Origin of the sequence: Fibrella arboris (genome assembly GCF_041321095.1) — a bacterium.
GTDB lineage: Bacteria > Bacteroidota > Bacteroidia > Cytophagales > Spirosomataceae > Fibrella > Fibrella arboris.
On sequence record NZ_JBGGWE010000020.1, the window covers coordinates 1 to 57,671 of the forward strand.

At 54.9% G+C, this 57,671-nt stretch carries 45 protein-coding genes (1 of these 45 running past the window's edge); 15 read left to right on the forward strand and 30 right to left on the reverse strand.

Annotated elements, in window-relative coordinates; all coding sequences use genetic code 11:
• Positions 1-106 precede the first annotated feature (106 nt).
• A complete protein-coding gene (locus ACAW75_RS24325; protein WP_370731387.1) occupies positions 107-2,800 on the forward strand; it encodes an alpha-amylase domain-containing protein in 2,694 nt (897 codons plus the stop codon).
• Positions 2,801-2,910: 110 nt separating this feature from the next.
• On the opposite strand, the gene ACAW75_RS24330 is transcribed toward ACAW75_RS24325, so the two are convergent.
• From ACAW75_RS24330 to ACAW75_RS24385, 12 genes are all read right to left on the reverse strand, one after another.
• The gene (locus ACAW75_RS24330) at positions 2,911-4,029 is read right to left on the reverse strand and encodes a serine hydrolase domain-containing protein (RefSeq protein ID WP_370731388.1); all 1,119 of its coding nucleotides are present in this window, start codon (positions 4,027-4,029) and stop codon (positions 2,911-2,913) included.
• Positions 4,026-5,558, reverse strand: a complete 1,533-nt coding sequence (locus ACAW75_RS24335) for a S41 family peptidase (protein WP_370731389.1) — start codon at positions 5,556-5,558, stop codon at positions 4,026-4,028. The genes ACAW75_RS24330 and ACAW75_RS24335 overlap by 4 nt, the downstream gene beginning before the upstream one ends.
• Before the next feature lie 50 nt (positions 5,559-5,608).
• Positions 5,609-6,757 (reverse strand): helix-turn-helix domain-containing protein, encoded by a 1,149-nt coding sequence (locus ACAW75_RS24340; protein WP_370731390.1) that lies wholly within the window; start codon positions 6,755-6,757, stop codon positions 5,609-5,611.
• Between the two features lie 55 nt (positions 6,758-6,812).
• A complete protein-coding gene (locus ACAW75_RS24345) occupies positions 6,813-7,952 on the reverse strand; it encodes a 5-(carboxyamino)imidazole ribonucleotide synthase (protein WP_370731391.1) in 1,140 nt (379 codons plus the stop codon).
• Positions 7,953-8,042: 90 nt separating this feature from the next.
• Positions 8,043-9,626 carry an L-aspartate oxidase gene (nadB, locus tag ACAW75_RS24350; protein ID WP_370731392.1) on the reverse strand — a complete coding sequence of 528 codons (1,584 nt, stop codon included), beginning with the start codon at positions 9,624-9,626 and terminating at the stop codon, positions 8,043-8,045.
• A 6-nt stretch (positions 9,627-9,632) separates the two neighbouring features.
• Entirely contained in the window at positions 9,633-9,950 is a 318-nt protein-coding gene (locus ACAW75_RS24355; RefSeq protein WP_370731393.1) for a hypothetical protein, read from the reverse strand.
• Complete coding sequence (locus ACAW75_RS24360; RefSeq protein WP_370731394.1) at positions 9,940-10,164, reverse strand: hypothetical protein; 225 nt, start codon at positions 10,162-10,164, stop codon at positions 9,940-9,942. The genes ACAW75_RS24355 and ACAW75_RS24360 overlap by 11 nt, the downstream gene beginning before the upstream one ends.
• Before the next feature lie 64 nt (positions 10,165-10,228).
• Positions 10,229-11,230 carry a quinolinate synthase NadA gene (nadA, locus tag ACAW75_RS24365; protein WP_370731395.1) on the reverse strand — a complete coding sequence of 334 codons (1,002 nt, stop codon included), beginning with the start codon at positions 11,228-11,230 and terminating at the stop codon, positions 10,229-10,231.
• 69 nt (positions 11,231-11,299) lie between these two features.
• A complete protein-coding gene (locus tag ACAW75_RS24370; RefSeq protein ID WP_370731396.1) occupies positions 11,300-11,959 on the reverse strand; it encodes a Uma2 family endonuclease in 660 nt (219 codons plus the stop codon).
• A gap of 113 nt (positions 11,960-12,072) precedes the next feature.
• The gene (gene nadC / locus ACAW75_RS24375; protein ID WP_370731397.1) at positions 12,073-12,906 is read right to left on the reverse strand and encodes a carboxylating nicotinate-nucleotide diphosphorylase; all 834 of its coding nucleotides are present in this window, start codon (positions 12,904-12,906) and stop codon (positions 12,073-12,075) included.
• A 121-nt stretch (positions 12,907-13,027) separates the two neighbouring features.
• Complete coding sequence (locus ACAW75_RS24380; protein WP_370731398.1) at positions 13,028-14,059, reverse strand: galactitol-1-phosphate 5-dehydrogenase; 1,032 nt, start codon at positions 14,057-14,059, stop codon at positions 13,028-13,030.
• An 83-nt stretch (positions 14,060-14,142) separates the two neighbouring features.
• Entirely contained in the window at positions 14,143-15,735 is a 1,593-nt protein-coding gene (locus ACAW75_RS24385) for an McrB family protein (protein ID WP_370731399.1), read from the reverse strand.
• A gap of 233 nt (positions 15,736-15,968) precedes the next feature.
• Between ACAW75_RS24385 and ACAW75_RS24390 the strand changes: the two genes are divergently transcribed.
• Positions 15,969-17,498 carry a capsule assembly Wzi family protein gene (locus tag ACAW75_RS24390; protein ID WP_370731400.1) on the forward strand — a complete coding sequence of 510 codons (1,530 nt, stop codon included), beginning with the start codon at positions 15,969-15,971 and terminating at the stop codon, positions 17,496-17,498.
• A gap of 185 nt (positions 17,499-17,683) precedes the next feature.
• On the forward strand, positions 17,684-19,240 hold the full coding sequence (locus ACAW75_RS24395) for a DUF4394 domain-containing protein (RefSeq protein ID WP_370731401.1): 1,557 nt from the start codon (positions 17,684-17,686) through the stop codon (positions 19,238-19,240).
• 79 nt (positions 19,241-19,319) lie between these two features.
• Here the strand turns inward: ACAW75_RS24395 and ACAW75_RS24400 are convergent, their stop codons facing one another.
• From ACAW75_RS24400 to ACAW75_RS24420, 5 genes are read right to left on the reverse strand one after another with little or no spacing between them, the layout of a single operon-like run.
• Complete coding sequence (locus tag ACAW75_RS24400; RefSeq protein ID WP_370731402.1) at positions 19,320-19,652, reverse strand: hypothetical protein; 333 nt, start codon at positions 19,650-19,652, stop codon at positions 19,320-19,322.
• Positions 19,653-19,678: 26 nt separating this feature from the next.
• Positions 19,679-23,263, reverse strand: a complete 3,585-nt coding sequence (locus ACAW75_RS24405; RefSeq protein ID WP_370731403.1) for a GMC family oxidoreductase N-terminal domain-containing protein — start codon at positions 23,261-23,263, stop codon at positions 19,679-19,681.
• A 29-nt stretch (positions 23,264-23,292) separates the two neighbouring features.
• Entirely contained in the window at positions 23,293-24,576 is a 1,284-nt protein-coding gene (locus tag ACAW75_RS24410) for a metallophosphoesterase family protein (RefSeq protein ID WP_370731404.1), read from the reverse strand.
• Between the two features lie 28 nt (positions 24,577-24,604).
• Positions 24,605-25,492 carry a DUF445 domain-containing protein gene (locus ACAW75_RS24415; protein WP_370731405.1) on the reverse strand — a complete coding sequence of 296 codons (888 nt, stop codon included), beginning with the start codon at positions 25,490-25,492 and terminating at the stop codon, positions 24,605-24,607.
• 45 nt (positions 25,493-25,537) lie between these two features.
• Positions 25,538-28,864 carry a patatin-like phospholipase domain-containing protein gene (locus ACAW75_RS24420; protein ID WP_370731406.1) on the reverse strand — a complete coding sequence of 1,109 codons (3,327 nt, stop codon included), beginning with the start codon at positions 28,862-28,864 and terminating at the stop codon, positions 25,538-25,540.
• 682 nt (positions 28,865-29,546) lie between these two features.
• Here ACAW75_RS24420 and ACAW75_RS24425 point away from each other — a divergent pair.
• Positions 29,547-30,308 carry a DUF4145 domain-containing protein gene (locus tag ACAW75_RS24425; protein ID WP_370731407.1) on the forward strand — a complete coding sequence of 254 codons (762 nt, stop codon included), beginning with the start codon at positions 29,547-29,549 and terminating at the stop codon, positions 30,306-30,308.
• A 193-nt stretch (positions 30,309-30,501) separates the two neighbouring features.
• Here ACAW75_RS24425 and ACAW75_RS24430 read toward each other — a convergent pair whose 3' ends face one another.
• The 5 genes from ACAW75_RS24430 to ACAW75_RS24450 all read right to left on the reverse strand — a co-directional run bounded on the left by ACAW75_RS24430 (position 30,502) and on the right by ACAW75_RS24450 (position 35,337).
• Complete coding sequence (locus ACAW75_RS24430) at positions 30,502-30,909, reverse strand: pyridoxamine 5'-phosphate oxidase family protein (RefSeq protein ID WP_370731408.1); 408 nt, start codon at positions 30,907-30,909, stop codon at positions 30,502-30,504.
• Positions 30,910-31,172: 263 nt separating this feature from the next.
• The gene (locus ACAW75_RS24435; protein WP_370731409.1) at positions 31,173-31,679 is read right to left on the reverse strand and encodes a DUF6169 family protein; all 507 of its coding nucleotides are present in this window, start codon (positions 31,677-31,679) and stop codon (positions 31,173-31,175) included.
• The gene (locus tag ACAW75_RS24440; RefSeq protein WP_370731410.1) at positions 31,679-31,846 is read right to left on the reverse strand and encodes a hypothetical protein; all 168 of its coding nucleotides are present in this window, start codon (positions 31,844-31,846) and stop codon (positions 31,679-31,681) included. Before ACAW75_RS24440 ends, ACAW75_RS24435 begins: the two co-directional genes overlap by 1 nt.
• Before the next feature lie 125 nt (positions 31,847-31,971).
• A complete protein-coding gene (gene carB, locus ACAW75_RS24445) occupies positions 31,972-34,845 on the reverse strand; it encodes a carbamoyl-phosphate synthase large subunit (RefSeq protein ID WP_370731411.1) in 2,874 nt (957 codons plus the stop codon).
• 228 nt (positions 34,846-35,073) lie between these two features.
• Complete coding sequence (locus ACAW75_RS24450; protein ID WP_370731412.1) at positions 35,074-35,337, reverse strand: hypothetical protein; 264 nt, start codon at positions 35,335-35,337, stop codon at positions 35,074-35,076.
• Between the two features lie 217 nt (positions 35,338-35,554).
• Between ACAW75_RS24450 and ACAW75_RS24455 the strand changes: the two genes are divergently transcribed.
• Positions 35,555-36,400: an alpha-1,2-fucosyltransferase gene (locus ACAW75_RS24455; RefSeq protein WP_370731413.1), complete on the forward strand. Its 846-nt coding sequence runs from the start codon at positions 35,555-35,557 to the stop codon at positions 36,398-36,400.
• An 8-nt stretch (positions 36,401-36,408) separates the two neighbouring features.
• Here ACAW75_RS24455 and ACAW75_RS24460 read toward each other — a convergent pair whose 3' ends face one another.
• Complete coding sequence (locus tag ACAW75_RS24460) at positions 36,409-37,209, reverse strand: hypothetical protein (protein ID WP_370731414.1); 801 nt, start codon at positions 37,207-37,209, stop codon at positions 36,409-36,411.
• A gap of 248 nt (positions 37,210-37,457) precedes the next feature.
• On the opposite strand from ACAW75_RS24460, the gene ACAW75_RS24465 reads away from it, so the two are divergent.
• The 4 genes from ACAW75_RS24465 to ACAW75_RS24480 all read left to right on the forward strand — a co-directional run bounded on the left by ACAW75_RS24465 (position 37,458) and on the right by ACAW75_RS24480 (position 43,979).
• Positions 37,458-38,636, forward strand: coding sequence for a CaiB/BaiF CoA transferase family protein (locus ACAW75_RS24465; RefSeq protein ID WP_370731415.1), 1,179 nt, complete (start codon positions 37,458-37,460; stop codon positions 38,634-38,636).
• Positions 38,637-39,056: 420 nt separating this feature from the next.
• Complete coding sequence (locus ACAW75_RS24470) at positions 39,057-40,643, forward strand: T9SS type B sorting domain-containing protein (protein WP_370731416.1); 1,587 nt, start codon at positions 39,057-39,059, stop codon at positions 40,641-40,643.
• A gap of 100 nt (positions 40,644-40,743) precedes the next feature.
• On the forward strand, positions 40,744-43,227 hold the full coding sequence (locus ACAW75_RS24475; RefSeq protein WP_370731417.1) for an OmpA family protein: 2,484 nt from the start codon (positions 40,744-40,746) through the stop codon (positions 43,225-43,227).
• Positions 43,228-43,529: 302 nt separating this feature from the next.
• Positions 43,530-43,979: a hypothetical protein gene (locus ACAW75_RS24480; RefSeq protein ID WP_370731418.1), complete on the forward strand. Its 450-nt coding sequence runs from the start codon at positions 43,530-43,532 to the stop codon at positions 43,977-43,979.
• A 157-nt stretch (positions 43,980-44,136) separates the two neighbouring features.
• On the opposite strand, the gene ACAW75_RS24485 is transcribed toward ACAW75_RS24480, so the two are convergent.
• On the reverse strand, positions 44,137-45,405 hold the full coding sequence (locus ACAW75_RS24485; RefSeq protein WP_370731419.1) for a DNA polymerase Y family protein: 1,269 nt from the start codon (positions 45,403-45,405) through the stop codon (positions 44,137-44,139).
• Positions 45,406-45,527: 122 nt separating this feature from the next.
• Here ACAW75_RS24485 and ACAW75_RS24490 point away from each other — a divergent pair, with 122 nt between their 5' ends.
• Complete coding sequence (locus ACAW75_RS24490; protein WP_370731420.1) at positions 45,528-46,244, forward strand: LexA family transcriptional regulator; 717 nt, start codon at positions 45,528-45,530, stop codon at positions 46,242-46,244.
• Between the two features lie 105 nt (positions 46,245-46,349).
• Here ACAW75_RS24490 and ACAW75_RS24495 read toward each other — a convergent pair whose 3' ends face one another.
• Positions 46,350-47,000 carry a hypothetical protein gene (locus ACAW75_RS24495; protein WP_370731421.1) on the reverse strand — a complete coding sequence of 217 codons (651 nt, stop codon included), beginning with the start codon at positions 46,998-47,000 and terminating at the stop codon, positions 46,350-46,352.
• Positions 47,001-47,096: 96 nt separating this feature from the next.
• Here ACAW75_RS24495 and ACAW75_RS24500 point away from each other — a divergent pair, with 96 nt between their 5' ends.
• Positions 47,097-48,224: a lactonase family protein gene (locus ACAW75_RS24500; RefSeq protein WP_370731422.1), complete on the forward strand. Its 1,128-nt coding sequence runs from the start codon at positions 47,097-47,099 to the stop codon at positions 48,222-48,224.
• A 100-nt stretch (positions 48,225-48,324) separates the two neighbouring features.
• Here the strand turns inward: ACAW75_RS24500 and ACAW75_RS24505 are convergent, their stop codons facing one another.
• The 3 genes from ACAW75_RS24505 to ACAW75_RS24515 form a co-directional block, all read right to left on the reverse strand.
• Positions 48,325-48,732: a hypothetical protein gene (locus tag ACAW75_RS24505; protein WP_370731423.1), complete on the reverse strand. Its 408-nt coding sequence runs from the start codon at positions 48,730-48,732 to the stop codon at positions 48,325-48,327.
• A 36-nt stretch (positions 48,733-48,768) separates the two neighbouring features.
• Positions 48,769-49,578 (reverse strand): PD-(D/E)XK nuclease-like domain-containing protein, encoded by an 810-nt coding sequence (locus tag ACAW75_RS24510; RefSeq protein ID WP_370731424.1) that lies wholly within the window; start codon positions 49,576-49,578, stop codon positions 48,769-48,771.
• Positions 49,579-49,734: 156 nt separating this feature from the next.
• A complete protein-coding gene (locus ACAW75_RS24515; protein ID WP_370731425.1) occupies positions 49,735-50,382 on the reverse strand; it encodes a hypothetical protein in 648 nt (215 codons plus the stop codon).
• A 384-nt stretch (positions 50,383-50,766) separates the two neighbouring features.
• Between ACAW75_RS24515 and ACAW75_RS24520 the strand changes: the two genes are divergently transcribed.
• The 4 genes from ACAW75_RS24520 (at position 50,767) to ACAW75_RS24535 (ending at position 53,516) form a co-directional block, all read left to right on the forward strand.
• Positions 50,767-51,237 carry a hypothetical protein gene (locus ACAW75_RS24520; protein WP_370731426.1) on the forward strand — a complete coding sequence of 157 codons (471 nt, stop codon included), beginning with the start codon at positions 50,767-50,769 and terminating at the stop codon, positions 51,235-51,237.
• A gap of 257 nt (positions 51,238-51,494) precedes the next feature.
• Positions 51,495-52,157 carry a 3-keto-disaccharide hydrolase gene (locus ACAW75_RS24525; protein WP_370731461.1) on the forward strand — a complete coding sequence of 221 codons (663 nt, stop codon included), beginning with the start codon at positions 51,495-51,497 and terminating at the stop codon, positions 52,155-52,157.
• Positions 52,158-52,258: 101 nt separating this feature from the next.
• Positions 52,259-53,146, forward strand: coding sequence for a hydroxypyruvate isomerase family protein (locus tag ACAW75_RS24530; RefSeq protein WP_370731427.1), 888 nt, complete (start codon positions 52,259-52,261; stop codon positions 53,144-53,146).
• A gap of 151 nt (positions 53,147-53,297) precedes the next feature.
• Positions 53,298-53,516 carry a VF530 family protein gene (locus ACAW75_RS24535; RefSeq protein ID WP_370731428.1) on the forward strand — a complete coding sequence of 73 codons (219 nt, stop codon included), beginning with the start codon at positions 53,298-53,300 and terminating at the stop codon, positions 53,514-53,516.
• Here ACAW75_RS24535 and ACAW75_RS24540 read toward each other — a convergent pair.
• Positions 53,508-55,019: an amidase gene (locus ACAW75_RS24540; protein WP_370731429.1), complete on the reverse strand. Its 1,512-nt coding sequence runs from the start codon at positions 55,017-55,019 to the stop codon at positions 53,508-53,510. The genes ACAW75_RS24535 and ACAW75_RS24540 overlap by 9 nt on opposite strands.
• 88 nt (positions 55,020-55,107) lie before the next feature.
• On the reverse strand, positions 55,108-57,671 hold the 3' portion of the coding sequence (lacZ, locus tag ACAW75_RS24545) for a beta-galactosidase, LacZ type (protein WP_370731430.1). 706 nt of this gene lie beyond the right edge of the window; 2,564 of the gene's 3,270 nt are visible here — the last part of the coding sequence; its start codon lies beyond the right edge, outside the window; the stop codon is at positions 55,108-55,110.

The window sequence follows — 57,671 nt, forward strand, 5'->3', positions numbered from 1 at the left end:
TTCGGGGTAGCGTGTACAGAGAAAAATAGCTCTGTGCACGCTACCCCGAAACGGCGGACCGCTCTGGGTTTTATCCTTATTTTTGTGAACGAAATACAATGACACTATGAAACAGGCACTACTCACGTTTATGTTGGGCTGCTTATTATCGGCCGTTGCCGCCAATGCAGTAGCGCAGCAGGTCATGTTACAGGGATTTTACTGGGATTTTCCCAAGCCACCCCAGGGACGTACCTGGGCCGACACGCTTCGGCTGAAATCGGCCGCCCTGTCGCAGGCGGGCTTTACGCATGTCTGGTATCCGCCTTTCGCCGGCAACGGAGCCTACAGCGGCGGCTACGACCCCCGCGATCTGTATATCGGCACCGATAACACCGTGACCAATGCCGGCACGAAATGGCAGCTCAAAGCAATGGTTGATGAAATAACCGCGCAGGGCATGACACCCGTAGCCGATATGGTGTATAATCACCGCGATGGCGGTGCGCCAGAAAGTAACCCGGCTGTGAAAGACTACATGACCACCTACGTCAGCGGTAACAGCGCCTCCTGCGGATTTAAACGCCCGTTCCCGTCAGACCGGGTGCAGATGGTACTGCCCATTGGCGGCGCTACCGGACTGGGCGCAGGTACGTACACAATCCAGATGCGGTCGAAGGGGAATATCTTCAACGGGTCGCAATATATGTTTTACGCCACGACGAACGTCGTTGGCGGATCGCGCTGGTCGCCGGCGAACAGCAATGTAGTTGACCTGACCACCGATCCGGCTGATCCGTATAGCCTTGAGCTGGGCCGAAATTACCTGACCAAAATCAACAGCAATGGCGACGTAGATACCTACACAGTTGTGCTGGCGGCCAACCAGTTTACAGCTGGCGGCGACCGGATTTTTTTGCAGGCTATCAACTACAATTCCGAATACTCCGATCACCTGCCTATCAGTATCACGTACGATTCAGATGGGGCTGGCCCTATTGCGCCAATTGAACTGGCCAATTACCTCGACCCGTTTGGGGCGGGCTATAAGCTCGATTTCCAGACCTATACTGACTTCACGGCCATGCCCAGCGGACAGGGCGCACTGAACTGGGATGGCTTTCGGCCGAATTTCGATGGGAGCAGCGCGGCGGGCTGGTCGCAGACAACGTGCTTAGGGCCAGAGTATTCGATGCAGAGCCTCGATTATTTCTACGATTACGACCACAACCGGCCAAGTACCCGCACCGCCCTCGTCGACTGGACGGCGTGGGCCTATGATTACTTACAGTCGAAGGGATTGCGGTTAGACGCCGTGAAGCATTTCGAGCCCGAGTTCGTGGCCCATATGATTCAACAGATGATGGCGCGGGGAAAAACGCCGAACCTGTTGGTGGGGGAATGGTATGCCGAGAACCTCGACGAAATGAAAGGCTGGGTAGATGCCGTGCAGGCCAGTTTAGCCACAAAAGGCGTGACGAACTTCAACGTGAAGGTATTTGATTTCTCATTGCGGGCGGCGCTGAAAGGCGCGTTGGATCGTGACGAAAGTCCCCGACAGGTGATTTTTACGGGGCTGAAAAACGGGAAAGGGATGAGCGGCTTCAACATCGTTACGTTTCTGAATAACCATGATTTTCGCGAAGAAGGCAACGTGAGCTACAACAGTGCCCTGGTCAATAAAAACCGGAACCTGGCCTATGCCTATCTGCTGACAAACAACCAGTTGGGTGTGCCACTGGTGTTCTATCCCGACTACTACGGGTACCCGGCGCCTAATACGGTATATAACGGCAATACGGTCGGCTACGGCTGGCACCCCGCGCTGGCGGCCGATCGGGCCGGGCATAAAACCGAGATCGACCGGTTGCTTCAGGTGCTGAAAACATACATCAACGGCTCGCAGAGTGTAGCCTACCTGAACCACTACGGCGGGTTGGGCAACGGCCCAGGTTCACCAACGAACTTCCTCAACGGATCAGACTACACGAAACTGCTGCTCTACCAACTTAGCGGCACAGGCGCGGCGGGCGGCAAAGACATAATCGTTGCTATTAATTTTGGTAACAGCCGCATGCAGGTCGATCATGCCATTGCCATTCAGAACGGGATTGCGCAGGGCACTACATTCACGGATATCCTGGGTAACTCGGCATTCCCGACGGCGGTTGTCGACGGCAACAACCGGATCTACATCGATCTGCCCGCCAAAAGCTATTCGGTCTGGGTACGTGGCAGTAACCCGGTCATTGCCCTGCCGGTGACGCTGGTGACCTTCCGGGCCAAAGCGGGCCTCGATAAGGTGCAGTTAAGCTGGCGGGCCTCCGACGAAACAAAGTTTAAAGCCTATACCGTGCAACGCAGCCCTGACGCCCGCACATTTACGGATCGGCAAACGGTGTTGCCAAAAGGTACTGCCAACGGCCCCGCCGACTATACGGCCGACGATGCATGGGCTGGCGACGCCAGTCGCCAGCGTTCAGGTACGTTCTATTATCGATTGAAGATGACCGATCTGGATGGCTCAACTACCTATTCAAAGACCGAGGCCGTCACTATTGATCCGCAGGCACTCTACCTGACCGTAATGCCCAATCCAGTTCGTGATACCGTTCACGGCGACATAAGCACCCCCGACGACGCAACCATTGACCTAACCCTGACTGACGCGGCTGGTCGGGCCGTTCGTCGCCAGAACCTGTCGGCCAGAAAAGGGGCAAACACGTTCGACATACCTGTAAATGCTTTGCCCGCCGGAACGTACCTACTCCGCGCGTCTGATGGTGTTCATCAGGTAACCGAGCGGGTATTGGTACAATAGTTAGTTGCCTTGTAAGGCAGGTTGCTGTCTGGTCGCGTTGCTGACGTTTAGGCGAAGGGACAAGCGTCAGCAGCACCACGAGACAGCAACCCAATGCGAGAGCAATAGCACTACAATTTCCCGACGAACTGGTCCAGAAAGGCTTTGCCGAAGGCGGAAGCGCGCAGGTCTTTCTGAAGCCTCGGGTTCGTTCTGAAGAAATCGAACTTGGCGTAGAACGGGCGGCTGAGGTCCTGCGAATTAGCCAGGATAATGAACGTCAGCTCCTTTTCCGGGACCTTCACCAGCAGCGACGAATTACCGGTCCACCAGCCCGTGTGCCAGAGTAGCTTAACGCCTTTTTGGTGTTGCACGAACCAGCCGAGGCCATAAGGCAGCGTTTTACCTTTGGGCGAGACCGTAGCCGTGAATAGGCGGTCCCAGGTGTCGGGCCTGAGAAATAGCCGGTCATCGATGGCGTTTGAGTATAGGACCAGGTCGGCCACGCACGACATTAAGCCCGCCGATGGGCCAAAATAGGTGGGGTACGTTACCGAAACGAGTTGGTCGTTTTGCCAGTCATACGGTTTGGCAACCCGCTTGGCGAAAGCTTCCCGGTTGTAGCCCATCAGGGCAAAATCAACGGTATCGGCCAAATTAGGGGCGGTGTGTTGCAACTGAAGCGGTAGAAGGATATTCCTGACCAGCAGTTGCCCGAAGGTTTGCCCCGATGCCTGCTCAATGACCTGTTTCAGCTGGCCGTACATAGCGCCATTGTACATAAAGCTGTAGCCCGGCTTGTAGCCGTTTAGCGCATTGCCCTGGGCCGTATGGGTGAGCAGATGCCGCACGGTGATGCGTGGATCGTTGCCCCAGCGAGCCCCCAGGTTAATGCCGTATTTCGTTACCGGATCGTCCAGGCTCACTGTACCCGCGTCAACCAGTTGCATCAGAATAAGGGCCCCGAAGGTCTTGGTGACCGACGCCAGGTGATACACCGTGTGTTCATCCGGCACCACTTTGTTGGCCATATCGGCGTAGCCCAGCCCCTTGTGCCAGACCAGTTTCCGGCCATGCACAACGCCTACAGACAGCGATGGAATGTGATACCGCTGACGGAGCAAATCCAGTTTGGCCGCAAAGGCTGCTGTATCTGACAGGTCCAGCGTTTGGTTGGCGACCTGTGCCCTGGCCATCAGGGTAATGGCCAGCATAAGCGAGGTGGTGAGCACCCGGATCCGCAGTTTCATCGTGTCTGTTGAATAAGTTCGTTTACACGGCTACGTTGCGAGTCGGTGTGATTCAGGATGTCAGTGATTGGGATGGGCACGGTGTAGTCGGGCATAGTGCCGCGCCCTTTCCGCGTTGGCTCTGGTACGGCGTTGCGGTAATATACCAGCGGTGTAGTGACCTGTATGCCAGACTTGGGCAGTTCGAGGGTGATAAAACTGCTGCCATTCCCCCCTTCGTAAGCGCCCCCCGATTCTTCGCCAACAAATATGCCTACATTGTTTGCGTGAGCAACAGCCAGAAACTCGGAGGCAGTTGATGCGCTACTGCCATTCATCAATATGTACACGCGGCCTTTGAAGCGATTTGGCTTGGCCGCATACCGCATCGGTTCACGCGTATCGCTACCCTGTTTCAAGGTAAACGTGCCATCACTTTCACGAATCAATTCCTGCTTCACATGCCTGCGGTCAGCGTCTGACAGATCCGAAAACTGCAGAAACTCGGTGCTGTCTGTCACGCTGTGCTGGCGGGCGTAATAGGGAACGGCCGTATCTGTTTTCATCAGGTACGTAAATAGCTCGATACCCTGACTGTCCCACCCACCCGCGTTACCACGCAAATCAATGATCAGGTTCTTAGCCCCTTTTTTCGCGATTTTCGCCATGCTTTTGTCCATAAATTGTCTGAAAACCGTGATTGCCTGATCACCATTACTGACTCCTTCTCCGCCAAAACCATCGAGTCGCAGGAAGGCCGTCTGCTCAATGTCGTTCGGGAAGGAGAGCCGCCACGGATGTTTGGCCTTTTTGCGAACGTGCCATGCCACCATCTGTTTGTTGACGGGGTTCTGCCTCATCGTTTTCAACGTGGTGGCAAACGGCTGCGCAGGAGCGCTGACGTGTACCGTATCGCCGGCCAGGCTGCTGAACGTAAAGGCAAACGTACCGGGCTGATCGATGAACCAGTAGTAAAACAGGGCAAATAATTCCCCTTTAAGCGTCGCCATTCTCGCCGATTCTATGTAGCCATCGGCCCAGTAATACCGGTAAAGCCGTTGCCGAATCGACTCCAGCGACTGCCCGTTGATCGCAATCAGTTCAAATCCGGGGTGAATTGTCTGGTCGCTGGTACCATTCAGCAATACGTAGCTTCGCTGGCTGGCCGGAAACAGATAAAAGGGTATTGTTTTCAGCGTACCATTGAACTGCTCACGCCAGTTTTTGCTGGGTAGCGCATGGGTGTGGGCGCAACGAATCTCGCCAATGAGTTCGGCTACTATGCCAAAGAAGGTGTAAAACGGCAGTGGCTGTGTCAGGGTACGGTCGATGCTATCCAGTTTGGCCTGCATAACGGTTCTGGGTACGTAGCGGTACAGGCCGGGGTGTGTCTCTTCGAGCAGGCGGCGAAAGTAGCGGAAATCAGCTTGCATATCGGCCGGTTGCAGCACGCGTGTCAGCAGCGTATCGGTCGAGAGCGTTTGCTGAGCGGCCGACCTGAGTGGACTCAGCGCCAGCAGAACGGGGAAGACCCAGAGCAGTGATTTCATAGCGCGGTGATTTTTGCACGAAACAGCGCATAATCACCGTCTGCGTCTGCTCAAATCCTGATTTGAGCGGAATTTTTACGTTGCTGGCTCATGTATTCTGTCGGCGAAAGGGCGGTCATCTGTTTGAATACACGCTGAAAGGTAGCCTGCGAATTGAACCCGCAGTTGAACGCAATACCGGTTAGTGTCAGGTGGTTGCTGGCGGACGTAGTTAGCTGGTACTTCACGGCCTCGACTCTGTAGCGATTCACGAAGCTGTTGAAATTGGTCTGTAACTGCTGATTCAGCACCGCCGAAATCAGCTTTGGTGATACCTGAAGGTGCCTGCTCACTTTATCGACCGTGAGTTCGGGGTTCAGGAAAAGCTGGTCTGTTTCCATTGCCCTGTTTAAAGCACGAACTACCTCCGCAACCAATTCAGCAGGCAGGTCGGCGTTTGCTGGTTTGGTCGTGACCAATTCGCTCTCGGACCGGTTTCGCAGATAGCCACGCAGGCCCAGCCAGTAAATAAGGATGGCTACAGGAATGTAAATCGGATACCAGCCCAGTTGGTCGAGCAGTGGCCCCCGCCATCCCGGAACGATGTAGGGCACCATAAACAGGAACCAGAGCGTTTGGAAGGCGCCAAAAATAGTGATGAACTGACCCAGCCAGCGCCGGCTCTGACCTGCATCGGAACCGGCTACGGGTGCTGGTAGTCTGGCCAGCAATCGCTTCGTTAGTACCAGATAAGCCGTGACAGCCAGCCAGCGGGGGATGTCGACATAGGTGTTGTATGCCTGCATGAGGTGCCCCCAGGCGGGTCCGTCTTGCTGCTCGAAAAAGCCCAGCAGCCGACCGGTCAGAAAAACCCAGCCCATGAGTGGCGCCACCCAATCCAGCACCACCGGATAAAAATGCCGCCATTCAGTATTGCCCAGCCGAAACGCCGGATCGAGCACTGATTTGGTGTAGAAGTAGAGGAGTGGCCCGATGGGCATAGCCATAAACATCGGTAGCAGGTCGATGGCCAGACTCACCCAACGATTCATCACTGGAATGCCCACCGCCAGACTCATAAGTGCCAGCAAGCCAATCAGTGCGCCCAGCAACCGGTTTGATAGGCGATTGCCCCTCCGGCTGGTCCAGAGCAACGTACCCAGAATGAAGCCTTGCAAAGAACCAAGCAGCAGAATGATGTCCAGCGGGGCGATGGTCATAACGGATGGTCGACTCGGCGGCCGTGTTCGTCAAACGTTGGCCATTTTACAAATTTTAGGCATTGGTCACAACCCGGATGCTGTTTTTTGCGGTGTCGGCTTTTTCGCGAAGGGCTTCCAGCGATGAATCCAGGATGGTGATGTGACCCATTTTGCGGCCGGGACGCGTCTGCGCTTTACCGTAGAAGAACGGTGATACGCCCGGCATCGCCAGCAACGTACCCAGCCCTTCGTAATGCGCCGGACCCGTATGGCCGGGTTCACCCAGCAGGTTGACCATGGCGGCGGGGCCGTGGGCGGTGGTGTCGCCCAGCGGCAGGTTCAGGATGGCCCGCCAGTGCTGCTCGAACTGCGACGTGCGGTTGGCCCGGATGGTATGGTGGCCGCTGTTGTGGGGCCGCGGGGCTACTTCATTGATCAGCACGTTGCCCTGCTTATCCAGAAATAGCTCAACGGCCAGCAGGCCCACGATGCTATAAGCGTTGGCTACTTGCCGGGCAATGGTCTGTGCCTGCGCTTCTACTTCGGCAGTAATATCGGCGGGCGCAAACAGGTACTCGACCAGGTTCAGTTCAGGATGAAAGACCATCTCCACTGTCGGGAAGGTACGCACCTCGCCGCTGGCGTTGCGGGCCACGATCACAGCCAGCTCTTTCTCGAAATCAACGGCTTTTTCCAGCACGCCCGGCGCATCGAAGGCTTTGTTGGCATCGGCGGGGGCAGCGATTCGCTGTACGCCCCGTCCGTCATACCCGTCGCGGCCCAGTTTATGGAAAGCGGGCAGCAGATCGGGCTGTTCGGCCACGAGTCGGGCCACGTCGGCGCGGGTCTCGGTCAGTACAAAGTCGGCGGTGGGGAGGTTGTGGTCGCGGTAAAACTGTTTCTGGGTACGTTTATCCTGAATCTGCCGAATCACGGATGGCTGCGGATACACGCGTTTCCCCTCCCGTTCCAGGGCTTCCAGCGCGTCGACGTTCACCTTTTCGATCTCGATCGTCAGCACATCGACGTTCTGCCCGAACTGGTAAACGGTGTCGTAATCCGTTAGCGAGCCGACCGTAAATTGCGTGCAAAGGTCCTTGCAGGATGCCTGCGGATCAGGGTCGAGGCAGTGAATGACGAGGTTCCAGTCGATGCCCGCCTGAATAAGCATCAAGCCCAACTGCCCCCCGCCGAGGATACCGATTTTTGTCATAATAAACAGAGTTTCAAGTCTCAGGTTTCAGGTGTCAAGCGGAGCACCGCAGCGGCGGACCGCTTGACACCTGAAACCTGAGACTTGAAACTATTTCAAATTATCAATATTAAAGTGCAGCCCCCGGTTGTCGCGGCGGGCCATAGCGGCTTTGATGACCAGATAAGCCACCTCGATCATGTTGCGAAGTTCGGTGATCGGCACCGATACTTTCGACTGTCGGTATAACTCTTCGTGCTCGATGTGGAGGAGTTCCAGCCGGTCCATCGCCCGCTTCAGGCGGCGGTTGGAACGCACAATACCTACGTAGTTCGACATGATGGCCTCCAGCTCGCGTTTGATCTCCGTCACCAGTACCAGTTCCTCAGGATGTGTGGTGCCGCTATCGTTCCAGGCCGGAATGCCTTCCTGAATAGTCGTCTGCTCAAATTCCTCGATCGATTTCAGGAACGCCCGGTGGCCAAACACGATGGCTTCGAGCAGGGAGTTAGACGCCAGCCGGTTGGCCCCGTGCAGGCCCGTGCAGGCGCACTCGCCCACGGCGTAGAGGTGGTGGATATTCGTGCGCCCAAACTCGTCGACCCGCACGCCGCCGCACATGTAATGCTGGGCAGGCACAACGGGAATGAAGTCTTTTCGGATATCGATGCCGAGCTTGTCTTTGCAGTAGGCCGTGATGTTCGGGAAATGCTCGATAAACTTCTCGTAATCGCAGTGGGTCACGTCGATGTACACGTGCTGCGAGCCGGATTTTTTCATCTCCGAGTCAATGGCGCGGGCTACAATATCGCGCGGAGCCAGCGACAGGCGGGGGTCGTAATGCTCCATGAAGGTCTCACCCTTCACGTTTTTCAGAATGCCGCCAAAGCCGCGCACCGCTTCAGAAATCAGGAAATTGGGTTTCTTGCCCGGTTCATACAGCGCCGTGGGGTGGAACTGGATAAACTCCATATCCTTACAAATTCCTTTCGACCGGTAGGTCATTGCAATGCCGTCGCCAGTGGCAATGATCGGGTTGGTCGTGTTGGCATACACCTGCCCGATGCCCCCCGTAGCCACCATGGTCGTGCGGGCCAGAAACCGGTCGACCTGCCCCGTGTTGGTGTCGAGCACATAGGCGCCGAAGCATTCGTTGTTGCTGTCGTAGCGGTGAACGGTTTCGCCGAGGTGGTGGCGGGTGATGAGGTCAACGGCGAAGTAGTGCGTGAAGATCTCGATGCTCGGGTACTGCTTCACGGCGTCGAGCAGGGCGCGTTCGATTTCGGCACCGGTCACATCTTTGAAGTGCAGGATCCGGAAGTCGGAGTGGCCGCCTTCCTTGGCCAGATCATAATCGCCATCGTCTTCCTTGTCGAAGCGGGTGCCGTAGTCGATCAATTCCTGAATCCGTTCGGGGGCTTCGCGCACCACGATCTCCACAATATGGCGATCGCTCAGAAAATCGCCGGCCACCATCGTATCGTCGATGTGCTTCTCGAATGTATCGTCTTTCGACCACACGCCCGCAATGCCACCCTGCGCGTATTTGGTGTTGGTTTCGTCGGCCTGCACTTTCGTGATCACACCGATACGGATAGGTTGGCTCAACTCATCATAATGACGGGCCAGTTTGGTGGCGTAACTAAGCCCCGCAATGCCGGAGCCGATAATAAGGTAGTCGAATTGATGGGGCATAAGGCACTAGAGTCCAGCGTTTCTTAATCGTTGTTCAATTGTTTTGTCCGTGAGCGTATCGAACTCACTTTTATCGTAAACAGCAACTAAAAAGACCTCCTCATCAATTATTTTGACACAAGTGATTATTCTGGCTCCTCCGCTTTTACCTTTTTTCTTCGCACTGATAGCAAGCCGAACTTTAAAACAATCTTTTCCAAGTGGTTCTCCCTGCTGGGGATTTTCTTCTAGCGAAGTGATAAGCGCCTCTAGATCCAGCTTGAACGAGGGATACTTTTTAACTAATTGCTTTGCATCCGGGATGATGCTTACGTTAAAGCTCATTGAGAAAGTCTCTTGCGGATTGAAGTTTCTTTTCGCCCCTTAAGTGTGCCTTTACATCCTCTGCACGACGGTCGAAGCTATCCAGAAATTCACGCTCTTTCTTTTGCTTGGGTGTTTCTTTTTCAACGGTTGCCTTGATATTCAATGTCTTGGCCAATTGTTTGATCAAGCGCATCTCCTGATCATTGTGCGGCTGTAACGTGATCTGTTGCATGACTTTTGGGAGAAAGGTCTATAAGGTTTTAAACGGGGGGACCTAGCTCTTGTAGGTCTGGTAATCATTTAGACATTTCCAGCATCCTGAGCACTGATGCTTCGGCTTTTACGCGGACGGCCTCAGGTACGTGAATTTCGGGGAGTTCATAGTACAGCGTGTTGTACAGCTTTTCGAGCGTGTTCATCTTCATGTACGGGCACTCCGAGCAGGCGCAGGTGTTATTCTCATTGGCCGGGGCCGGAATGATCTTTTTGCCCGGAACCGCCTGCCGCATCTTGTGCAGAATACCCGCTTCCGTACCTACGATAAATTCCGTTTCAGGCTGCTCGACCACATAGTTCAACAGCGCAGTAGTTGACCCTACGTAGTCGGCGTGGATCAGGATATGCTCCTGACATTCGGGGTGGGCAATGAACTTGGCGTTGGGGTATTTGGCGCGCAGGTCGTTCAGTTTTTCCAGCGAAATGTCGATGTGCACGATACAGGCCCCGTCCCACAAGACCATGTCGCGGCCCGTCTTCTTCGAGACGAAACGGCCCAGATTGGCGTCGGGGGCGAAGATGATCTTCTGATCGGCGGGTAGGCTCTGCACGATCTTCAGCGCGTTCGACGACGTGACGATGATATCAGACAGCGCCTTGATCTCGGCCGAACAGTTGATGTACGACAGCACGATATGGTCGGGGTACTGCGCCTTGAATTCGGCAAACTTGTCGGCCGGGGCAGAGTCGGCCAGGGAGCAGCCCGCGTTCATGTCGGGGATAACGACTTTCTTGTGGGGCGACAGGATCTTGGCGGTTTCGCCCATGAAATGCACGCCGCAAAAGACGATCATATCGGCTTCCGTAGCGGCGGCCTGCTGACTTAGGCCCAGGCTATCGCCTACAAAATCGGCCAGGTCCTGAATGTCTTCGTCGACGTAATAGTGGGCCAGGATAACGGCATTCTTCTCTTCCTTCATCCGCCGGATGCCGTCGATCAGTTCCTGCTTATCTTTTGGTGCCGACCGGCTAACGTACCCGATCTGGCGAACTTCCTCTTCAATAGTGAGTGGCATTGTCATAGTCTCTGACGAATGTATAATGTACAATGTATAATGACGCCTCCAGGCGGACCGTAATGGCTCTTCTGCCTAGCTTAATAACGCCCGAAGCGCCGCAACGTTTGCGGTAGTATCAAACAGGGCTTTAACGGGAATCGTGAAGCCGGGCAGCATCGTACTGCTCACCGACTGCCCGATTCGGAACCTACCCAGGGCAGCGTATTCCTCCGTGTCAGCATCGATACTAAACGGTTCAATGGTCTGGCGGGTGGGGTCAATGATCCAGTATTCAGCGATACCGTGGGCGGCGTAGTCCTCAAACTTTACCGTACGATCGTTCTTCTTCGTACTTTCTGAAAGTACTTCAACCACCAAATCGGGAGCTGGATAGTATAGCAGATCAGGTTTAATGGTTGCTGCTTTCGTAGGTCCGAAGTAACACAAATCTGGCTCATAGCTGTTGCGCGTTAATTCAACCAATGCCTTTTCGACACGAACGGCACCAAGTTCACGTTCGCTGACAAACACGTTCAGCAACGTACCCAGATGCATGACAACCTGATTGTGCTTGTCCAACGCTGGCGAATGCACAACGATTTCTCCGTTGATGAATTCCGTTTTCGTGTCTTCGTCCATCCATTCGTAGAATGCGCGACGGCGGTTCTGTTCTTCGTTCAGAATCGCCTGCACCTGTTGACTAATCCGGGGGGCCTGCGATGACTCCAGTAATTGAGCGGCTAGTTCAGTCATGGTGGTCGATTCGTTTTACTGTATAATGAACAATGTACAATGAATAATGGCTCCGCGAGGTAATGTACAGTGTACCGCATCGGCAGACCGATCCTTCATTATACAGTGTTCATTCAATACGCCTTCAAACTCAAATCCAGACTCTTCACGTGGTGCGTCAGCGCGCCCGATGAGATATAGTCGACACCGGTTTCGGCGTAGGCGCGGAGGTTGTCCATGTTGATACCACCCGACGCTTCGGTGATGACCCGCCCGTTGATGAGCCGCACCATATCGCGGAGGTCGGCGGGGGCGAAATTGTCGAGCAGCATCCGGGTGAGGTGACCAACGGCCAGCGCTTCTTCTACCTCGGCGCGGTTCCGAACTTCCACTTCGATGGGCAAACTCCGACCGGTATCGGCCAGGTATTGTACGGCCTGCTCAACGGCTTTGGTGAGGCTACCGGCATAATCGACGTGGTTGTCTTTGATCAGGATCATGTCGTATAGCCCGAACCGATGATTGACACCGCCGCCAATTTTTACGGCCATTTTCTCGCAGATGCGGAAGTTTGGCGTGGTTTTGCGGGTATCGAGCAGTTGGCAGCGCGTGCCTTCCAGCACCTGCACCATCTGCCGCGTTTGGGTAGCAATGCCGCTCATCCGTTGCATGCAGTTCAGCACGAGCCGTTCGGCCGTGAGGATGTGGCGGGCGTTGCCGGCCACCGTCAGTACAACATCACCGGGTGTGATGGGGTCACCATCGCGCATCAGCACATCGACCTGAAACGTGGGGTCTACTTCCTGAAAAATGGCCAGCGCCACCTCGACACCGGCCAGAATACCGGCTTCTTTCACCAGCAATCGGGCGCGTTTCTGTGCATCGGCAGGAATGGTACTGAGCGAGGTATGGTCGCCGTCGCCAACATCTTCGGCCAGCGCCAGGCGTATAAATTCGGGTAGTGTCATTTTATGAAGTTTCAAGTTTCAGGTTTCAAGTTTCAAGTGCTTTGCTCATCAACCAATCTGGTAATTGAGCAAAGCACTTGAAACTTGAAACCTGAAACTTGAAACTATTTTTTCCGCCAAATTACGGTTTCAGTACGACTTTAATCAATCCTTTCTCCTTTGCCTGGAGGCGGTTGAACCAGTCGGCTCCTTCGGTTAAGGGTGCTTCGGCGCTTAAAATGGCCTCGACGTTTATTTTTCCGCTCGAGATCAGGCTCAGGGCCGCTTCGTATTCGCCGTTGATCGCGCACGAACCCTGCAACCGTAGCTGCTGCGTGACGATAGCCTGCAATGGGATTTCGATTGTCGGGCTTAGGTTACCCACCAGTGTAATGGTGGCTCCTTTGCGAACGCAGGCGATGGCGGTTTGTACGGTTGGTGCAATGCCCACGACTTCAAACGCCACATCGGCACCGCGCCCGTGAGTGAGTGCCTGCACTTGCCCAGGTACGTTGTCGGAGTCGGCGCGGAAGGCATGAGTGGCCCCAAGTTGCTGCGCCAGGGCCAGCCGGTCATCGTCGAGGTCGATGGCGATGATCTGTCCGCAACCGGCCAGTTTCAGGGCCTGAATCACAAACAGCCCGATCATACCCGCCCCCACTACCACCGCTGAATCATTGACCTGAATAGGGGTCAGACTCAACGCGTGCAGGGCTACAGCCACGGGCTCCACCAGCGCGGCCTGAGTGAAACCAACGCCGTCGGGAATGGCATAGAGAATATGCTGCGGCACCGTGACGAACTCGGCAAACGCCCCATTCCGGTGAAATTGGGGGGTCGACACGCCCACGACTTCGCGGCCGTCAGACAGGTTGTACAGGCCCCGGCGGCTATACCAGTCATCGAGTTTATACACCGTCGAGTCGAAGGTGACGCGGTCGCCTACGGCCCAGTCGCGCACGTCGTCACCGATCTCAGCAATGATACCGGAGGCTTCGTGCCCCATCACGATGGGCGGAATGCGGCGGCCGGTGCTGCCATCCATGCCGTGCACGTCAGAGCCGCAGATGCCTACCGCCTGCACCCGAATCAGCACGTCGGTGGGGCCGGGTTTGGGGCTAGCTACGTCCTGTAATTCAAAATGGTTGTATTCGGTTAAAACGAGCGCTTTCATGGAACAAAGAGTGAAAGATAAAGCGAAAGCAACGCATGCGCGAAGCCGCGATTATATAACCATAAACCGGATTGGTTTGGCTTTTACCCTCGCTGATAAATTCGGGAGAAGGCCTCCGTAGGTACCTGATCGAACGTACCTGATAGCAGATGCGGGTTTAATTCGTAAGTGGTCACGTTGGGCTGCTCATCGGGCGATTCGCCAAAGAGGTCGCGCTCCATCGGGGCCGTATACTGCTTTTTCGTCCAGACAAGGCGTTGATCGGGTGTTTTACCCCAGGCGCGGTTATCGCCCAGCACGAGCTGAATCTTCCGCCAGTCGTCGTAGAAATATTCCTGCAACAGGGGGATAATTTTGTCGCGGAAGGTGGTGCAAAGGTCAGCGTGCGTCTCGATGCCCATCAGGTACGCATGGCCGATGAAGTGGTCGCGGTCGAAAAGGTATTCGATGCGCTCGTTCATCACTTTCAGCAACGTACCTAGCTCAATGCCGTCAACGTGGCCGAATAGGTCGTACTGCGGACCCATTTCCTGAAACGAAAAGCGGCGACGCAGGGCCACATCGAGCAGGGCAATACTGCGGTCGGCCGTGTTCATGGTGCCCAGCACATACAGGTTAGCCGGAACACCGAAGCGGTCCTGCGAGTAGGGGAGGGTCAGCCAGAGTTCGTCGGGTGCACCGAGGCGTTTGCTGGGTTCGAGCAGCGAGATCAGGTCGCCGAGTACCTTCGCCACGTTAGCCCGGTTTATCTCGTCGATCAGCAGCACGTGGGCGGGGGCGTTGGCTAGTTGGCGCTGCCGCCGGTCGGGCTGGTCGTTCAGGCAGTCGGCCATGGTGGCGTAACCGGCTTTCTGAATGGCTGCCATACAGGCCCGGTAAAAAATACCCTTTCTGATTTTGTAGCTCACCTGATTGCCCAGCACTTCAGGCCGAATACCTTCCACAAACTCTTCATAGCCATACGACGGGTGAAACGTCACCACATCATGATCGAAGGCGTGCATGAGCTGGCGGGCGCGGTAGGTTTTTCCTGTACCGGGTGGGCCGTACAGGATCAGGTTCGTCGGGAAATCGGGCCGGGCCGGTACATACGCTACTGCCGCTTCGGCAACATGGCTCGCGTTGTCGTCGTGAAGACGCCCATAGGCGAGGTCCGGGTTTTCGGCTACCCGGAGCAGATCAGTCAGAAACCCTTCATTTTCGGCGGCGGCATACATATCAGCATTATGCCGGGCCACATGCGGCCCGCGTTTGGCGGTTTCCACCAGTTCGAGCAGGCAGTCTTCCCAACAGCGGCGTAGGGTCTGGTTGTACAGCAAATGCGCGTTGCTGTGCCCAACAATCACGGAGATGTAATCCGCTTTTTCGGTGATCGGGGCAAAATCGACTTCGGTCAGTGATTTTAGCGTCTCCTGTGCATCGCGTTTGACGGTGAGCCAGTATTCGGCCTCGCCAGTGCGTGGCTTATACAGGCGCAGGGCGAGAAAGAAGTTAACATCGGCCGAAATGGCTTTGCGGTCTTTTCGCACCGAAAACGACAGACGGGGATCACCGTTGGGTAGGTTAACAATGTCGATCAGCTCTTTCAGCAGCCCGAAAAAGCGCCGTACGGCTTCGGGCTGGCCAATATCGCGAATACGATCAATCAGAATTTGGGACGGTTGTTCAGCAATCATGCCATACTAAGATACGCAGTTTCAGGCGAATCCTGCGTGTTTGCTGGTAACAAAACGGATCAGCCGGTAGATTCTCCTGCTCTTTCTGGCGGCAAGGAAGCAGGTGACAGAAACGGCAGCCTGCCGTGTCGGGTTGTTGGCTTCATGATCTCATAACGAACATCGTTAGTTCGCTAATCCGGCTACCTGTATTTTGCGTAGTATTCAATGTCTCTACGCAGCACTACCACACTATGCCGTTTCGTCTACCTATTCTTTTGGTGCTGGTCATGTTGCCAGGCGCAGTGCTGGGGCAATCGGTCGACAGTGTGTTCCGCGCTGGCCAAATTCGAGGTGTTGCCGAGGTGGGGTATCTGACCAGCAGCAGGGCACAGACGCCGTTCTGGCTTCGAACCAACCAATACGGCATAGTGCCGCTGGGCGGTTCGGCAGGTACGTTGCGGGCCACCATTTTTCGCGATTATCGGGCCAACTCAGCACTAGCTTCCACGTCGGGCGGAAAATCATCGCGGTTCGACTGGGGCTTCGGACTGGCCGTTGTGGGCAATACCGGGCCGGACGATCTGGTAAATGCCAATCTCAACGATGCCCGGCAGGTGCTATGGCCCGAGGTGTTCGCCAAGGTGCGGCTCGGGCAGTTCGAGCTGTTTGCCGGTCGGCGGCGGGAAGTGTACGGGCTGGGCGACACCACGCTGACGTCGGGTTTTGTGGCCTGGTCGGGCAATGCGCTACCCTTTCCGAAGGTTCAGTTGCACACGCCCGGTTTCGTGCCGGTGAAGTGGCTGCGCAACTCGGTGGCGTTCCGGGCGGGCTATGCGCATGGCTGGTTTACACAACCCAACATTCAGGGAGCCATGCTGCACCAGAAATACCTGTATCTCCGGTTCGGAAAGCCAACCGCCAAACTGACGTTCACAACCGGTCTGAACCATCAGGCGCAGTGGGGCGGCCAGGCCGATTACCTGCGCAATACAATCTATTCGGTTGATGGCCAGTTGCCAAATACGCTTCAGGACTATGTAGCGGTGGTGCTGGCCCGTTACCCCGATGCGTTCGCCAATAATCGCTTTACGGAGTTCGATGGCACCAATCGGGTGGGGAATCACGTGGGTAGCATCGATTTTGCGTTCGGCTGGAACGGGGCGCAGCATAGCTGGCAACTGTACCATCAGCACATCTACGAAGATGCGTCGGGCATTGCCTTACAGAACATACCCGACGGATTGACCGGCCTGCGCTGGCTCAGCCGGAAGCCCGGCTCAGGTACGTTCCGCCTCAGGCGGGTGGTGGTTGAGTGGCTGACCACGACCGATCAGTCGGGCGATACCTTCGATTTTAGCCGGCAGTTTCAGGGGCGTGACAACTATTTCAATCACGGGCAGTATGTGCAGGGGTGGAGTTATCAGGGCCGCACCATCGGTACCCCGTTCATTGCGCCCCGAACCACCTTTACCCAGGTCGTAAACGCGAATCAGGGTGGGGGTTTTTTCCCAAATAACCGGCTCGTGATGTGGTACGCCGGGGCTGAGGCACTGGTTGGGAAAACGATCTTGCTGACAACCCGGCTGGCCTGGAGCCGCAATTTTGGCGGGTATGATCAGCCGTTTACGCCCGCCTACCAACAGGTGTCGGCCATGCTGGCGGGGCAGGGAAAGGTGCCCCGATTACCAAACGTATGGCTTACCGCCTCGCTGGCGCTGGATAGGGGCGAGCTGTACCCTGATGGGGTAGGCGGTTTTGTCAGCCTGCAAAAGCGGTGGTAGCCGGATAGCCAGCCTACACGGCCGATAGGCTCACAATTTGCCGGTATGCATAGCCTTACCTGACCGTTAGCTCGGTTGTTTAATTTTATTTTAATCTGATACATCCAGTTGGCTGAGTATGTCGTATGCATGACAGTCGGTACTCTACCGAGCGGCATTTTCATATAGACTCAAACTCAACCGCTATGTTTTTCAATCGCTTACCCATCAAATCGTTTGTGGCGGGCCTGGCCCTGCTCGTCACCGTGACCAGTTGCGACCACCGCACGGAGCCCAATCCGGCTACGCTGCCCGACCAGATCGTTTATGCCTTGAACAGCTCGAATCAGCTGCTTCAACTGAACATCAGAAGCTCGAACACCCCCATTGCCACAACAACCATTACCGGCGTAGACACACCGAACGGCGAACGGATCGTCTCGATCGATTTCCGGCCTGCTACGGGTCAGCTATATGGCGTAAGCAACATGAGCCGCGTGTTCGTGATCAACACCATGACCGCCGTAGCTCGACCGCTGACGACCACCGCATTCTCGCCCGCCATTTCGGGGGCAATCGTGTCCATTGATTTCAACCCAACCGTCGACCGTATCCGGCTGGTGACCAACACCGGCCAGGATCTTCGGCTGCACCCCGAAACAGGGGCCGTGGTGGCTACCGACGGAGCCATTAACGGTGTGGCGGGCGCTGCGGTAGCGGGTGTTGCCTACACCAATAACGTGGCTGGGGCAACTGCTACCACGCTCTATGACATCGACCCGGCAACTGATCGGCTGTACATTCAGAACCCACCCAACAACGGCACACTGACCGACGTGGGTCCACTTGGCCTGAACATCACCGATGCCGTTGGCTTCGATATTTCATCGACCGACAACACGCAGGGGCTGGCCGCCGTGACCTTCAACGGCGCCTCAGAATTACAGCAGATCAACCTCACAACGGGCCGGTTGCAGAAACTGGGTAACCTGCCCGGCGCAATCATTGGGCTGGCCATTCCCACCTCGCCCGTTGCCTACGCTATCGACGGTGGTACGAACAACCTGCTCATCTTCAACCCCCTGAATCCGGCCACTGTCACGACCAAGACGCTGACAGGCTTACAGGCGGGCGAAACAATTCTGGGTATGGATTCGCGGCCGGTGAATGGCCAACTGTTCATGCTGGGTAGCACCAGCCGCCTGTATGTAGTGGGCGTCAACAACACAAACGCCTGGACTGCCACACAGGTGGGAACGGCCGGGGCCTTCACGCTGTCGGGTACTGATTTCGGCTTCGATTTTAACCCAACGGTCGACCGCATCCGGGTTATCAGCAATACGGGCCAGAATCTGCGTCTAAATCCAAACGACGGCACCTTGACGGCTACAGACGGCGCGATCACCTTCGCACCGGCTTCGGGAACGCCGAACGTATCGGCAGGTGCCTACACGAACAACTTCGCGGGGGCAGCGACGACCACATTATACGATATTGATGTCCGGGCTGGCGGGGCTGTGCTGTTTGCGCAAAACCCGCCGAACAACGGCGTTCTGGTGAATGTTGGCCCGCTGGGTGTCGATGTGGAAAGCACCAATGGGTTCGATATTGGCGGAACAACGAATGCGGCCTATGCACTATTACGCTCGGCTGGCGTTACAAAGGTCTATTTAATCAACCTGACAACGGGCGCCGCAACAGCGGGCGCGGCTATACCAGGCAACCCGGCTCCACGCGGCTTCACGCTGGGCCTGGGTTTTTAGGAGTCAGTCAGCGTACCTGAAAGCTAACCGGCCATCGCCGACCTTGATCAAGGTCGGCGATGGCCGGTTTTGTACGTGCTCAGGAAAGACGTGGTGTGTTCACCAGGGTAGACTCGTTGCGGTAAATGATATAGAACAGCAGCGGAGCCACGCCCACAAGAAGACAGCCCAGTAGTAAGGCAATCATTGTCGCCACGGAGATACGCCTCTGTCGCATGTCTTTCACCGCCCAGATCATACACAGCAGAAAAAATACGGACAGGTCAACAAAGGTGATCAGTAAAAACCAGTCCGATGCGATCGTGCTTACCACCTCGTTTATAGTATGGCCTGAAGTCAGCCAACGGAACAGGCCAAACAGGTAAAAGGCCAGTAGAAGAAGGGCCACCAGGCTGGCAACAGTCTTTTTCATAAAGGTTTAGCAGAAGAAATAACGGATCAGGTGGTTTTGAGTACCTGTTCAACAGCCAGCGAACTCATGGCGAAGATGGTATACTGCGGGTTGACCGTCAGGCTGGTTGGGAAGCAGGAAGCATCAGCGACGAACACGTTATCATACCCATCAACCTGAAAATGCTCGTTCAGCACCCGCTTCGACTTTAGGTCTGATTTTGGTCCGGCCATCAGGTTACCGCCCTGGGGGTGCGCGGTTCCCATATACAGTTCAGCCATCTGAAGCGGAAAGCTGTTAAGCAGCGTCGTGAATTTGTCGATCGCTTGTCTGTTCAGCGGAATTTCCAGGCCCGGTTTTGTCGGCAGCATCACCCGCTTCGCATGGGCATGGTACCCAAGCTCAACCAACGTACCCAGCGCGTAACGAATGCGCTCACAATCTGTACGGCCCAGTTGCCAGTCGAACGCCTGCCCGTTCAGGATGTCTGCTTTTCGGTGTACCACGCCCCCGGCCTCAGACCCGATCAGTGCGCCGAAATTGAGCAAATGCCTGTATCGGTCCATGATAGATGCCCGGCGGTCGAAGAAGAAAGGGACAGACGATAAAGCGAACGTGGCGGGCGGATTGAAGTAGGTTTCAAACGCGGCCCTGCCCTGCGGGTCAATAGCGGCGAGGGTTATCTGATCACCATCATAGGCATGCAGCTCATCATCGAAATCGAAGGTGAGCGGAAACGCAAAATTGCAGCTTAATTGCCTGCCAATGTTGGGATTGGGTACGTCGCTACGCATCAGAAAATGACTAGAGGCCACCACGCCCCCGGCCACAATGACCCCCTTCCGAACGTTGATGGTCGACAACGCTCCGTTGTTCGACCGCAGCACCACCCCGGTTGCTTTTCGGGCTTGCGACGAGGTGAACCGTACGGCCGTATAGGTCGACAGAAACTTTACCCCCTTCGCTTCGGCCCACGGAATGTATGTTTCGAGCATCGACCGTTTCCGCATCGACTTGTTGCCCAGGTTCCAGTTTCCGTCGCCCAGCGTGTTGAGTTGGTTGACGCTCACCGGCAGGTGTTCGAGCAACCGGTCTCCGGGCGGTACCCCCTGATTATAGGCCGCAACAGCCTGCCTGAATTTGGTACCCACCCGCTGATTAACGCCCTTGGCGTCGAGTGGTTTTATGCTCAGTTCGTCAGCTATCCGTTGGTATTCAGCATCCAGCTTTGTCAGGTCGATATCGTAGGTCTGTGCCCACTCACGTCTTACGGAAGCAGGCATCTGAAAGCAAACACCATTGTTGACTACCGTTGACCCCCCAAGGCATTCTCCCTGAAGGATCGACATGGACGCTTTTCTGGTTTGTTGCAACCCCCCTTCTTTGTAGACCTTTGCCATCATGTCCATTTCGTTGTCAGTGAAATCCTGAAGGGGCTGTAGCCGTCGGCCGCGCTCAATGACTACAATCTGCGACGGGTCGGCTACCTGACAGGCCAGCCGGTAAGCAGCCGTAGCCCCCCCGGCCCCGGAGCCAACAATCAGGTAATCCACTTCGTCCGGCAAGTCGGGTTCCGCTACGGGGGTCGTTATCCGGGGCGCAACCAGTGTTTTGGCCGCCTCATGATCGGTAGCAACTGGCTTGAAGTTCAGGGCATCAGTGTGGTTTGCGGGTAAGTCAGCAATGGCCTTGAACGGGGGCTCATACGCTGCCAGATCGCCTTGCAACCGGTCGCGTGCCCCCGTTGGAACGAAGCCCACCGTTGCCCGTTGGTTCAGTTCCGAGTAGTTGCCGAAGGTGATAATGGAGTTCAGCGTTGTGCCGATGCCGTAAGCCATCTCTGCCAGACCGGGCATCATCGACCGCTGACGGGCTACCTGATTGCGCAGGAAATACGTGCTTAAATAGTACCGCCTCTCTTCGCGGCTCATGGTCGAAAACGACGGATGGAATCCATAAACGACACTCAACCCATTTTCGAACAGGCCAAAAGGAAGATTCAGCAGCCCTCTTTTGCGACCCTGAAGGGTGCCCGCATAGCGATCTATGGCGTGCAGTATGGCCGATCGTTGCTTTTCGTTCGTCGCAAACAAGGTATCGCTCAGGGCCAGGATGTTCAGCGCCGCCGACGGACTCACCGTATTCACCGAATAGTCTATCCTGACGTACATCCGGCGGAACTGAATCAGCAGCGTAGCCAGCCCGATATGGATACCGCCGGCGAGCATGAAATACCAGTCGACCAGCACGTTGCCACCTTGTTTGGTCTGGATCGTGACATCGCCAAACAGGTCGCCGAGCGTAATCCAAAGCAGCGCTACCAGACCACCAAACAGGAGCGGTACAACCAGGCTGTTGAAAAAATAGGGCCTCAGGTCGGTTCGCTTGCTTAATAAGAACGAGATGAAACTTAACGTACCTGCCAGCGTGAGCGTGTTGCCCAGCATCGGGTCGGGACTGCCAAATACCGCAGCTATCCCGCTGGTGCCATCACCGAGCAAGCGGATACAGAGCACCCCTGCACTGTAGAGTAGAAAAACAGCCGTCAGCGTCCTGAACAGGTAAACCGTGAGCGTAAGGGGTACCGAAAAATGGATGGGGAACGCCTGATCTTCATCGGAGACGTACCTGTCTTTTTTCGACTGGCTGATGATCAGGCCAAAAAGGATCATCATGGCCCCATCGGCCAGGGCGGAGGTCAGCAGAAAATCCCGGTTTGTGGCCTCCAGCGAATCAACGTAGTAGAAGACAAGCGAATAGATCGTGGATACCGCGTGGCCAATCAACAGGGCCAGGCAGGCATGGTAGCGCAGTTTCGGGTTGTAGGCTCCCAGGAAGCCCAGCATCGTCATCAGGGCAATCTTAAAGAAGGTATTGATCGCCAGAGCGGGGTTTTGGTACGTCATCGCAACCAGATCCTGCGCTGCCTGTGGCCACGAAGAATAGCCGAGCAAGCCCAGCAACAGTAGGCCGAGGTAGGCCAGATAGGCGAACCCCAGCAGGCGTAATACCCAAAAAGCAAAGCCACGCGATGCCGGTTTGGCAACGGCCTCCGCCGACCATTCTTTGTTGAACAGGGCTTCATACTCCTGTTGTGATGGTTTCATGGGGTAGGCCATCTTCCGAAAAAGAACGGCAGCCAGCAGCCGGGCCAGATAAAGCCCTATGGTGCCGAACAGAAGCCCATCGGCTGCCATCGCCAGCGTTCCTTTAATGAGCGGCGATGTTACCCACGATATAGGCGACGGGTCGGGATAAATCCATAATGCCTTGTCAACGGGGCAGCCGGCACATCGGTAGTGCGACTGTGTGTAATAATCAAGGGCGATCCAGGGAATAAACACGACGAGAAACGGAATCAGAGAGCTGGATTTACGGGAACCGGTGATGAGCGGCGAGAAGATGAAGAGATTGATCAGCACCTCGAAAAACATCGTGTAGAACGGAGGGAGCGTGCGCCCAAACAGCCTGATGCCGTGAAATTCACACATACGTGTCTCGGTAATCAGGTAGAGCCAGCCAATGGTAAGGAACAGGTTGACTACCATCAACGGTACCTGTTTCAGAAAACCACTGGCTTTGTCGATCGGGTCTGGCGCGGTATAGCCGTGAAGGTTAATAAAGGGGATCATGCAGTTGCTGGAGAAGGGTGTGGTGTGTATCAGGCTACGGCATCCTGCCAGTTTTTGCCGTCGACTGGTGCAAGTGGCGCGTGTGGCTCTACGGTAATTTCGCCCGTACTGATGCCGGTCAACGGGTCAACGGTCCAGCGCTCGGTGAGCAGGCAGCGAGTTTCGTCGTAGGCGGCTATTTCTAAAACCCGATTGTCGAGCGTCAGCAACACATAGCCATTGTGGCCCAGTTTCGTATGGCCAACCGTTAGCCGTTTCCGGTCGTCAACCGCCACCAGCGCCGGAAAGCCGCGTTGGCTGGGGTCTGTCTGGAAGCCCTTCGACGTGAGCTCTACCGGGGTGCCACCATGGCCGATGCACCGGCCGTAGATTGTGAGGTTACCCTCCTGAATGGCCTGGTAGAGCGCCAGTTTATGTTCGTGCCCCCACAACCAGATCACTTGTTTCTTCTCGCCAAACAAAGCGGCCAATTGGGCAGCCGGTTTCTGGTATTCTGTCTCTTTACGAAAGGCAGAAACAAACTGGTGATGGGTTAAGACCACAATACCACGCTTGTCGGTTGGGTCGCCAAGTTTCACCACATCGCGTAGCCAGTCGATCAGTACAGGGTCGAAGCCGCATTTCGGAGCGCCAAACGGAAGAAATTCGATAATGGGTATACCCACTGAGTGGTAGCCCGTATCCAGGCCGAGAATTCGCCAGTGATCATTTTGAAGGCAAAAAAAGCCGGTCTCCTGCCCCAGGTACGTTCCGTTTTCGTTGGTAACGCCCAGGCTGGGAAGCAGACACTCGAAAAAAGCCTCGCCGCGGGCATACATCTCATGGTTACCCAGCACCGCAAAACTGCCCGATTTGCCACGTACCCAGGGCGAACCGGCAGCCAGAAAATTAGTCTGTATCTCGGGCGGTGCACCCACGAAATACGTGTCGCCAACATGAATCGTATAGTCAGGGTCATGGTGGTTCATGGCCCGGGCAATGGCGTGCGATTCTTTGGTATCAGTAGCCCAGTCGCTGGTGATCGCCAGCCGGGAGGGGGCCGTCGTGGGAAGCGTATACAGGCCCGTGTTGGTGCCCGTATAAACCGGGTAGTGGGCTTTTTTGCCAAACCGGCTCTTCACGTAATGATACAGCCACGGCCAGAGTGTGGTGGTCAGGAAATCACCGATCGAATGGCTCGGCTTTTTGGTCGACTCTGTTTTGTAATGACTGACCAATTCCCAGCGTGCTGGTAGCACTGTTTTGTCGGATAGGTAATCGGTTGCGTCCCGTTTAGGGGGCGTAGGCGGCGCCTGATCAGGTGTGTAGGCCATGGATAAATTGGATGTAGGATGAAGGGGATTAGTTGTCCTGATTGATTCCCTGTTGGGAAAGCGTTTCCCGCAGCAAGGGCTCTAAACGCTCCTGCTGCGCCTGGCGCTGAATGTGTTGTACCAGTTGATCATAGCTGCCTGCATCAGGAATACGGTGAATCTGGTTGGTGAGCAACTGCACGAGTTTGGCGTATCGCCGCCGTTGATACCATACCCAGCCAATGATGGCGCTCAGAATACCGCCTAGACCCAGCAGAAACTGGGTCGCGTATTTTTGCACAACTGGCAAGTCGTCGTGTACTATCGACCGGATGCGGGCCGTGAGCGTATCGAGGGTAGGCTCCAGGGCGGTGCTGATGGTCTGCTGCAGCTTGCGTTGCGTGGCTTCGTTGAGTGTGCTGTCCCGGAACGCCGCCAGTTTAGCCCGACCGCTGCTGGAGGTGAGGCTGTCGAGCGCAGCGCCAAGCATATTGGCCAGCAGCGGCCGCGTTTTTTTGTCGACTTTATCCCCCGCCTTGTCAATAGCATCAAGAAAAAAGCGTTTTAATTCTTCATCCTGCACTTCCCGTTTCAACTCGTTCACCCGCGTCAGCACCGTTAGCCCGATACTGTCGATCTGACCATTCGTCAGGTGACCCAGACTATCGATCTGCCGTTTTACTTTGCGCGTCAGCGGATCGAGCGGATCGAGTGTGTCAGCCGATGCTTTGAGGCTCTTGATTAAATTGACGACCAGGTGGCTGACTTCACTGTTGCCACCGGCAACCAGGTTTTTGCCAAGGCTATACGTAGTAGAATCGAGGCGTCGCTTGTTCAGAGAGCTTGGTCCTACCTGATTATTGACCCATTTTTCCGTTGAGCAACTGGCTACCAGCACCCCAAACAGGAGTGCAAGCACTAGATGAGCTGATTTCATAAGCATGATGGCGGGATTAAGGGGGAGGCACGTGTGTTTACGTCGTTACGGTTGCCCGTTGCGCCAAAGCTTCTGTGGGCCGTCTGCGTTGAAGAGGTCGGCTAAATCAATGCCCGCCTGTTTAGGGAACGTCTGAACAATTGTTTCGGCAACGTACCTGCCAAGAATACGGTAGCTCTCGAACTGGCTTTCCGAAAAGAACTGATCGGCCGTTGACTCGTGCGGAAACGCAGCCTGCGTTGCCGCATAATTGAAGACATCACGGGGCTCGGCGCCGTAAATACCTGGCTTTATGTAAAGAAGAACGCCATCTACATTGGCGGCCTCCCTGTCGGGCACCGAATCGACCGCCGAGTACCGAATACGGCCGAGCGCCCAGTACTGTCCATCGCCGACTGGTAATTTGTGCGAACGGGAATGCACGTTGAACGGAGGATCAAACTCTATCGGGATGCCTAAATCGATCCGGATTTTTCGAATAGCGTTTCCTAGATCTTCCAGGGTGCAGTGTTCATCACAACTCGCGTCGCTAACCACGATAAACCGGTTTCGGCGCAACACCATTTCGTAAAGGCCCAGGTTCTCGAAATGCCCGCCGTCTGACAGATACACGTACTCATTCATGTCATCTGTTTTGCCAAGCAACTCGTCCCAGATTGGTTTCACGGCCAGCGCCGGCTTTGATTGGTAAAATGTCCTGTCGCCAGTTGGACCAGGGTTACCCAGCCAGCACCCCAGGCGCACATTGAACATGGTCATCAGAAAGGCAATCAGCGGCGAGGAGTGATACCCCATATTGGGGCTGGCCGCTGCTCCGGAGATGGTCATGGCCGTTCCCAGCGTAATGCCTCTGTCGCCTCCATAGCAGTAGGGGCCATCATCCTGCCCGGGCGCGTCGGTATCCGAAAGCAGCCCGTTCGGCTTTTGTTTGTGGGGATAGGTACGTCGATAGCCCAGGCCCATAGCTCCGGCATGCAGCAATGAGACCGAGAATGCCTCTGCCTTTCGTTCCTGCCAGGCCAAATTCTGGCCGCTAACCAGGTTAAGGGCTAAGTTGATAAGGTGGAATGGCGGCTTCTGTTCGGGTTTGGCCGTGAGGCCGTCGGCTGCTGACCCGGTTTCTCGGTGAAGATCGCCCATGGGCAGGTTATCGCCTTCATCGAATCCCGTGAATGGGTCGGGTTGACGGACAGACTGCGGGCGTGATGCGCCCAGGTAGGCTCTTATCAGCCGCGCTCTGTACATAGCGTGGAGCGAGAACCGGTTGGTATCGATGGCAGAGGCCAGCGCGTATCCGATAACAAACAGGATGACCAGCACTACCAGCGGCGCTATCGCTTCCAATGTCCGCGTCAGCGTGGTGGCGCCGAACCAGGCCGTTAGCTGATCTGCCAGCAGGCTGACCAGCAGCCGGTCGAACAGGGAGAGCAAGACCAGCAGGATCAAGAGGGTGAGGGTGGCCGCTATAGGCAGGCTATAGGCCGACAACCGGCCCACAAGGCTGGTATCAGCGCCTTTGCCGTGGCGTGATCCCGCCCCCTGTCCTGGCCCTGCTGTTTTGGTGCTACTGCCAAGCAAGGCTGTTAAAACGCCGGAGCTTAAGCCCAGCCCCGCTATTTGTAGCTTCAAATTGGCGATCAGTGCCGGCCCTAATAAGACGATACTGGTCATGAACAGCCAGCCGAGCCCAACAACGAGTAGCCAGGCGTTGTAGCGAGCCGTCCATTCCCTCCTCGAATCGGCCACAAACCGACTGATCATACCCTCGAAAACGTAGCCAGTAAGAATGATAGCCAGTAAAAAGCACGGAAAACCAAGGCAGGTATATACGTTGATGGATGAATGATGCAGGAGCTTGGCCGTCAGAAGCAACAGAAAACCCGCAAACCCACCTATGAAGGTGATGACCAGGAACATCAGCAGTTGCAACAGGGTTTTTTTGGGGCTGGGCCGGGCTAACAGCCAGCCGGCAATATGGGTAAACGCGGTGCCGGCCATAATGTATAGCCCCCCTTTAGACCAGATTGTCAGGCCGGCAACCTGATCATGAAACAGCGATTGATGAATCTCGGTGGCCCAGTGCGGAACGTTCGGGTTCAGCGTACCAAACCATTTCCAGACCAGAATCAGCAACAAGACGGCAGCGGAGAAAGGCAAAAGACAGTAATTAATAAAGGCAGCCTGATCTTTGGCCGACTGAAGTGGCCTGTCGGTAATAGTTTTCTGCACGTCCGAAAAGTGCTCGGGGGCTGGTATGTACGCATGCACAAATCGAATCGCCGAGATGGTTAGGCCGCTTATCAGGACCAGCAGAAAGCCGATCAGCCAGAAACTAAGCGGCTGCGAGAAGTCGACGGTATACGAAGCCAGGCTGATAGCGACAAGCGGCGTGGCCGCCAGAGCCGCCAGAAAAGGTAAGATGACCAGCCAGATCAGCAGAAGATTCCTGAAATAGGTGGCAACGAGCGTCCAGGTATCGGTGGAGAGCAGCCCAAGTTGTGGGCTTAAATAGTTACTGAACTGTCGCAGGTGGTGAATCGGGTCAGCCTCCGTATTAATTGGAATGTTGCTGTTTGTTTTGAGCTTATCAGTCACCTGGTCAATGCCGGCCTGATGAATCCAGGCACTGAGCCAGCCCCCTGTGTACCCACCGCCCGACACGGTAGACAGGTACGAAAAACGGCCCAGCAAGTTGTGCTGAGCCAGCCCCTGAATGAGGCCCAGTGCAAACGTGGCGCTCCTGATACCGCCGCCAGAGAGGCACAAGGCCGTTTGATGACTGGTGAGCATTTTACGGAAAATACGCTTTAAAACAGTGTTGTCTTTAGGCTGTATGTAGTCGGGGAAGGCATCTTCCAACAGCAGCTGGTTCAGCTCACTGATTTCGGCTACTGGTTGGTTTGCCGGCTTAACGGCTTTCCGCTCCAGATAACGTTTCAGCAAACCACGTGTATAGGGGCGCGTTGCCACATCCATCAACCAGGGTTCTTTGACCAGCAGGTCGGGATCCGTCGCTTTGCCTTTAAGCACCTGTTTCACCAATTCCTCTGTGGCCAATGGCCTGTCTGGCACCTCATGTAGCCAGACCGCAAAGCGAGAATAGGGTGTTTCGCACCGGATAGGCTGCTCGTTGGTCGGCCTGCTGCGCCAGTTGTCCTGTACAGGGTTCTTTTCTGTGCTGTTAGTCGATCGGATGTACGATTGTTCGTCAGCTAGTTTGGCCAGTAGCTTGTCGAAGTTGATTAACTCAAACGAAACGCCCGTTTCTTTTTCGGTAAGGCCATGAATGTAATTGTACTCTTCGTCCAGTATGTCACTCAGGCGAAGCGATGGTTCCGGAACTTGATTGGGTACGGTGGTAGAGGTCGACATTGGCGCGTGGTTTACTGGAATCGCCAGCTAATTGGGAGCTGAAAGCGTAGGTCATTTGCCCAAAAGCGCGCAGCTGAATAAGCTGTAGCGGCAGACAGGGTGGGTCATCAGGATATTCGCAAGCGGAATCGATACGTAGTAGAGGCTGCTAAACGTAGGGCTACGGCAGACCACGGCTAGGGGTGATCACCGCCTCAGTTACCAGGCTGTACAGATAGCCCTGGGCTGCCGAATCAGTGTTAACGGGCTGCTACTTACTAAGTTAATTGTCTAAAACCAGCAGGCTTCTATCCAAGAGGCACTGGAACACAGGTTGATTTATTATGCGGTTACTTATTGGTTTACAATGTATTATGTTAGTATTTGATACGCGGATAAGCAGATACTTAGGGTGCTTGTCTGGCACGCTATGGTTTCATGATAGATACAGGTATGATGTCAATGGTACTAATTTACGGTCGTGAATACAGGCAGTAGCAGGTTACTGATGGCAGGCAACGTACCTGACATACCCCTACCAGCCAACCAGTATACCGATGCTGGTATTTTTCTAATGAATAGGCTGTTAACGCGTGCTCACGCTATGAAATTGGTACGATTTTGGAGAGTTAAGCTATATAGTAAATAGATTTAAGTATGTTAATTTGCCATACGTAATCTTGTACGCACAGCTTTTCCGCGAATGTTAAGACATATACCTGCTCAGTGTTATGTTGTCCAGACCATTAAAGACAACTATAATCTTCCGGTCTCCATTGACACCAATTGCCCTCACTGCCGCAGGCGGGTCAACCTGTCGCTTCCGTGGGATAATCCCAAAACATACGTCGTAGAGCATTGCAGCGCACACTGCCCTGCCTGTCAAAAAAAAGTTACGCTTCTTCTGCTGACAGACACAACCACGAATCAGGGGGTCAGGTCGGGTAACCTGTTCATTACGCCCAATGACGACGTGCGGCAACCATTGCCGGGTGTAGCCGAAACGAATAAGATTGAGGATGGCCTGAAGCGGGCCTATTTTTCCACCATCAACGTGCTGAATGCACAGGAGTGGACGGCCACCACTATTTTGTCGCGGCGCGTGCTGGAGGGCATCACTAAATCCAGCATTGCCGAAGAGCACAAAAACAAGAACCTGCCGACCCAGATTCGGGCCTTGTTGACCCAAATTGATCTGTCGAAACCCATTTCCACGCTGGCCGATGCCATCCGGAAAGGCGGTACCATTGGCGCGCATTTCGACCTGGAGAAAGAACCCAATCAGGAGATTGCCTCCCTGATGGTGGACCTGCTCGACGATCTGATCGAGTACATCTTCATTCTCCCCGGCCGGATTCAGCAACTGCACGACAAAATGGAGAAGCTATCGGAGCCTAAACCGGCAGTGCCGCCACACGCTGGTGTCAGTCTGAACGGCGCCGCCAAACCCGTCAAGGCGGGATAACGTCGTTACGTCAGGAAGCACCAGATAGCCGCGGGTACGTTACCCGAATAAATGGGAGTAGTCTGCACACGATTTATAGCTGGCTGATTTCACCGTTTTCAACATAGGGTGGGCCTTAGCTGGGTACGTTGACGGGGCTTTGCTATGTAGCGCGTGAACCACTAAGAAAACAGCCAGTAGGTGCCACCTTCCCTTACTCCCAGCATTCTCCGCTGGTGGTGGTCACTTTAAGCAAAACGATGTTAGGATCGTCTTTGCCTTCGGGAAACCAGGCCAGCAGTGAATCGGTCCACAACTGGTTGACTTTATCCTGATCAGTAATGATTTCTGCCTGTCCCGATGTCGCTACCGACACGTGGGTTTCGGGATTGGAGAAACCAAGGGCTACGGCGGGCTGCTGGCGGATGTGTCTCACCTTGTTGGAGTCGTTATGGGTAAAGAACCACATGGTGCCATCGGCATCCAACTGGTGGGTAGCCATGGGCCGGGTACGTAGCTGGCCGCCTTTATCCTGGGTGGTGAGCATCGCTACGCGTATCTGGTCAATGTTGCGCTTGATGGCATCAAATTCCTCAGGGCTAAGATTAGAGGGAGCAGACATAAAGTGTGAGCTATCAGTGAATACAGATAAGCTTGGGGAAGGGCAAAAGGTTTTGCCGCAAACAGGATGTTGGTAAGCTATCGTGCTTGTCAACCCGGCTAAAAACAGAATCGGCCAACGTACCTGACTTGGCTGGGTACGTTGGCCGATTCTGTTTTATCAAGTATAAAGCCCTACCGGCTCAGGTACAGGTTGCGCTCGGCGGGGATCTCTGAAAGAAACCACATGGCTGTGCCATTAACAGCTTCCTTCGCCGGTCAATTTTACTTCGCCACGTTGTAGCCGTCCATCAACTGATTGAAAGCGGTAATGACGGCCATCTTATTGGGGTTATTCGCTTTAATAATAAAAGCACAGTGATACAGCACACCGTCCTTTTCATCGAGCACAGCCTGATCGGCGCGGAAATAATTATTGGCGTTGAAATGGTCGTACCACCGGTTGAATTTGTACCAGCGCGCCTTCTCACGCCGGTCCGACGTATCACAGATATAGATGGTGATCGTTAGGGCACTACGGTCGTAAAAATCCCTGATAATGGCTGCTACGGTTGGGGCCGTCTGCGCATCGAACGGTGGATTTATGCCAGTTGGCGAATCGACCACTTTCAGCACCAGCTCGTAAATATGTTCGCCAAAAGCAAAGTCGTCGCCCAATGCATAGGGACTGGGCTTGAAAGCGACCTCATATTCTATCTGATTGAGTGTTTTAAACTCGTAGATATTGTTTGATCCACCAATAAATGTGTAGTCGTAAGGCGCAGGATCCACTAGTGTTGCGTTGCGTCTCCGGCTTGTTGGCGGGCTTTCTTACGAGCCTTGGCGTCCTCCACCATTTCCTGCTCGAAGCGACGCTTCTCTTCCATGTGCCGCTTCAAAAAAGCGACAAGTCGCTCATGCCTTTCTTCGGCCGTTAATTCCTGTTGAACCGTTTCCATATGTTTTGCCGGTTTACTGTTATTGGATCAAATATAGCTGTTTGCCTTAAAACAAGTTAGCCGCTCGAATCGGTTCGTGACCAATTGCAAGCGGCTAACAGTAAAGGGATTAAGGCCTACAAGCGCTACCGACTCAGGTACAGGTTGCGCTCGGCGTAGACCTTCTGGAAGAAATCGTCGGTGAGGTCGTCGATGAAATAGATGCCTTCGCCGGTCGATTTCATTTCGGGGCCTAACTCCTTGTTGACGTTCGGGAATTTGCTGAACGAGAACACCGGAATCTTGATGGCGTAGCCCTTCTTCACCGGGTTGAACGTAAAGTCGGTCACCTTGGCGCCCAGCATCACTTTCGTGGCGTAGTTCACATACGGCTCCTGATAGGCTTTGCAGATGAACGGCACCGTGCGGCTGGCGCGGGGGTTGGCCTCGATCACGTATACCTTCTCGTCTTTGATGGCAAACTGAATGTTGATCAGCCCTTTCGTTTGCAGCGCCACGGCGATCTTCTTCGTGTACTCCTCGATCTGCCGAATCACGTTCTCGCTCAGGTCGAAGGTGGGTAGCAGCGCATACGAGTCGCCCGAGTGGATACCGGCCGGCTCAATATGCTCCATCACGCCGATGATGTACACGTTCTCGCCGTCGCAGATGGCGTCTGACTCGGCTTCGATGGCGTTCTCGAGGAAGTGATCGAGCAGGATGTTGTTGTCGGGGATGTCGCTCAGGATCTTCATCACGTGCTGCTCCAGCTCCGTTTCGTTGATCACGATCTTCATGCTCTGACCACCCAGCACGTAGCTGGGACGAACCAGCAGCGGGAAGCCCAACTCGTGCGACAAGTCAATCGCCGCCTCTGACTCGCGTACCGTGCCGAACTTCGGATACGGAATGTCCAGGTCGTGCAGCAGGCTCGAGAAACGGCCCCGGTCTTCGGCCAGGTCAAGCGCATCCCAGCTGGTACCGATGATCTTGATGCCGTAGCGGGTCAGCTTCTCGGCCATTTTCAGCGCCGTCTGACCGCCCAACTGCACAATCACACCCTCGGGCTGTTCGTGCATGATGATGGCGTGGACGTGCTCCCAGAACACCGGCTCGAAATATAGCTTGTCGGCAATATCGGGGTCGGTCGAAACGGTTTCGGGGTTGCAGTTGATCATGATCGTCTCGTAACCCGCCTCTTTCGCGGCCAGCACGCCGTGTACGCACGAATAATCGAACTCGATACCCTGACCGATCCGGTTGGGTCCTGAACCCAGAATCACCACTTTTTTCCGGTCCGACCGGATCGATTCGTTGCCGGGCAGATCCGAAACAGGTTCGGGCCGGTCGAGGGTGATGGGCAACTGGTTGTTGAAAGTCGAGTAGTAGTAAGGCGTTTTGGCCTCGAACTCCGCCGCGCACGTATCTACGCATTTGTAGACCCGACGAATGTTATGGTCCTGACGGTACTGGTAAATCTTACTCTCACGTACCTGGAGAATATGCGCCAGCTGGCGGTCGGCGTAGCCTTTCTGCTTGGCCGTGCGTAGCAGTTCGGGTGGCAGCTCGTCGAGGTCATACTTCTCAATCTCGCGTTCCAGCTCGATCAGTTCTTCGATCTGTTGCAGGAACCAGGGGTCAATTTTGGTCAGCTTCCGGATGGTGCTGAACGACATACCCGCCTTGAAGGCATCGTAGATGTGGAACATCCGGTTCCAGCTTGGGTATTGCAGGCTGTGTTTCAGTGCGTTGATGTCAGACAGTTCACGCCCGTCGGCACCCAGGCCATTACGGCGAATTTCGAGCGACTGACAGGCTTTTTGCAGGGCTTCCTGAAAATTCCGGCCAATGCCCATAGCTTCACCCACTGATTTCATCTGCAAGCCCAGCGACCGGTCGGCTCCCGGAAACTTGTCGAAATTCCAGCGGGGTACTTTCACGATCACGTAGTCGATGGCGGGCTCGAAGAAGGCCGATGTGGTGCCCGTGATCGGGTTGATCAGCTCGTCGAGGGTATAGCCAACGGCCATCTTCGCCGAAATCTTGGCGATGGGGTAACCCGTTGCTTTCGACGCCAGCGCCGACGACCGGCTCACGCGTGGGTTCACTTCGATCACGATGATATCGTCGGTTTCGGGGTTGACCGAGAACTGGATGTTACAGCCACCCGCAAACTGGCCGATGCCATTCATTACCCGGATCGACAGGTCGCGCATTTTCTGGTAGAGCGTGTCGGGCAGGGTCATGGCCGGGGCTACGGTAATGGAGTCGCCGGTGTGGATACCCATCGGATCGAAGTTCTCGATCGAGCAGATGATGATGAAGTTACCGTTCCCGTCGCGGAGCAGTTCGAGCTCGTATTCTTTCCAGCCCATCACGCTTTGCTCCACCAGCACTTCGTGTACGGGTGAGGCGTGGAGACCCGCCGTCAGGGCTTTGTCGAAGTCTTCAGGTACGTTCACGAACCCGCCGCCGGTGCCACCCAGCGTGAACGAAGGACGAATAACGAGTGGGAAGCCTATCTCCTGCGCAATTTCTTTGCCTTCCAGAAACGAGCGGGCGGTGCGGCCTTTGCAGACACCCGCGCCCAGTTCGAGCATCAACAGCCGGAATTTCTCGCGGTCTTCGGTCGTTTCGATGGCCTTGATGTCCACGCCAATGATCTGCACATCGTACTTGGCCCAGATGCCTGCCTTGTCACAATCGATAGCGAGGTTCAGGGCTGTCTGGCCACCCATCGTGGGGAGCACCGCATCGATTGGCCGACCCATGGCCTGGTGTTTTTCCAGAATCTCGACAATCGACTTTTTCTCCAGCGGCTTCAGGTACACGAAGTCGGCGTTGATCGGGTCGGTCATGATCGTGGCCGGATTAGAGTTGATCAGCGCCACTGCGATACCTTCTTCGCGAATGGAGCGGGCTGCCTGTGAGCCGGCATAATCGAATTCGCAGGCCTGACCAATAACGATAGGGCCGGAGCCAATGATAAGAACCGAATGGATGGAGGAGTTTTTGGGCATGATAAAGCCTAAAAGACAGATGGGACGACAGACAACAACGAACCGATTCGTGCTTGCTTACCCGGGAGGGGTATGGGCAAAAATCCCGCAAAAGTACGGGGTAATAGCAGGCAAACCAATGATTACTTCATTTAATCTCAGTTCCGTAGATCGTGTCTGATTCCAGCCCACAAAAAAACGGTGTTCTGGTCGCATGCGCCAGAACACCGTTTCGGGGCCATGTATGAGCTACTTTCGGCTCCCGTTCCGGCTGCTGCTATGGCCAGAATGGCCATGACCGCCCCGCTCGTCGGCCAGTTCGCTTTTTGATTTGCTGTGGGCCGGGTCATGATCATCTTCAGGCCCCTGCTTGCTTTTGTTCGAAGGCTGCATCGTCTGCTCACCGTTGGGGCGCATGAAACTTGTGTCATGCGCCTCCTGATTGCGGGTACGTTCACTGTGCGGTTGTTTGTCGTTCGAACCGGGCTGGTCCGTTGTTTTGTGGTTAGCCATGGTTATTATCAGTCTAGTTATTTGGTAGATAAAACGATAGCAAAAACCAATTGTTCAGGCTTAAAAGCGAACGTACCCGGTAGAGCAGGAGGCGCATGACTGGCTATATACTCAAAAAGCTCAGAGCGACCGCTTAACTTTGAGCGCCCGAAGATCAGGATGTCGCAATCGCTGCATAGTGGAGCGAGCAAACACGAATAGCTGAAAGAGGGTTTATATGATTGTTACCAGTATCACGTCTGGTTTGGGCAACCAGTTGTTTCAATATGCCTTCGGTCGCGTCCTGTCGCTTTACCACAACGTTCCACTCAAGACAGACCTATACTGGTTTCAACACGAACAGAACACCTCGCATCGGAAATACGGGCTGACTCATTTTGATGTACAGGCACCTAAGGCAACCTGGCAGGAGCTGGATACGTATATTTTTGCCGACACCAAGTGGCATCGCTTTACCAGGCCTTATTACAAGCGTATTCGTATTGAGGAACGGGGAAACAAGTATGATCCCAACGTGTGGAAATTTCCGAAACACACCTACGTACTGGGCTTCTGGCAAGCGTGGCGTTATTTTGCCGATTACCATGAACCCATTCGGAAGGAATTTCAGATCATTACGCCACCGTCTGATCGGGCAGCCCGGTACCTGGACCAGATCAACCGGGGGGCGTCTGTGGCTGTTCACATCCGGCGGGGAGATTACCTCACCAATCCGACCTTCAATACCCTGTCGCCCGAGTATTACCAGCAGGCAATCGACTACCTACAGGCGCGTTACGAGGCACTGAACTGGTTTGTTTTCTCGGATGATATGCCCTGGGTTCAGAAAAACCTTAGTATGCCCACGACGACCACGCTGGTAGAAGGCCTGTCAGACATTGACGATTTCAGGCTGATGAACGCCGCTCAGCATTCAATCATCGCCAACAGCACCTTCAGTTGGTGGGCCGCCTGGTTGAAAGAAAAAGGAAACCGCGTAACCATTGCGCCACAAACACCGTTCACACACGACTGGTTATGGCGTGGCGACGATCTGTTCCCGCCTCATTTTGTTCGCCTGTAAACCAACGGCTACAAGGGAACATTCAGGCCAAAGCGATACATATAGGCATATGACAGGAAGTGATGCGTGGCCCGGCCAACCCGGTCGGCGCCAATCTCGGCCCCTGTATAGTTAGCAAACGCAACCTGCCCGTCGCCCTGGACAAAGAAGCGTTTGTAGATAGTGAGCTTCAGGCCGGCGTTGGTGCCCGCCACCCAGCCCTGCGGGTGAAAATGGCCTTTGCTGTCAGAGCTTCCCAATATGGTTGAGATCGTGACGGAGATTAACGGGCCCGCGCCCACTTTACCGACGGCCTCAACCGAGAGATGCTTGCCTGTCCAGACGGGCCACTTCTTCACGGCGCTGATCATTAAGTAATTATTACCATTGGTGTGTTGCAGGTGCAGAAAGGAAGGCGTCAGCAGGGTATCTTTATCAATGGCTTGCCCGCGTATCGTGCCCTGGATATGCACCGTCTGGTAATCGTCGACCGTATATTTCAGGTGATCCCACGAGAGTTCAAGGCCCCAGCCTTTCCGGTTTTTAAAGTAATAACCACCACTCATCTGGTACTGCGGGATGGTCAGGTACGTGATGCGCCAGAAATCATGCATATCCGGCGACTCATGGGCATGAGCATTCACGATCGTGAAGTCGTAATTGTCGGTGGTGTTGTTTCGAAAGCGAATGGTACTGCGCGAGTACGTTTCGTGATTGTAGCCCCATGAAAAGTAGAACATCCCTTTGGCGGATGTCGATCGCGATACCTGGGCAATACTGACCTGCACACCCAGCAGGGTGCATAACGTAACGAATAAAACTGATTTCATATAACGGTTGACCGACTCGGTGGGCTGAGTACTTCGTAACAGTAGCCTAGTAATAGCCAACCGATACTAGTCAGTTCCTGTACCGGTTAATTAAGTATAGAATCCTGTCGTAGCGAGAAATAACCATATTCGTTGGCTTTATTTGGCTGCTAAATGGCTAGTTTGGTAACTTGATGAGCCCATACAAGATGTTGGCCCCAAAGGGAAATTGTAGGCCTAAATAAAGTCTATTGGCGTAATTTGCCTGTATGTCACGAACCCCTGATACCGGTCCTTTACGCGGCTTACGAATTCTTGATCTGACACGGCTGCTGCCTGGCCCCCTTGGCACTATGCTGATGGCCGACATGGGCGCCGAGGTGATTAAGATAGAGCACCCTGGGAGCCCCGACTATGTACGTATGTTCCCGCCCCACATCAACGGAGAGTCGGTCAATTACCTGGCGTTTAATCGCTCAAAAAAGAGTGTACTGCTGGAATACACGACCGAGGCAGGCCGCGAACGATTGCTGGAGCTGATCGAAACCGCCGATGTGCTGGTTGAACAGTTCCGTCCCGGCCAACTCGACCGGCTTGGGTTAGGCTACGCAGTGGCTCGGGCTCGTAATCCCAGAATCATCTACGTGTCGGTGACCGGTTACGGCCAAACGGGGCCGTATGCCCACCTGGCCGGTCATGATCTCAATTACCTGAGCGTATCGGGTGTGCTGAGCCTGACGGGGGCGCCCGGCCAGCCACCCGTGATCCCCGGCGTACAGCTGGCCGACATTGCCGGAGGCTCCTACGGATGCGTTATGGCTACATTGGCAGCCGTATATGCCCGGCAGCAAACTGGCGAGGGCCAACACGTCGATGTCTCGATGACCGACTGCGTGATGCCGTTGCTGTCGGTGGCGTACGCCCTATTTGCCGGTACGGGCAACGTACCTGAGCCTGGCCGAATGCCCCTGTCGGGCGGCCAGCCCAATTACGGCGTGTACCGGTGTCGTGATGAGGCAGAGGAAGTGACGGGCAAACCGGTGGTCAGGTACGTAGCGCTGGGTACACTGGAACCGAAGTTCTGGCAGAAATTCTGCGCCGTCGTGAACCGGCCCGGCTGGCTGGGCTTCCTGCTGCCGCAGTCTCCCGAACAGGCCGATCAGTGGCGTACCCAACTGCAGGCGTTGATGCAGCAACGTACCCAGGCCGATTGGGTGCAACTGGGTACCGAGCATGATCTGCTGATTACACCGGTGCTAACGCTGGACCAACTCGCTGATGACCCACACATGCAGGTCCGGCAGATGATTGTGCCGCATTCGGAAGCAGGTGGGGTGCCTGGGATAGGCGTACCGATCAAGTTTTCGGCAACGCCAGCTACACCGGCCTGGGCAGCACCGGGGCTGGGTGCCGATACCGACGCGGTGTTGACTGGGCGCGTCAGCTAATTTTCCCGTTTTTTGGTCTGTAACCAGTGTGACTTATGGTCTTTATGCTGTCTTAAAAGGTAATAGTCTATTGATTTACAAGGCTTAAACAGGGTCTATCTGGCATGATTTGTGATGTTCAGGCCCGCCTAAAATAGATTGGTTTCTACAGGTATATTTAGGTAAGAAAAGAAAGGCAAAAAGGCTCCTGGCCTTGTAAAAAACGGATACACGGATTGTGAAGAAGCTTGGCATGAAATTTCGTCACATAAGCAAACGTGAGTATAAATCATGAGTTGCTTAGTGAAAAGGTATACATTAAACGTTATTGGATGTACGATAATTGGCTGGTTGTTCCTGACACTATCAGCGTGGGCTGCCATACCGCCAACAGACACGGCACCTACCGCGCTGACGTGCCAGCCGCCGGGGCCTCCCATCGTGAAGGGGGAGCATAGCCGAATATGCCGGGGACAAACCGTTCAGCTAACAGCGTCGGGTTGTCTGGGTACCGTTATCTGGTCAACCGGTGAGCAAGGAGCTGGCATTCGGGTAACGCCCTACCAGACCACGCGCTATACGGCCGTGTGTCGGCTGCCGGAGGGCTGCCTTAGTTGCTTTGCCGAGGCCTACACCGTCACCGTCGGTACGCCCGAAGCACCTCGATTAACGACTGATACCCCTGTTGTTTGTGCTGGTGATGCTGTTCAACTGGTCGCCGCCAACTGCGCAGGTACCATTCGCTGGTCGGATTCAACGCTGACGGGCGCTACGCCCACCGTTCGGGTCAGGCAAACAACGACCTATCAGGCCACTTGCCTTCAGGAAGGTTGTGCCAGTTCGCCATCCGGCCCACTGGTAGTACAGGTTGCCACGCCCAATGTACCTGCAGTAGTGCGGTTATCGGGCGATGGCGCCTTATGCCTGGGCCAGTCGGTTCAACTGAGCGCTGGTTATTGCGCTGGCCAGGTACGTTGGTCAGACGGAGGCGTTGGGGCCGAGCGTACGCTTACCCCCAGCCAGACCCTGCGGCTGCGGGCTGTATGTCAGGTAGGTACGTGCCAAAGCGATAGTTCGGCGGTAGTAACCCTGCTGGTACAGCCTGCCCGCCAAACGATCCTGGCCGGGTATACGGTGCAGAATAGCTGCCCATTTTTAACGGCTGATCTTGCCGGAGCCATTGGTGCGTCGTTTCAGCCATCGTTGGCCTACAGCTTCCGAACCGGTCCAGCGGCCGATTCGCCCGAGGTGACGTCGCCCGGTGCCGTGCTGGCAGGTGTTTACTACGTGTCGGCGCGTAACCGGGAAGGATGTCTGAGCACACCAGTAGCGGTTTCGGCCCTGATTACAGCCTGTGCCAACGGAATAGCTCCCTGTTTGAGCAACCCACCCGCCCTCAGCCTGTTGCTCGACTCGCTGGATCAGAAGCGGGGTGTCGTTTGCCTGAAAGCACGGCTTCGGGGCCTTGTCAGTGCTGACGGAATCAAGCTCGATTCGGCCTGGACCTGCTCGGGGACGGGTTTGTTCACTGGCCAGCAAACGCTGCAGCCCCGTTATGTGGCTTCTGAGTCAGATCGGCAGGCGGGCACTGTAACGTTTGCCATCACCACGCCCGACCCGGATGGCGCTGGCCCCTGTGTGCCCGCTGCCGCCAGATTAGCGGTTACCTTATCGCAGACCAGTACGCAGCCTAGTGCCGATAGTACAAATCTGATCGGTAAGCTACCCGATATACCTGATGCTGTAAGTATATTTATACCCGAGGGTTTTTCGCCTAACGGTGATGGGATAAATGACTACTTCGTCATTCAGGGGGTAGCTGGTTCGGCTACCGTTGATCTCGAAATTTTTAACCGGTGGGGCCATCGGGTATACGCTGATACAAACTACAGGAATGATTGGGGAGGACAGGCAAATCAGGGAACATACGCCACCACGAATCAGGGTCTGCCCGACGGAACCTACTTCTACGTGGTGCGCATCAGTGATGGCCGCGAATACGTCCGATTTTTAACCATAGCCAGATAGACAGCCTCATATCCGACTAAACCTTTAGACAAACTCGTTATGTCAAATGGTGGTCCAGTAAAGGCCTCTTTGAGGCGAGAATAACCCTGAATTAGTACTTATGAGACGGCTTTATTACGTATTTTTTTGCTTGCTCTTGCTCGGCAGTAGCCGGGTTGTTGCCCATTCGGCGCAACAGCCCGACTCCCTGCTGATTCAGGCTGATCGAATGCTGAGTTATAAGGCGTACGGGCGTGCTATTGATCTATATACGCAGTTGCTGAACGACCCTAAAATACCTTCTGCGCAACGCAGCACTGTGCAGGCATCGTTGGCGCAGGCCTACCGGGCAGTAGGGGATAATGTCAAAGCTGAGCGAATGTTTCGGGAGTGGCAGGCGGCCATGGCACCCGGTATGGAGCCGCCTGCTGCCGTACTGGCATTTGCCCAGACGCTGGCGAGTAACGGCAAATTTGCAGAGGCACAGGAGCAGTACGAAAAATACCAGGCGCTATACGAACAGCAGCGTACCCGCCGGTTGGCCGCTACGGCATCGTCGGGCAGCGGACGGCCCGCCGGCGCCAGGGGCGAACCCGTGCGGTATCAGATTGAAGACCTTAGTTTGAATACGGCCAATGAAGAGTTCAGCCCCATGTTTTACCGCGATGGGTTGGTTTATGTGTCGGGTAGCAAAGGTGGGTCAACGATCGAAACAAGCGGAAGTGGAGGCGGAGCCGGTTACCTCGACCTGATCTACGTACCTAACCGGACGCTGCTGACGGCCAAACGGCGTATTAACGCTGATGGGGAGGTGGCAGACCCTAAAAAGGAGCCGGTGGCGGCGCGTGTTTCGGCCGGTCCACGGCCCGTTGGCAGCGATCAATACACCGCCCCGACCGCCAACGACTCGCGAACATCGGCTACGTTTCAGGGAGGAATCAATGTGGCGCAGGGGCTTGGTTACGACAAGCGGCCGGTGAACCCGGGCAAACAGTTTGCCCAGTCGCTCAATACCAAATACCACGAAGGCCCGGCTACCTTCTCGGCCGATGGCTCTCAGATTATTTTCACCCGGAACAACTACAACAACGGCAAAGCGAAAACCAGCGAAGAGAACGTCAACAAGCTGAAGCTGTATACCGCCCGACAGGTGAACGGAACCTGGTCAGACATTACGGAGCTGCCGTTCAATAGCGACGATTATTCAGTAGGGCATCCGGCGCTGTGCAAAGGCCGCGATGGAACCCCCGACCAACTGCTCTATTTTGCCTCTGACATGCCTGGGGGCCTCGGCGGCACGGATCTGTATGTATCGCGCTGGCTGAACAACCGCTGGAGCGAACCCGTGAATCTGGGCCCAACGGTGAATACAAAAAGCAACGAGCTGTTCCCGTTCGCCGACGAGAACGGAAACCTTTACTTCTCTACCGACGGGCGGCGGGGTATGGGTGGACTGGATATTTTCTATGCGACAATGGATGGGCCCCTGGCTCGGGCTGTGGAAACGATCGATGCACCCGTCAACTCATCGGGCGACGATTTTGGCCTCATTACGGATGGAACCCGCCACACGGGCTATTTCAGCAGCAATCGAAATGGCTCCGACGATCTGTTCCGGTTCACCCGCGAGAGTTCGCTGTTCGGCTGCCGTGACCTGACCGTGCGGGTATTCGACGTAACTACCGATATGCCGATAGACAGCGCCGTGGTTACGGCCCGTGGCAAGCGCGTTGGGCAAACAGATCAGGTATTGGTGGCCGATAAATATGGCATCGTGAAGTTATGTGTTGAAGCAGAAAGCGACTACATCTTCACGGCATCGCGCGATGGCTACATCAACAGCACCATCGGATTGTCGACCCGCGACCTGACCGACGATCAACCCTCGCGGCTTGAAATGTCGATGATGAAGCCCACGGTCATTGTGGATACCATCTTTACGGAAGCCGTGAAGCCCTCGCGCCCCCTGACCAACTCCAGGGTGCGGGGGACTGTACTGGGCGAACGCGACGGGTCGCCGATCGAGGGAGTCGTGATGCAGCTGCGCAACGACTGCAATGGCCGTATAGAGACTGCCGTTACCGATGCGAACGGGATGTATGAGTTCGACATCATAGAGGGATGCGATTACACGCTGACGGCCAGTAAGCCGACCTATGGCACCAGCACCAGCAAGGTGAAGAAAGTAGCGAAGAAGTCGAAGCCCAAAGAATTGGTGGCTATGGTCAGGATGCTGCATGTGGGCGACGTTGTGACAACCGATAAGATCTATTATGATCTGGGTAACTCCAACATTCGCCCGGACGCCGCCCGTGAATTGAACAAAATGCTGGCGACCATGCGCCGCTACCCTTCGCTGGTGATCGAGATTCGGTCGCACACCGATAGCCGGGGCGACGCTGCCGTGAACAAGGAACTATCGACGCGCCGGGCCAAAGCCGTAGCGGATTATCTGGCGTCGAAAGGCATCAGCCGCAACCGGATGCTGGCCATAGGCTATGGCGAATCCATGCTGGTCAATAACTGCACCGACGGTGTGATCTGCACCGAAAACGAGCACCAGCGCAACCGCCGCACCGAATTTAAGGTCCTGGCCATCAAATAACCGTCAACTGAGCCTGTTCGCTGCCAAATTCAGGTACGTTCGTAGCACGACACACCTAGTTGGTGGATATGCTTACCTAATCGGACCTTACTGAGTATCAACATGTTGTTGAGGGGCCTACATACGATGGCAGGTTTTTTACATACCTGTTGATAAGTCAATTCCCGTTCGACAGCGCGTTTTTCTGGCTTATCACGTCTGGTTGGACATAGAAATCATCCGTGGATAGAACGGCAAAATGGTTGAGTACTACTACGGAGATCTTTTCGTTACGTAGTTACATCTTTAATCGCCTTGATCTTATGCTCTTACGTTCACTTCTCATCTTAGGGCTTGGAGTCGTCGCCTGTAAAACCGCCAAAGTCACTCCGACCGAAAAGCCCAAAATTTCTATTGGTACTAACTTCACACTCAATGGAGTAGCTACTGACAAACAGTATGGGTTCTTCCCAGACAAGCCCATCAAAATAGGCTGCACAGAAGCCAATGAAGGTGTTCGTAACGAACAACGGTTTTTAGCCGCTTTGGCTGGTCCTAACGGAGAGATTGTGAAGTGGCGTCGCAAGCAGAACTGTTGTGCATTTAAAACCGATAATCCTCTTGCCTTGGCGGGTAGTGGTATGCTGGACGTTTATGAAGTGAAAGTAGCCGATAGTAATGAGATCAGGCTGATATACATCAATATGTATGATTGCGGTCCATTGCTGGCTCCCGTAGGTTTTACTGTTAAGGAGTTACCGCGGCTGTATTAACAGAGCTGTCCCTCGTTTTAGTGGGACAAAAGACGGTAATTAAGTGGGAGCGCATATTCGCCTTGTCTGACAGCTTCGGTTTCTCGGCTTGTTCGGGTTTGAGTGTAGTTGGTTAACTCTGCTGTGGCAGGTAGCCAAGGTTTTGCTGCTTGGCGCACTACCACTCGTGCAGATCTTTTATTGAGCCAAAACCGATGAGATCGACCGGGATGTCATCGCGGAGTTCAGTGGCACGGATAAGGCTGTTTTTGCCAAACCGTTCGTTGATGGCATGCATCGTTTGCCTGAATTTATCTTTGCGTGTATTGTCTTCAAATAGGGTGTACTGCACACTGTCGGCCGGAATGAGATCGGTGACCCCTACGCCAATCTGCCTTACATCACCGTTAAGCAGCGGGCGCCCCTGATGCGCGTCCTGGTAACGTTTCATGCGATTGCCCAATACCTGAAATAACTCAATCCCATCCTGCACAGGAATGCTGAAGGTCAGCTCATCTTCGTATCGTTTGCCAGTGTAGTAACGTACCCAGCCCTGTAGCCGCCGGCAGAAGACCTTCTGATGTACCATCCGCCGTTCCAGCGTCAGGCAAAGCGTGCGAAGGATCGTTTCCAGCCGATCGACCGATTGCCGTTGTTCCGCCGACACCGACCGGATCGCCTGCATTTGTTTGTAGGCATGGGTGGCCAGATCAACTTCGCCCCCAAAATTGAGGCGGAGGTGCCAATGCCAGCCAATAATGCTTTTGCAGACAAGCTTCAGGCGGTCGGGCGAGGCATAGCGTAGTTCGAGCGGCGAGTTGATACCACCCGCAGACAGGCGGGCGGCCATGTTAATGCCAATGCCGGGCAAATCGGTGAGGGTGAGCTTACTCAGCACCTCGTCAATGTTGGCGGGTGAGATCGTGACCAGCCCGTCGGGCTTCTGAAGGTTCGATGCCAGTTTTGCCAGAAAGGCATTGGGCGCAATACCGATCGAACAGCGGAGGTGATCGCCCACTTCGGCGCGGATCGCCTGCTTGATGCGCTGCGCCACGTCGGGCATGCTTTTATAGGCCAACTGGTAGCGAGTCAGGTCGATTACGGCCTCATCGATGCTTTTGGGCAGCACATCGTCGGAGAAGCGTTTGAAAACATTGATGAGCTTAACGTGATACGACCGATACCGGTCAGGGCTTGTGGCAACCGGAATTAAGTTGGGACAGACCAGCATGGCTTCGTTGAGTCGCATGCCTGTTTTTATGCCCAGTATCTTTGCCTCAACAGAAGGCGCAATAATGCACCCGTGAGCGCCGGTATGCACGCAAACAGCTACAGGTCGCCCGCGCAACCAGTAATTATCCTGCTGTTCGCAACTGGCGAAAAAGCTGTTCATATCGACAAAAAGCACCGTTGGCTCAAGATGGGTACGCAGGCGGTTGTCATTCATGAAATATCAGCTAAAACTCATAGGGTATGCTTTCCTTTTGATAGTAATTTGTTGTAAACTTGCATAGTACAGGCGCAATATATTTTACTTATAACACACTATCCAAATTTTATAACATAAAAATGGAAGACTGTGCCATAAACATCGAGGCAGTGGAAACGATTCAGGATCGGCTCAAGCAGGTATTTGATGCGCTGGGAATGACCATCTATCAGATTTCCAAGGATTTGGGCGAGAACCCTTCGAAATTTTACAATATCCTGAGTGGTCGGGCAAAACCCTCATATGATACGATCATGAGTTTGCTGGCCTGCTATCCGCAAATCCGGGCTGACTTCCTCCTGCGGGGCATCCAGCCTGTGTTGGCCGATGGGGCAGAAGCGGGCAATAGCAAGTTCATTGTTGCCGACGAAAACCTGGTAGAAGTACCCTTCGTGCCCATTAAGTTCTACGCCAGTTTCGTAGAAACATACACCGAGGGTTTCCGGAAAATGGACATGGATACCTACCGGGTACGTAGCTCATCCATTCGGTCGAACAGGCCGGCGGTGGTTATTGAAATATCGGGGAACAGTATGACCCCCCAACTTGGCAACGGCGCAAAGGTGCTGGCCGAGCAAGTGGATCAAAGCAACTGGGAATACCAGTCGGGCGGCATTTATGCGGTGATGTACCGCGACTTTTTTGTGGTGAAGCGTATCCGCGACAACGAGTTGATGACCAAACGGTACCTCACGCTTCATTCCGACAATCCGCTGGGTGGAAGCGTTACCGTGGGCCATAAGGACCTGCGCGGCATCTGGAAAATCATCAGCATCGTTGATTCGCCAGTGGAATAGATCAGTTTCAGGTTTAGGGTTTCAGGTTTCAAGTGCTCCGCTAATCAGCATCTAGTTGATTAGCGGAGCACTTGAAACCTGAAACCCTAAACCTGAAACTGATTTCTATAAAATCCCCTTCGCGAAGTTCAGCACGCCACCGAGTTGTTGTTTTACGGCTGGTTCGGCAGCAGCGCCACCCATACCACCCAGCTTACTGACGCCAGATAGCGCGTTGCTGATCAGCGAACCGCCTGTGCTGGCCGCTTGTCCACCCAGCGAGGGTAAACCTCCCTTCAACAGATTCAGGCCGCCAGTGAGCGCTCCGGCAGAGCCCAGCAAGCTACCGCCGCCGCCCAGCAGGCTGCTGATCTGGTTAGCGCCTAATGCCATTTTTACGAGCGAAACGGCTTTCGTCAATACATTACCCGATACAGCGCCGCTCGCCACACCCGGAATCAGTTGCTTCAGATTACCGACCTGGCTCATTAACTTCTCTTTGAAATCGCCTTTGCTGGTAGCTGCCTGTGCTTCGGCAGCAGCAATGCCATCGTTGATCCCAGCCACTGCCGCAGTTTTATCGCCGTTGGTGCTGGCCATCACGGCCTGATCAAGCTTGTGGGCAACGGAATCGGCGGCCGAAGGCACGACCGAAGCCGGTGTAGTTGTTGCCGGGGTCGCTTTGGGCAGTGTGCCAAATTGAGCAAAGGCGCTTGCCGTGCTCAAAAACAGGCAGGCAAGTAGTAGTTTAGGCCGCGTAAATAGGTTGTGTGTCATACTGTATTTGGTAGAGATGGCAAGGTTGCCGATCTGTTTCGACAAAACCAACCGGAGTAAAGACTTTTAACGTACTTTTTAGTAACGACTTATCACATGAAATGCGTCGCTTTTTTTGCCGGCCTCTTAGCCATTGGTATGGTATCGGGTTTGCAGGCACAATCTCCATCAACGACCGACCGGCTCTACGTAGGTACGTACTCAACGCGGGGTAGTGAAGGAATTTACATTGTTCAGCTCGACCGGCGAACCGGCGCTTTATCGGCTACCGGAACGGCCAGAAACAAAGAGAACCCGTCGTTTCTGGCGCTACATCCCTCAAAGAAATACCTCTACGCGGTGAATGAAGCGAGTAGTGGTGGAGCGGCCGCCAATGCCTATACGATTGACAAGGCTACAGGTACGTTGCAGTTGTTGAACCAGCAGGGAACGGAGGGGGCAGGCCCCTGCCATATCAGCGTTGACAAAGCCGGCAAAATGGCCTTTGTGTCGGCCTATGGCGGCGGCGTTTTTTCGGCCCTGCCGGTTGCTGCTGATGGGAAACTAGGGGCGTTGGTGGAGCGGGTGCAGTACCAGGGCAACAACCCGGCCAATCCCCGGCAAGACGCTCCCCATGCTCATTCGGCTACGGTATCGCCCGATGGGAAAGAGGTATATGTAGCCGATCTGGGAAATGACCGAGTGTATATCTATAACATTGGCGGAGCCAAGCCAACGGCAAACGCAACGCCGTTTGTAACGGTGAAAAAAGGGTCGGGCCCGCGGCACATGGCGATTCATCCGAATGGCCGGTTTGCCTATGTGGTCGAAGAACTGACCTCTTCGGTGGCGGTGTTTGCCCGCGACCCCAAAACGGGCGTGCTGACACTGATCAAAGACGGGATAGCCACGCTACCCGCCGCTTTCACGGGCAACAACACCTCGGCCGATATTCACATCGATGCCACTGGAAAATTTCTCTACCAGTCGAATCGGGGGCATAACGCGTTGGCCGTGCTGAAAATCGGAGCCAATGGTGTGCCTACGCTGGTTGGCCACGTACCCACGGGCGGTAAAACGCCCCGTAATTTCTGGCTCGACCCGCGGGGCCAGTTCGTGATCGTGGCGAATCAGGAGACAGATAACCTGGTGGTTTTCCGGCGCAATGCCAGTACCGGTATGTTAACGGCCACCGGTCAGGAACTGAAAATCCCCGCTCCCGTCTGCGTCATCTCGGGGCAGTAGAAGAAGTTTGAACACAGAGAAACAGAGGGCACACAGAGCAAACAGAGTTATATTTTCTGTTTGCTCTGTGTGCCCTCTGTTTCTCTGTGTTCAGCAGGATTCAATCAATCCACATCACCTTATCATAAGCGATTTCGTAGTCGATCTCTTCGAGCGGAAGCGTATCAAGGAAAGCGCCGGTGGTATCGACCCGAACGCCATGCCAGCGACCAACGGCGTCGCGTAGTAAAATACGGTAGCCGTAAAGGGGATGATACATCGCTTCGTCGGTGCGGTGGTCCCAGCCGGTTTCTAGCTCAATAGCAAACCCCACACGATTGATCACCTCCGGCATTTGATCAAGCAACGTACCTGTGACGCTCAGATCCTCGATCCAGAGCACCAGATTATCCGTTCCCCAATCGAATTGGAGGGGCGACGGCCGAACCGACAACAGCAACGCGGTGAGCGCGGCCGTATCGGTCAACTGGGCCGTCGACGGGTTGGTTGGCGGTGTTAGTTCGTTCATAGTCTGTTGTTTCTATAGAACAAAAAACCATGCCGATTAGTCCGTTAATCCGCTGGTTTCCTGCCACTTTTTAAGCCAGAAACGGTACTTTTTCCGGCCGTACTCAACGAATCCTGGCAGCGACGTAGCCTCAACGGCGAAGAGGCGGTGAGGCTTCTCTTTCATCACGCCAACGAACACAAACCGGAACTGTTTGGTGGTAGCCCACTCGTGGCCATCGGCATAACGAAGGCTGTCGAGGTAGAACGCGGCTTGCCGGTCGTAGTCGTAATCGTAGCAGCTTTGAAGGAACTGCGCCTGGGTACGTGCCGACGTGGTCTTGAAGTCGAAAATCAGGGCATTCTGCCGTTTCGGGCTGGTATACACCAGATCGAGCCGCGATTTGCAGGCCAGTTGCGTTACCGGGTCGGTAAAAAGCACAATTCGTTCCTGGGCGGCACTGGCTCTTTCCTGGCCCGTTGAGCGTCCTGAATCGCCTTGTTCGGCCATACGCAGGTAACGGCGGCAGAACGGATCGTGCCGTATGGCATTCATCAGCCCGGACGTAGGGCCGCCATCGAGTTTATCGAATTGACCGCTTGTCAGGCGATCGTTGGTCAGGTCGGGCAGGAGTTGTTCCAGCACGGTGCCTATCGTTTCAGGCTCCAGCAGGTGCTGATGAAACGACTTACCGAACGAGCTGGTCCGGCGCGTGTCTGAAAACTGGTAGCCTGACTGCTCTTCTTTAATCCGGGTCAGGTCTGAATTGGAAATACGCGGCAGAACGCGATAATCAAGGCCAAGGTCGTGGGCTGCCAATACCCGTCCGGTCGGCAGAGCCACTGGAGCCAGCATGGATGGAGTCATAGGTGAGTGAGGGGTTTCACCTCACCCCCGGCCCCTCTCCTGAAAACCAGGAGAGGGGAGTAGCTTTAGCGTAGCTCTGCTAAGTGGCGAAGCTGCTGTAGAGCGGCCCCCTCTCCTGGTTTTCAGGAGAGGGGCTGGGGGTGAGGTGTAGTTTATTTACACGCCAGCGGCCAGTAAACCCGGTGTTGGCTCGTCGATGGCGTGCGCAAACGGATTGTAGTAGTTGAAGGCCGTTTTTATGTTGGCAATGTCGGTCAGCGTTTCCTGCCGGAACACCTTGTAATCCTGCGCAAACTGCTTGAGTTCGGCCGACTTCTCGGGGCTAGCCATTTTGTAGGAGAAATTAGCGATGTAATAAACCCCCTTCGGCTGAATTTTATTATTCTCTTTTTTCTCGGCTACGGCCGTGATCACTACGTCGGCGAGTGTGAGATCGTCGTAATACAACGGCTCGATAAGCCGGAAAATATTATCGACGGAATAGCCATGAAAAAGAACGGCCGACACGCAGTTCTTTTCGTCGATGAAAAAGAGCTCGGCCCAGTTTTTGGTGCCCATATTCAGGATGTTATCCGTGAAAATGCGCCAGGCAATAGGCTGGAACGTAAGCGTACGGCCCAACTTCTCCGTGCCGTTGATATTGAACACACCTTCCTTGGCATCGAACCGGTATTGACGCGGATGCCCTTCCAGATACTTGTACCGACTGACCACTTCGCCCGTACCTTCATGTATCATTTGATACGGTTTAACCACCTGAGCGTTTTGAAATGTCTCGATTGTGTTCTTGTTTTGCGTGTTCATTAGTATTTGTTGTTTACTGTTCGAGCAGGGGGTCCGGTTGAGACCCCTTTTGCCTTTTATAGGGGTGTTGTTTACTGGTTTAAAGATACGCATAGATACTCAAATAGAAAAATATAGTGTCCGTTTTTTATCGCCTACAAAGAACGCAAACACGGCATCGGTACCCCCCTTCGTTTTGCCCCCTTATTCTTCCTTGAAAGTGCCTTAGCGCTCGCAGCAAGGCATAAAGTGACTCGGTGACGCGGGCCGCGGAACCCCATCTTCCTTATACTGTTTTACTTGTAATATAGTGTAGCCGGAAAACCGGGCGAACCAGCGATTTCGACGCCTGAAAACAAGTGGCTAAGCGGCCGGGTTATAAGAGAAAACAAATCCCTCAACGCTATGGCAACCAAATCGCCTTTCGACCCCGATAACGTCGATCCTGAGTATTATTCAAAAGACCCAAGCCAGCAGGCTCAATCTGATTATGGTCATGAATCAGAAGGGGTAGGTACCAATGTGTATAAAGACAGCACGTCTGGGGCCGATATGGATGACCAGAACCGAGACTACGTGGCGACGACACGCGCTGAAAAGTTCAGCGACAGCAATCCCGACGCTCCCGGTGGGGAAAGCCTGGGTACGTATCAGGAGTGGAACATCGACCCAACCTTGTTGAACCCGAATAATATAACGCCAAAGGGGATGAGTGACGAAGAAGCGAATCATCTGGAAAGCCTTCCCGACAATCCATCGGATGAGGCGTTGCTGCACCGGGGCGATGCAACGTACCTGGAACAGGGTGATGACCCTACGCGTCAGTATGATCCGCATAATGCCGGATACGATAATAAGCCCGGAAAAGAGCAGTAGGCTCAACGGACTGACCACAGCAAGGCGGCGGCGCTACCGGGCATTCACGCAGAATCTCGGTAGCGCCGCCGCTTTGCTGTGGGTAAAAGCATGGGAATCGCCACTTTTGTAGTAGACGTATCGAAACACGTGAAACCAACGTCTTTTCTTCAATGAATAGTAAACAAGTCACTGCCGGAGGGGCCGTTGCCCTGGCCCTGCTTTTCAATGTATCCGCTTCAGTCGCTGACCATACTCCTGGCGGTCGGAAGGCAGCTATGCCCCGCACGATTAATTGGCTTACAGGCAATCCGCTCAAAGGGAAATGGGAGAGTCTGTTCGATGGGAAAACCCTGTCGGGCTGGCACATTTACCTGAAACCTGGCCAACCCGTAGCCGACAAGTGGGTGGTGCAGGATGGCGCCATTCACCTGGCATCGGGCGGAGCGGGCGACCTGGTGACCGATAAAGCCTACGGCGATTTTGAGCTGGAAGTTGAGTGGAAGATTGCCGAGGGTGGGAACAGTGGCATCATTTTCCACGTCTTTGAAGATCCCAAGTACCACGCCACCTACCAGACTGGTCCCGAAATGCAGGTGCTCGACAACGAACGCCACCCCGATGCCAAGCAGGGCCGCGATGGCAACCGCACCGCAGGCTCGCTCTACGATCTGCAAAAGCCTGTTACACCAAATGCCGCTAAACCTGCCGGTGAATGGAACAAGGCCAAACTGGTGATCAAAGACGGCAAGGCCGAACAGTACCTGAACGGGAAGAAAACCGCCGAATACCCTACTTCTGGCCCGGAATGGGACAAGATGGTGTCGGAAAGCAAGTTCAAGACCTGGGAGGGCTTCGGCAAATACCAGACGGGTAAGATCGCCCTTCAGGACCACGGTAACCAGGTCTGGTACCGTAACATCCGTATTCGCGAATTATAATGCGTGGATCAGTGAATGAGCGAATGCCTGGATGCATTCTTCTCTTTCCAAACAGTCACTCACCCGCTCATTCACTCATTCATTCTTTCACTCTTTCACTAATGCACCGCCGCCGCGCCCTCCGAAACCTAACCGGTACTGCCCTCTCGCTGAGCGCCGTACCATCGTTCGCCCAACTCATGAAAGACCATGAACCTACTGCTCCTAAAGCAGTAGCTGTAGCTGCTCTGAAAGGCAATATCAACCATTCGGTGTGCCGGTGGTGCTACAGCAAAATTCCACTTGAAGAGCTTTGCCAATCGGCCAAATCCATTGGCATCAAATCCATTGAACTGGTTGGTCCTGATGAATGGCCGGTCCTGAAAAAGTACGGCCTTACCTCTGCCTTGCCCTGGGGCGCTGGTAAAGGCATCAATGATGGCTTCAACGACCCTAAGTTTCACGATGAGCTGGTGGCGAGCTACGAGGCGATCTTCCCGAAACTACAGGCAGCTGGCCTGAGTACCGTCATCTGCTTCTCGGGTAACCGGCGCGGTATGTCGAACGAACAGGGGCTGGAGAATTGTGCCGTGGGGCTGAAACGCCTGATGCCAAGCGCTGAAAAATACGGCATTACCATGATCATGGAACTGCTCAACAGCAAGGTCGATCACAAAGACTATATGTGCGATCATACAGCCTGGGGTGTGCAACTCTGCAAAAAAGTAGGGTCAGACCGGTTCAAGTTGCTGTACGATATCTACCACATGCAGATCATGGAGGGCGACATCATTCGTACTATCCGTGATTCGCATCAGTACATTGGCCACTACCACACGGGCGGCAATCCGGGCCGGAACGAGATCGACGAAACGCAGGAGATTTACTACCCGGCCGTGATGAAAGCTATTGTGGCCACTGGCTTCAAAGGCTATGTGGCCCAGGAGTTCATTCCCAAACGCGACCCGATCACCAGCCTGCGCGAAGCCGTCACGCTTTGCGACGTGTAACGTACCTGGGAACTGTACCCCAAAGAAACGGCCCGCAGCTATACGTTGCGGGCCGTTTCTTTGTTATTACTTTGCTGTGAAGTTGCCTGGCGGGCCATGCGTTAGCAACCTACCCCGCCAGGCAACACACCCGTTAATCAATTCTATGCTTATGCCCGAATCACAACCCAATAATCCGCTTCACGGCTTGACGCTGGCCACTATGCTGGAGCATCTTGTTGACCGATATGGCTGGGATGAACTGGCCGAACGGATTCCAATCAACTGCTTCAAGACTAACCCCAGTATCAAATCCAGTCTGACGTTCCTGCGCAGGACCGACTGGGCTCGTCAGCGGGTAGAAGGGCTGTATCTGAAGAGCTTACGCTAGGCCCGTTGGCCAGCTACCAGCCCACGGCTGGGCCTCCTCCAACTGCGCCGCCACCCGGAACAGCAGCGCTTCGTTGCCTAGTGCAGCGGTAACCATAGACCCGACAGGCAACCCGTCGGCCGACTGGTGCAGCGGCACTGACATTGACGGCTGGCCGGTCATGTTGGCAATAGGCGGGAAGGGAATGTAACCAAACGACTTCTCGGCCAGTTGATCAATCTGTTTGCTGCCTTTCAACAGCTTCAATCCGCCTACAGTGTCGATCACTTTAATCAGTTGGTTTTCGGCGGGGGTGTTCTGCAACTCGCCAATCCGGATAGGCGGACGGGAAAGCGTGGGCATCAGCAGCAGATCATAGGTTTCGTGCAACTGCCCCATGCGCCGGGCCAGCGTGTTCCAGTGCCGCTTCTGGTACGAAAAGTCAGCGGCCGAATAGGCTTCCGAAATGCGGGCTAAGGCCCAGGTATTCAGTTCCATGTCGTCGCGGCGTGCGGGGCGTTTCAGGTAGTCCGACAGCTCGCGGATGGTTGCGCCGGTCTCACCCAGCACCATGGTCAGATACATCTCGCTCAAGACGGTATGATCGTAGGGCAGAGCAATCTCATCGACCGTGTGCCCCAGACCCTCGAGCAGTTTGGCCGTTTTCTGCACGGCCGCCACACAGTCGGCGTGCGTTTGCATCCCCGGAAACGGATGTTGGGTCGTTAGCGCAACACGAAGTTTTCCCGGTGCTTTGCCAACCTGATCCAGGAACGGTTCGCCCGACTGCCCCATCGTATACGGGTCGCCCGGCGACGTGCCGGCAATCACATCCAGAAAAGCCGCACTGTCGCGAACGGTGCGCGATACCACATGACTGCGCACGGCTCCCTGCCACATCTCGCCAAAACCCGGCCCCAGCGACGCCCGGCCCCGCGACGGCATCAAGCCAAACAAACCGCAGCACGACGCCGGAATACGGATGCTGCCCCCGCCATCGCTGGCCGATGCCGCCGGGACAATGCCCGCCGCCACCGCCGCCGCTGACCCGCCACTGCTACCACCCGGCGAATAAGCCAGATTCCAGGGATTACGGGCCGGACCATACAGCTGCGATTCGGTGTAGGGCGACAGGCCAAATTCGGGCGTGTTGGTTTTTCCGAAGAAAATCAAGCCTGCCTGTTTGTACTTCGTTACCGCAAAGCTGTCGGCCGTAGAGACGTACCCAGCGTAGCCCCGGCAACCAGATTTCATAGGCGTACCGGCCCATTCCAGTTCCAGGTCTTTCAGCAGAAACGGCACGCCTCGAAATGGCATTGCATCGGCGGTGGCTCCTTCCGGTAACTGATCGAGCATCCGTCGGCCCTGCTCATACAAGGGCGTCACAATGGCATTCAGGGCCGGATTGTGGGCTTCGGCCTGCGCAATGGCGGCATCGAGCAGATCAAGTGGGGTAACGGCGCCCCGGCGAACCAGATCGGCCAGGCCCAGTGCATCGTGTTGACGGTATTCGGAAGAAGTCATAGGAACTGTTTACTGTTTACTGTCTTCTGTTGCTTCGCTAATCTATGTTGCGTTATCAAGCAGCGCAACAGAAGACAGAAAACAGTTTCTATCGTGGTAAGATCATGTTGACTATCGATTTACGCTCAGTGCGCGAGTCGGTAGGGCGGAGGCGGAAACTGTAGCTGTAGGTTCGGCCGGCTGGCAGTTGATAGTCGGCATGGGTACGTGGCGACCAGCTATCGTCGCCGCCGAGCCCCATCTGCTGATAATCGATGTTGACCACGGTTGTGTTGCCGCGCGCTACGGTTTGTGCGTGTGGGTTTTTGGCGGCCAATAGGGCTGCGTCTGTGTAGTCGCGGGCGTTGACGTTCAACAGGCCGGAGCCGCCGGGTTCGGCTATGATCAGCAGGCCCATTGCCGGATTGGCCCCGTCGGTCAGGTGCGCCCAGCGAACATCTGTTTTATTGCCGTTTTCCTGCGCCATTGTGTAGGGAAAGAACTGGTCGGCCACAGTGCCCGCATACTGTCCCACGAAGGCCGCGTCTTTCCGGTCCTGGTAGCTTTCGAATGGTCCCCGTCCATACCAGGTCAGCGATGTCATGCTGGCCGGCAGGCTAAGTTGCATGCCCACACGAGCCAATGGTGGCAGGCCTGCATCGGCCGTCGACGTACCTGGCGTGCAGGTGGTCGAGACCAGCACATCGCCCGTGCCATAAATCAAATAGTCGGTTGTTTGACGAATGGTGCCACCGGTCATCATCAGGTCATTCACGCAGGTAACCCGCACCCGTTGCGTACCCACTTTTTCGACGCGCATATCCACCGGCGTCACTATAGGGTGGTCAATACCGGCTTTCCGCCAGCGACTGGCAAACGAGCTGGCACCCCCGCCTTCATCATTATCGGTCGGTACGCGGTAAAAACTAGTGGTCAGTAGCCCGCCTAAAGCCTCTTTCTGACCTTCCAGCAGGTCTTTCCCTTTATAAAGCCATTGGCTGAGGCCACCAGTAGACCGGTTAAATGTGAGACTGAAATCAGTACCGACCAGCGCCAGCCCGGTAGCGGTGGGAGCCGACTTCAACGCTGGAATTCGTGAGATACCTACCACGGGCGGCATTGGAATATCGGTCTGAATGGGAAATTGCTCGGTGGCTACTTCGTGCCCGGCCGCCGCCCAGGGTGTTGCCTCTTTGAGTTGCAGGCTCAGCACCAGAAAATACTCGCTGCCCGGCTCGCGAAGGGTCGGAATGCTGTAGGGCACCGTCACCTGAATGGTTTGTCCGGCGCGGGCGGAAAGCGTGGGCACGGTTCCCTGCTGGACCACTTCGCCATTGCGCATCAGTTTGCAAACCAGTTTCAGGTTGTCGAGCGTCTGGAAATCATACGTGTTCTTTAGATTGACTTTGGTCTGCGTAGCCGTTAGCGGTTCGGGTAAGATGAACTTCACGTAGCTGTAGGCCCGTTTTACCTCGTTCAGTTCAGGCTGCGGCGTCCGGTCGGGGTTTACCAGGCCATCGCAGGCGTTTGCCCCGTCGATGTAGTTGATGTGATCGACGTAGAACTGTCCGTTTTTGTCGCGAAGGGTCAACCCCTGGTCAGCCCAGTCCCAGATGAAACCGCCCTGTAGGCGCGGGTATTTGTCGATGGCGTTCCAGTAATCTTTCAGGTTACCCACACTGTTGCCCATCGCATGGGCGTACTCGCAGACGATCACGGGGCGCGTCGGGTCTTTTTCCATCAGCTTCACCAACTCATCAACTGACGGATACATCGTGGCAATGATGTCGAACTGGCTAAGCGTAGCCTGGTTGTAGGGTTTGCGCCCTTCGTAGTGAATGGGGCGGGTTGGGTCAACGAGTTTAATGATCGTGGCCATATCGGAAAAATTCTGGCCCATCCCCGTTTCATTGCCCAACGACCAGATCACGATCGATGCGTGGTTCTTATCGCGCTCGACCATAGCCCGGCCGCGTGCCACAAAGGCGTCGCGCCATTCCGGCCGGCTGGCGATGTCGTAGCCTTTCTGCCAGAGATCGTGGCTTTCAATATTGGCTTCGTCGATCACATACAGGCCATATTCGTCGCAGAGATCATACCAGTCGGTCACGTTGGGGTAATGGCTCGTCCGAACGGCGTTGATATTGTATTGCTTCATCAGCTTGATATCGCGGATCATGCTCTCGCGGCTGATGGCCCGGCCTGTTGTCGGATCGAACTCGTGCCGGTTCACGCCTTTGAACGTCACTGGCTGTCCGTTTACAAGTAATTGCCCACCCCGGATGACCATTTCGCGAAACCCGATTCGCTGGCTGACTGCTTCCAGTGTCTGCCCATCGGGATTCAGCAGTTGCAGCGTCATCGTGTAGAGGTTCGGTTGCTCAGCCGACCATAACAGGGGTTCCGTTACGGGTTTGCTGAACCGAAAGACACCTTCCTGCTCAGAACCAACCGCCGTTTCCGACGGTAGCGTTTCGGTGAAGACAATCCGCTGTTTGGGGTCGTATAACGTGGTTTTCAGCCGGTAACGGGGCGGCTGCTGACTCACCAGATTGCGCACGTAGGCCGTCATTTTCAGCGTACCGCTTTTATAGGCGGGCTCGTCAAGGTCGGTGATCAATTGCACATCGCGCAGGTGCAATTTGGGCCGACTGATGAGCAGCACATCCCGGA

Excerpts from the sequence above, each read along its gene's own strand:
- nadA (WP_370731395.1), bottom strand. The coding sequence starts at position 11,230 with ATGACAATGCCACTCACTATTGAAGAGGAAGTTCGCCAGATCGGGTAC.
- ACAW75_RS24430 (WP_370731408.1), bottom strand. The coding sequence starts at position 30,909 with ATGTCTGCTCCCTCTAATCTTAGCCCTGAGGAATTTGATGCCATCAAG.
- ACAW75_RS24410 (WP_370731404.1), bottom strand. The coding sequence starts at position 24,576 with ATGGCCTACACACCTGATCAGGCGCCGCCTACGCCCCCTAAACGGGAC.
- ACAW75_RS24525 (WP_370731461.1), top strand. The coding sequence starts at position 51,495 with ATGCCCCGCACGATTAATTGGCTTACAGGCAATCCGCTCAAAGGGAAA.
- ACAW75_RS24355 (WP_370731393.1), bottom strand. The coding sequence starts at position 9,950 with ATGAGCTTTAACGTAAGCATCATCCCGGATGCAAAGCAATTAGTTAAA.
- ACAW75_RS24485 (WP_370731419.1), bottom strand. The coding sequence starts at position 45,405 with ATGAATGACAACCGCCTGCGTACCCATCTTGAGCCAACGGTGCTTTTT.
- ACAW75_RS24405 (WP_370731403.1), bottom strand. The coding sequence starts at position 23,263 with ATGATCCCCTTTATTAACCTTCACGGCTATACCGCGCCAGACCCGATC.
- ACAW75_RS24330 (WP_370731388.1), bottom strand. The coding sequence starts at position 4,029 with ATGAAACTGCGGATCCGGGTGCTCACCACCTCGCTTATGCTGGCCATT.
- ACAW75_RS24455 (WP_370731413.1), top strand. The coding sequence starts at position 35,555 with ATGATTGTTACCAGTATCACGTCTGGTTTGGGCAACCAGTTGTTTCAA.
- ACAW75_RS24420 (WP_370731406.1), bottom strand. The coding sequence starts at position 28,864 with ATGTCGACCTCTACCACCGTACCCAATCAAGTTCCGGAACCATCGCTT.
- ACAW75_RS24385 (WP_370731399.1), bottom strand. The coding sequence starts at position 15,735 with ATGATTGCTGAACAACCGTCCCAAATTCTGATTGATCGTATTCGCGAT.
- ACAW75_RS24390 (WP_370731400.1), top strand. The coding sequence starts at position 15,969 with ATGCCGTTTCGTCTACCTATTCTTTTGGTGCTGGTCATGTTGCCAGGC.
- nadC (WP_370731397.1), bottom strand. The coding sequence starts at position 12,906 with ATGACACTACCCGAATTTATACGCCTGGCGCTGGCCGAAGATGTTGGC.
- ACAW75_RS24465 (WP_370731415.1), top strand. The coding sequence starts at position 37,458 with ATGTCACGAACCCCTGATACCGGTCCTTTACGCGGCTTACGAATTCTT.
- carB (WP_370731411.1), bottom strand. The coding sequence starts at position 34,845 with ATGCCCAAAAACTCCTCCATCCATTCGGTTCTTATCATTGGCTCCGGC.
- ACAW75_RS24540 (WP_370731429.1), bottom strand. The coding sequence starts at position 55,019 with ATGACTTCTTCCGAATACCGTCAACACGATGCACTGGGCCTGGCCGAT.
- ACAW75_RS24520 (WP_370731426.1), top strand. The coding sequence starts at position 50,767 with ATGGCAACCAAATCGCCTTTCGACCCCGATAACGTCGATCCTGAGTAT.
- ACAW75_RS24505 (WP_370731423.1), bottom strand. The coding sequence starts at position 48,732 with ATGAACGAACTAACACCGCCAACCAACCCGTCGACGGCCCAGTTGACC.
- ACAW75_RS24380 (WP_370731398.1), bottom strand. The coding sequence starts at position 14,059 with ATGAAAGCGCTCGTTTTAACCGAATACAACCATTTTGAATTACAGGAC.
- ACAW75_RS24495 (WP_370731421.1), bottom strand. The coding sequence starts at position 47,000 with ATGACACACAACCTATTTACGCGGCCTAAACTACTACTTGCCTGCCTG.
- ACAW75_RS24340 (WP_370731390.1), bottom strand. The coding sequence starts at position 6,757 with ATGACCATCGCCCCGCTGGACATCATTCTGCTGCTTGGTTCTTTGCAA.
- ACAW75_RS24490 (WP_370731420.1), top strand. The coding sequence starts at position 45,528 with ATGGAAGACTGTGCCATAAACATCGAGGCAGTGGAAACGATTCAGGAT.
- ACAW75_RS24515 (WP_370731425.1), bottom strand. The coding sequence starts at position 50,382 with ATGAACACGCAAAACAAGAACACAATCGAGACATTTCAAAACGCTCAG.
- ACAW75_RS24335 (WP_370731389.1), bottom strand. The coding sequence starts at position 5,558 with ATGAAATCACTGCTCTGGGTCTTCCCCGTTCTGCTGGCGCTGAGTCCA.
- ACAW75_RS24460 (WP_370731414.1), bottom strand. The coding sequence starts at position 37,209 with ATGAAATCAGTTTTATTCGTTACGTTATGCACCCTGCTGGGTGTGCAG.
- ACAW75_RS24440 (WP_370731410.1), bottom strand. The coding sequence starts at position 31,846 with ATGGAAACGGTTCAACAGGAATTAACGGCCGAAGAAAGGCATGAGCGA.
- ACAW75_RS24535 (WP_370731428.1), top strand. The coding sequence starts at position 53,298 with ATGCCCGAATCACAACCCAATAATCCGCTTCACGGCTTGACGCTGGCC.
- ACAW75_RS24345 (WP_370731391.1), bottom strand. The coding sequence starts at position 7,952 with ATGACAAAAATCGGTATCCTCGGCGGGGGGCAGTTGGGCTTGATGCTT.
- ACAW75_RS24370 (WP_370731396.1), bottom strand. The coding sequence starts at position 11,959 with ATGACTGAACTAGCCGCTCAATTACTGGAGTCATCGCAGGCCCCCCGG.
- ACAW75_RS24450 (WP_370731412.1), bottom strand. The coding sequence starts at position 35,337 with ATGGCTAACCACAAAACAACGGACCAGCCCGGTTCGAACGACAAACAA.
- ACAW75_RS24395 (WP_370731401.1), top strand. The coding sequence starts at position 17,684 with ATGTTTTTCAATCGCTTACCCATCAAATCGTTTGTGGCGGGCCTGGCC.
- ACAW75_RS24425 (WP_370731407.1), top strand. The coding sequence starts at position 29,547 with ATGTTAAGACATATACCTGCTCAGTGTTATGTTGTCCAGACCATTAAA.
- ACAW75_RS24475 (WP_370731417.1), top strand. The coding sequence starts at position 40,744 with ATGAGACGGCTTTATTACGTATTTTTTTGCTTGCTCTTGCTCGGCAGT.
- ACAW75_RS24500 (WP_370731422.1), top strand. The coding sequence starts at position 47,097 with ATGAAATGCGTCGCTTTTTTTGCCGGCCTCTTAGCCATTGGTATGGTA.
- ACAW75_RS24530 (WP_370731427.1), top strand. The coding sequence starts at position 52,259 with ATGCACCGCCGCCGCGCCCTCCGAAACCTAACCGGTACTGCCCTCTCG.
- ACAW75_RS24415 (WP_370731405.1), bottom strand. The coding sequence starts at position 25,492 with ATGAAATCAGCTCATCTAGTGCTTGCACTCCTGTTTGGGGTGCTGGTA.
- ACAW75_RS24400 (WP_370731402.1), bottom strand. The coding sequence starts at position 19,652 with ATGAAAAAGACTGTTGCCAGCCTGGTGGCCCTTCTTCTACTGGCCTTT.
- nadB (WP_370731392.1), bottom strand. The coding sequence starts at position 9,626 with ATGCCCCATCAATTCGACTACCTTATTATCGGCTCCGGCATTGCGGGG.
- ACAW75_RS24510 (WP_370731424.1), bottom strand. The coding sequence starts at position 49,578 with ATGACTCCATCCATGCTGGCTCCAGTGGCTCTGCCGACCGGACGGGTA.
- ACAW75_RS24480 (WP_370731418.1), top strand. The coding sequence starts at position 43,530 with ATGCTCTTACGTTCACTTCTCATCTTAGGGCTTGGAGTCGTCGCCTGT.
- ACAW75_RS24360 (WP_370731394.1), bottom strand. The coding sequence starts at position 10,164 with ATGCAACAGATCACGTTACAGCCGCACAATGATCAGGAGATGCGCTTG.
- ACAW75_RS24325 (WP_370731387.1), top strand. The coding sequence starts at position 107 with ATGAAACAGGCACTACTCACGTTTATGTTGGGCTGCTTATTATCGGCC.